This window comes from Chryseobacterium sp. (genome assembly GCF_029240215.1).
Lineage (GTDB): Bacteria > Bacteroidota > Bacteroidia > Flavobacteriales > Weeksellaceae > Chryseobacterium.
In genome coordinates, this window is record NZ_JARBTK010000012.1 from 1 (window position 1) to 51,981 (window position 51,981).

Sequence of the window (51,981 nt, forward strand, 5' to 3'; positions counted from 1 at the left end):
AGTGGAGAGCGGGATGAAGCTCCCATGAAAATTAAGAGTAATAAGGTTATAGGTTAGAAAGTGATACTTATTCTGTACATAAAAAAACCTCTGAAGTTGTCAGAGGCTTAATATTTATATATGCAGCTTAAAATTCTGCATTTTTCGGAGTTCTCGGGAAAGGAATCACATCACGAATGTTGGTCATTCCGGTTACGAATAAAACCAATCGCTCTAAACCTAATCCAAAACCGGCATGAGGAACCGATCCGAATTTTCTTGTATCAAGATACCACCAAAGTTCGTGTTCGTCTACGTGCATTTCTGACATTTTCTGTTTCAAAACATCTAATCTCGCTTCTCTTTCTGATCCTCCGATGATTTCACCAATTCCAGGGAAAAGCACATCCATTGCCGCAACGGTTTTATTGTCGTCATTCAACTTCATATAAAATGCTTTGATTTCTTTTGGATAATCAAAGAGAACAACCGGGCATTCAAAATGTTTCTCTACCAAGAATCTTTCGTGCTCAGACTGAAGATCTGCACCCCACTCTTCAATAGGATAAGCGAATTTTCCTTTCTTATTCTCTTTTGAGTTTAATAAAATCTCAATCGCTTCTGTATAGCTAACTCTTTTGAAACGTTTAGAGATAACATTTTCAAGCTTTTCGATCAAACCTTCTTTGGCTCTTTCTTTTTCAGGTTTTGATTTTTGCTCTTCTTCAAAACGTTTATCTAAGAATTCAAGATCGTCTTTACAATTGTCTAGAACATACTGAATCACATATTTCAGGAAATCTTCTGCCAAATCGATGTTATCTTCAAGATTGTTGAAGGCAACTTCCGGCTCGATCATCCAGAATTCAGCTAAGTGACGGGTTGTATTTGAATTTTCTGCACGGAAAGTTGGTCCAAAAGTGTAGATTCTTCCCAATCCCATTGCTGCAGTTTCTCCTTCAAGTTGTCCCGAAACCGTTAAGTTGGTTTTTTTTCCAAAGAAATCCTGAGCAAAATCGATATCACCCTGCTCGTCTCTTGGAATATTATTTAAATCAAAGTTGGTTACGCCAAACATTTCACCTGCTCCTTCTGCATCAGCTCCTGTTACAATAGGAGTATTAATGTAAAAGAATTGGTTTTGGTTGAAGAAAGAGTGAATTGCAAAACTCACTGCATGACGTACTCTGAAAACCGCCCCAAACAAATTGGTTCTGAATCTTAAATGCGCCTGATCTCTTAACACTTCTAATGAGTGTTTTTTTGGTTGGAGAATCGTTTTATCTCTTTCTTCGGTAAAGTTATCACCCAAAATGATGATTTTTTTAGCAATAATTTCTACAGCTTGTCCGGCTCCCTGGCTTTCTACCACTTCACCCACAACTTTTAGAGAAGAAGCTGTGCTTATTTTACTGATAATCTCTCCGTCGAAATTTTCGAAATCAACAACAACCTGCAAATTATTAATCGTAGAACCATCATTAAGCGCAATGAAGCGGTTTGCACGGAAAGTTCTTACCCAACCGTAAACTGTAATGTCATGATGTAATACTTTTTTGTAATCCTGTAGGACTTCTTTAATCGTCTGCTTTTTCATTTGTTGATTTATAAATTCTTATATAAAAATTAATGTGTGCAAATTTACAAAAAACAGCGTAACTTTTAGTGATTACACTGTTTGATTTAAAAATGATTATTTCATTGATGCTTTTCTTCTTATTTAATTAAAAAAAGTAGTTTTTTTTCGTTGCTTTCCATTTTTAATTTCGCAGGCATGATAGAAACTTGGTACATCATACTGCCATTTTGGAAGAATTAAAATAATAAGGATCACATCTACATGAGAAATTATTCCTAAAATTATAGCCAAATAAAATGCCCAACCTGCCTGCTGAAATCCTATTAAATAAGTAAAAGAAATAAGTAAACTCAATCCCCACATTTTTGATAAAAATGCATGAGTACAGGTTTCTTTCCCGAATTTCAAGATACTTATTAAATAACAGAGAGCTTCCATGACAAAAATTAAGGTAATACTTTTCCATTCGTTTTTTATTAATTCAGGATTGAGAAAATACGCAGCAAATCCTAAAGAAAGCCAAAACACTAAATCAACCTGACTGTCGAGTCGTCTTAATTTTTCTGTGGAAACTCCAACTTTCCTCGCAATAATTCCATCAAAAATATCTGTCAGCAATCCGATGAACATTAAAGCTAAAATTACAAATCTTGATTCTTCGTCTTTTAAATAAGCTAAAAAGAAAATTACCGGTGCTAAAAGAAAGCGTATTGCTATTAATATATATGGTATATTTTTCATGATTTATTTTTTTCAGATTTAAAATTCCAGTTGATGATCGGAAATTTTCTTTTCTCGTTCACATTCCATAATCCAAACTGTAAACCTCGTAGATTTTTAGTTTTATTGACAATTCCTATTTGAACTCCTCTTAATTTTCCCGATTGATTAAACATTGAAATCTGCATTCCTTTAAAATCATTAGAATTATTGCCTAAAAAAGCCATGTTTAAACCAATTCCTTTCTCCGAACTATTAGCAAAACCTGAAATATGAACTCCATTTAAAATCCCTGAAGTATTGTTAAAAAAATTCACTGACAAACCGTTTGTCGTGCGTGAATGATGATACATTGAAATTCCAACACCGTTCAGTTTTTTACCATCCATCATTCCGCCTGTCGAAAGATGCAATCCATTCACCGTAATGGTTGATTTCTCTTCTGTAGGTACTGATATTGCTTGCGGAATTAAAGGATATAACAAACTAATAGGATTTACCTGAAAATTCACTCCATTAATTCTTTGTTTTTTATAATCATCCAGAATTCCAACGTTAAGACCGTCCGTATTTCTAATCTTTTTATTTTGCGGATTTACAGTAATAAATGAAGATTTTATTTTCAAACTGTCTTGTCCGAAAAACATTAAACTAATAAATAGTGCGATGATTGATAATTTCGTTTTCATAACATTTAATTTTAAATTATACTTCAAAGCTAATTTTGAAAACCAAAATTATGAATGCGATAAAAAATTAAAATAAATCTCTACATTTGTGAAAATCGCAAAAAACATGAATCAGGAAATTCTACTCAAACAAATCAGAAAGAAAATCGGGGATAAATCTTTGAATGACGAGATCGCCAATATTCTCAATATCAGTTACGATGCGGCACACCGAAGAACTTCGATGAAGGCAAAATTCAGTTTTGAAGAAGCGATAGAATTAGCAAAATATTATCAGATTTCTATTGATCAGTTTTTGGGATCGGAAAATCAGTTGGTAGTTAAAAGAACCAGACCTGTAAAAACACAGGAAGATTTACTGCATTTTTTTGAAAGTTCGTTGAAGATTCTGAATGTTTTCCAGAATATCAATCAGTCGAAAGTGTATTATTCTGCGAAAGACATTCCGTTTTTTTATACTATTTCAGATACCATTCTTTCCCGTTTTAAATTTTATGTCTGGATGAATTTGCTGAATGAAGACAAATTTTTGTGTTCTTTTGAAGATTTTGATCTTCCTTACCATTCACCAAAAAATGAAATGCTGAAAGATTTATATGAAAATCAGAACGTAACAGAAGTATGGAACGATACAACTATCATGAGTATTCTGATGCAGATTTCATTTTATTCTGAAATGGGACTTTTAAAATTCAAAGATATTGTCTTGATTTTGGAGGAAGTGAGAATTGTCCTGAGAAATATTGAATATAAAATTCAGCACAATCCTGAATTTAATTTTTATGTAAACGATTTAGTGATTTTAAGCAATAACATTTTATTTAAAAATGAATATCAGTCTTCGTTTTTCATTCCCTTTAATATGTTCGGTTATATGATGACGAATGATGAAAACACCTGTAATGACACATTGATTTATTTTGAACATGAAATCAAGAATTCAAAATCACTGAATACATCAGGAAACAGGGAAAGGAAAATGTTTTTTAATAAAATGTATGAGCAGATTGACGATCTGCAGGAGAAGTTGAAGAGGTAAGTGAATTTAGAGCTAGAGTTTAGAGTTTAGAGTTTAGAGTTTAGAGTTTAGAGTTTAGAGTTTAGAGCAAAATTACATTAAACTTGAACTGCTAAACTTAAAAATTTACTCATCCTTTTTGGAAGGAACCAGAAAAACATCAATCAAACCTTCAGGAAGTTCTATTTTGATATATCTTTCTTCTCGATTTACCTCAAGAATCCAGTCTTTGATCATTGGGATTACTACTTCTTTACCATATAAATTGGTAATAAAATAGTTTTGTGCAGTCTGATCATTTACAGATCTGATGACCCCGCAATCTTTATTATCCTGATCCATAATTTCAAAACCAATTACTTCGTGGTAATAAAATTGGTTTCCGGTAAGTTTTGGCAAAGTATTCAATGGAAGATAGACATTTTTACCTAAAGATTGATCTACTAAAGCCTCGGAGGAATTTTTAAATGCAATATTAAGAGCATCAAGTTTGCTCCATGATGATTTTTCAATAAAAAAAGGAACCAATAATCCGTTGATTTCAACGAATATTGATTCCAATTTATTGTAAAGCTCGGGTTGGTCTGTATCCAATTTAAGGATAACGTTTCCCGCAAGGCCGTGTCTGCGCGTGATTTTTCCTAAAAAATAGCAATCTTCTTTACGCATACCGGTTTGTTGTTAAGCTTCAGTGTTTTCTTCAGTTTCAGCAGCAGGAGCTTCTCCTTCTGTAGCTTCAGTAGCAACTTCTTCAGCAGGTGCGTTTGCAGCCTCTTCAGCAGCTTTAGCGTCAGCTTCTACTTGTGCAGCAGCAGCAATTCTAGCTTCATTTACTTTAGTTTCAGCCTCGAAAGCAGCTTTCTTAGCATCAGCCTGAGCTTTAGATAAACCTTCTACTTTACCTTGTACTTTTTGTTCTTTTGATTCTAACCAAGCAGCAAATCTTTTTTCAGCTTCAGCCTCATCAAAAGCTCCTTTAGCAACACCACCTTGTAAGTGTTTTTTGTAAAGAACTCCTTTATAAGAAAGAATAGCTCTTGCAGTATCAGTTGGCTGAGCACCGTTGTTTAACCACTTTACAGCAGAATCAACGTTCAAATCAATAGTAGCAGGGTTAGTAATTGGGTTGTAAGTACCTAGTTTCTCGATGAATCTACCATCTCTTCTAGCTCTTGCATCTGCAACCACGATGTGGAAAAAAGGTCTCCCTTTTGATCCGTGTCTTTGTAATCTAATTTTTACTGACATAATGTTTGAATTTTAAGGGAACTCGTCCCAGTTAAATATTTAAGTGTGCAAAGATAAGTAAAAAATCTAATTTAACAATTAATAAATGTAACAATTTATCAATTGGACAATGTAGCAACCCGTCAAGAATTTTTCACTGTTCAACTGGTAAATTTTCACACCTGTTAGATTAATCAAGTTTCCCCATATAGAAAAGTCCCAGACATTTTTGATTTTCTTCAATAGTCAAAGACTCTTTCAAATAGTCTACAATTTTTGGCGAACTCCAGTAGCACCCTACTCCATTTGCGGTACAGGTAAGATACATATTCTGAACGGCCATAGAAACAGCGGCGATTTCTTCCCACTCCGGAACCATTCCGCTGAAATTGACAATAATAGAAACTACAGCATCAGCTTTGTTGATTTTAAAGCCAATATCATTATATTTTTTTTCTAAAAAAACTTGCGGAGCTTGTGTAGACTTGTAGATTTCCTGCATTTCCAAAGCTAATTTTGCTTTTTCTTCGCCTTTGAAAATTTTAAAACGCCAAGGTTTTGTACGTTTATGATTGGGAGCAAATTTTGCCGAATTTAAAATCTCTTCAATGATTTCCTTTGAGATTTCTGTTTCAGAATAATCTTTTGGAAAGATACTTTTTCTTTGCTCTATGATTTCTTTTAAAACTTCTGCTTTATTCATAGACACAAAATTACGGAAAAAGTTAGAAGTTAGAAGTTAGAATCAAAATTAGAGAACCTCAATAATTTCCTGATGAATATTGTTTAAGGTAAATGCGTTTCCAGACTGCATCCCCATCATTTTTTTCGCCATCGGACTTTCAGAGGAGATTGCGTAGAAACGGTCGCCTTCAAAAAAGAATTCGCCCAAAGAAACAGAAATGTAAAAACGGGCTTTGTTGGTAATCACCAGTGAACCCAATTGTACTCTTTTAGTAGCTGCAGGAAGCACTCTTGCCATATTGGTTTTCAAATCATTCAACGCTGCGAGTTGTCTTTGCATCTGGTAAATTTCTTCCTGCATTTCTTCACGCATACTGTCATATTTCGGAGTTTTCTTGATATCCCGACTGGCTTCTAAAGTAAATTCTATAAAGTTTTTTAGTTTTTCTATTTTTTCTGAAATCACGCTTTTCACATAATTTCTTATGTTGTTTTTCTCAAATACTGTCTTCTCCATGTATCGTAATCTTTACATAAAGATAATATTTTTTTATTAAAAAAGCCTTTCAATAATTTTGAAAGGCTTCTATTCTATTTTTCTGAAATCTGCTTCAAACTTTGCAGACCTTCATCATAAGATTTTTTCATTTGCCCATCCATGAAAGGTTTCATCGGAAGCATAAAAGTTGCCATTTCCGTTTTCATTCTCCAGATAACTTTTGTAACGTTGCTTTTTTTCTCAATTTTTATATCCGAAAAAGCCAAACCTTCAAACGGTCTTTCGAATTTGATAATACTTGATACAAAACCATTACTATTGCCGTAATATCCTAGGTTTGTAATTTCCTGACATCCTTTACCGGCATCATCAGATGTACTGTCCCAACAGAATTTATCTCCAATACTTCCGCTGTTTCCTGTGTACGTACGCTTCATTGCAGGGTCTAATTTCATCCACGGATTCCATTCGTTGATCTTTTCCATAGAATTGATATGACTCCACACCTGATCAGGAGATGCATTGATCTCAATTGATCTTTCACAAGAATACTCTTTGCTGAAAGCCAACATTGCAATTACAACGTAGGCTACTAATAAAAGGACAATAATTCCTAAAATTTTAAAAAATCTTTTCATCGTTTATATAATTTAAGTTATTTTTTTTGCATTAAATAAGACACCAACTTTTTGATCAGCCCGTTTTCCATTTCAAAAACATCACAGAAATCGGCATTCAGAATATCTCCGTTTTTAAAACTGGCGAGACTACATTTCCTTCTGCAATCACCACATTATTTTCTTCCGTCATTCTAAAAACCGTTATTTTTGGCTTTCCGGTGAAGTTTTCGTTTTCTATTTCTTTGTCAAATTCCTCTTTGCCGTGATGCAGATAAACTCCGGGCATTTCCCAGATCACATCTTCGGTGAGACAACTTAAAATTTGTTCGTGATTGGTTTCCTGAAAAGAATCCATGTATTTCCGGACAGTTTCTTTGTTTTGAGACCTCATTTTAGTTTTCTATTAATTTTTAAAATCAAAATTACACTTTCAGACGAAATTACAACTTTCCTTATGACAAGAAAATCAGCAAAAGGCATTTTTGTCATATCTTTTTGTCGGGGCATTGTTTTTGAGCAACCAGAAGCTGAATCAAATTCATTTCATTAAATTTACAACCATTATAAAAATACATCAATGAATATTTTAACCGAAAATTTTAATACACCATATCATTCAGCACCATTTGATCAGATTAAAAATGAAGATTTCCTTCCTGCTTTTAAAGAATTAATTCAGAAATCTGAAGCAGAAATCGATGCCATCATCAATAATAATGAAGAGCCTACTTTTGAAAATACGATCGAAGCTTTGGCTTTTTCCGGAGAAAAACTGGATATAGCTTCCAATATTTTTTTCAATTTAAATTCTGCAGAAACGAGTGATGAGTTGCAACAAATTGCACAGGAAGTTTCACCAATTTTAACTGAATATTCGTCAAAAATCTCTCAAAACGAAGCTTTATTTAACAGAATTAAAAAAGTTTATGATGAGAAGGAGAAATACAATCTAAACGAAGAACAGCAAATGCTTTTGAATGAAACTTATAAAGGTTTTGTAAGAAGTGGTGCTCTTTTAAACGAAGAAGACAAGGAAAAATTAAAGAAAATCAGTATGGATTTGTCTTTGAAATCTCTAAAATTTGGACAAAACGTTTTGGCATCCACAAATGCTTATTTCAAACATATTACCGATAAAAAAGATTTAGCAGGAATTCCTGAAGCAATCACTGACCAATATGCAGAAGAGGCTAAAGAGAGAAATCTTGAAGGCTGGGTTGTCACTTTACAATATCCAAGCTATATTCCTTTTATGACATATGCTGAAAACCGTGAACTGAGAAAAGAACTGGCTTTGGCAAACGGTAAAAAATCTTTCGATGGTGGAGAATTTGACAATCAGAACCTCATCAAAGAACTTTTGAATTTAAAACAGCAAAAAGCTGAACTTTTAGGATATGCAAACTATGCAGATTATGTTTTGGAAGAAAGAATGGCAAAATCTCCGACCAAAGTTTTAGATTTTTTAAATGAACTTTTGATAAAAGCAAAACCTTACGCAGAAAAAGAAATTGAAGAATTAAAATCCTTAGCAAAAGCTGACGGAATTGAAGAAATGCAAGGTTATGACCATGCTTTTTATGCCGAAAAACTCCGTAAAGCAAAATACGATCTGAATGATGAGGAACTGAAACCTTATTTTCCACTTGAGCAAGTTCAGGAAGCAGTTTTTGGATTATCAAATCAACTTTTCGGATTGACTTTTGTGGAAAGAAATGACGTTCCTAAATATCATGAAGATGTAAAAATATATGAAGTAAAAGAGGATGGTGAGTATAAATCTCTTCTTTACGTTGATTATTTCCCGAGAAAAGGCAAAAGAGCCGGAGCCTGGATGACGAGTTATAAAAATCAATACAAAAAATACGGTGAAAATTCACGTCCGCATATTTCTATCGTTTGTAATTTCAGCAAACCGACAAAAGATACACCGAGTTTATTGACTTTTCAGGAAGTAACGACTTTATTCCACGAGTTTGGTCATGCACTTCACGGAATGTTGGCAAATACACAATATCCGAACTTGTCTGGAACTTCTGTGAAATGGGATTTTGTAGAATTACCATCTCAATTTCTCGAAAACTTCTGCTACGAACCTGAATTTTTGAAAACTTTTGCCAAACATTACAAAACAGGTGAAGTTTTACCTGACGAAAAAATCGAAAAAATTGCACAGTCTAAAAATTTCATGGAAGGTTACCAGACCATGAGACAGCTTGGTTTTGGAATTTTGGATATGAATTATCATACGAAGGTTGCAGAGCTGGAGAATAAAAGTGTAAAAGAGTTTGAGGATGATTACACAAAAGCGACCCAATTGTATCCTTCAAATTCTGAAACAGCGATGAGTCCTAGTTTTTCGCATATTTTTCAGGGTGGATATTCTGCAGGATATTATTCTTACAAATGGGCAGAAGTTCTGGATGCCGATGCATTCCAGTATTTTAAAGAAAACGGAATTTTCAATCCTGAAATTGCTACAAAATATAAAATTCTTCTTTCTTCAGGCGGAACAAAAGACCCCATGGAACTCTATAAAAATTTCAGAGGAAGTGAGCCGAAAGTGGAAAGTTTGCTGAAGAGAGCATTTGGATAACATTCAATCCAAAGTCCAAAAGATTTAAGTATCAAGCGGACTTTGGATTTTTCGTTTTTTTAAATCAGTAATATGTGTATAAATCTGAGTGGTCAGAAGACTGCTATGCCCCAAAAGCTCTTGAACATATCTGATATCTGTTCCATTTTCAATAAGATGCGTTGCAAAACTATGTCTTAAAATGTGGGGAGTTACAGGCTTAGGTATTTTTGCTTTCAAAGCAGCTTGTTTTACAATCTGCTGTACACTTCTTGCTGAATACTGTTCGCCTACGCTTCCTTCAAAAAGGTAAATTTTAGGTGAATTATTCTTAAAATATTCTCTAAGCAATGGCAAAACAGACTGAGGAAGCATTACATAACGGTCTTTTTTACCTTTTGACTGAATAATTGAAATGATTCCTGCGTTAGAATCTATATCTGTAATTTTGAGATTCACCAACTCACTGACTCTCAACCCGCAACCATACAAAAGGCTTATTATAGATTTGTGTTTTAAATTTTCTGTAAGATTGAGCATTTTTAAAATATCTTCTTTGTTGAGATATTTGGGCAATGAGCGCTCTACCCTTTTCGGGTAAAGATGAGAAAGAGAAAATTTTCTGTTGAACACCACTTCATAAAACAGTTTGATGCTTCCTAAAATATGTTTCTGATATGATTGTGAAATGTTCTTTTCTTTAATTTCTCTGTAAATATATTTCTCAACAATATTCTCATCAACTTCTTCTACGGAAACATTATGGATGGCTTTAAAAAAAGAAGCTAAGGTCGAAATATAAGTTTTAATAGTATACGGGCTGTATCTTGCTATTTCAAGCTTTTGTCTGAATATTTTTGAATATTTCATCTGGTTGTGTTTGTATCAAAAATACAAAAATATTCGCCAATCCAAAAAAATACAAAAAAATTTTAATTGATATAAATTAATAATAGCCAACACTTTAAAGCAATTTTCAAAAACTACAGGAAAGCAGCTTTGCGAATATTATATAAATTAGATTGACGCAATGCGTAAATTTGGGAGTTAGCGGCTACTTTACGGACGACACTACAACGACTAACAAATGCTAGAATAGAAAAATGAGCGACAATTTATTTCAAGTTACAAAAGACGGTAAGTCAGGTTTTATTAACGACAAGGGACAGGTAGTAATTGACTTGGTGTTTGACGGTGTGTCTTCTTTCTCTGAGGGACTTGCTAGGATTTTCGTTGGTGACAAAGTTGGTTTCATTGACACTAAAGGTAACATCAAGATTCCACCGAAGTTTGACACAGTATCAGGATTTTCTGAAGGAATGGCATCTGCCACATTAGGTGACAAATATGGTTACATTGACACATCTGGCAATTTCATTATGGAACCAAATTTTTATCGTTGCTGGGACTTTGAAAATGGGTTTGCTCTTGTCATGCAGGAAGTAGTTTCAACAGGTTGCTTTATTGACAAGTTTGGTGCTATCAAACTAAACGGGAGAAATTTTTTGGTTTCAAAATATAGTGAAGGACTAATAAACTGTTCTGAAAATGGAGATTGGGGTTTCATTGACATCAACGGCAATTTCATTATTCCACCAACTTACAAATACGCAAGAGAATTTTCCGAAGGTAAAGCAGCTGTTTCTCCGAAAAAGATAAACGGCAAAGCAAACAAGAAGGAACTCTACGCTTTTATCAACAAGGAAAATGAAATTATAATTCCACCATTATTTACTGGTGCTGACATTCGTTTTTCAGATGGTATGTGTGCAGTATGGGACAAGGGTTACGGCTACATCAACAATGCAGGACAACTTGTAATTCCTTGCGACCTTTACTTGGGTCAGCATTTTTCAGAAGGACTTGCCGTTGTTAAACCAAATGGAAAAGGCAAAGAGTATGGTTACATTGACAAGACAGGAGCAATGATAATAAAGCCAACTTTTACTCTTGCGGAAAGTTTTGAAAATGGACTTGCATCAGTTACAATCGGTAAAAAATATGAAGAGTTCAAATATGGCTATATTGACAAAAGTGGAAAATATGTTTGGGAACCGACAAGATAAAAAAGCAGCCACTAACATTGTATTGGCAATAGTGGGGCTGACAGATGTAAATTCAACATTTGTAATTCTATTGGGCATTTGTGCAAATGTTGGGCTGGCATTTTTCAAATGCCCCACCATCGCCAATACGTAAACCGTTAGTGGCAATTTTAAAATAATACACTACCAAAAATGAAAATCATTCCAATAGAAGAAATAAGAACGATGCTTTTAGTTGAGAATTCTAGTAAACATAATTTTCCTAAAACTGTAAATTATAAATTTGACACGCTCTATTCAGAAATTGTAACTCAAATCAAAACAATTGAAATTTCATCTGAGTGCATTTTATTCAACAGCGTTGAAGCTCATAATACGACAAAAGAATTTTCAGACAAAAGCTATTGGACAGAAAACATAACTTCTGCTGAAATAGAAATTTTTTGGTTCTTCGGTCAAAACGGACAAGGAGATTTTTGGCTATTTGACAAGAATAATAAAGTCCTATTTTACGACCATAACCAGGAAGAATTAAGCCCAATAAATTTTATAAACCTTGGCATTAATTTTCAACAATGGTTGCAATTTTCGTTTTTAAACAAACAACTTGATGAAATTTATGATACAATTGGGGAACTAGACAACCAAACAAAAATTGAGTTTAAAAAACAACTTCACTCAATAAACGAAAATTTATTAGAAAATTATCCCTTTGAAATATAAGCAAATGACAAGTGAGTTTAAAAATGCAATAGATAAATATTTTTCATCAGAAGAAACCAAAATTTTTCTGAAAGAGAGAAACGAAGAAAAAGATATTCAACAAACAGAAAAAGAGTTAAACATAACGTTTGACAATTCTTATAAATATTTACTTTTAAATTATGGAGATGCTTATGTAGGAATTGATTTGCTTCCTTGCACAAAAAGAGGTTCAAAAAAAGCAGAACAAACCATTCTTGAAATTACAAAATCATTTAGAAGTACTTATTTAGAATTTCAGGTTTGTAATGAAATCCAATCAAGCTATGTAATTTCTATTGACGGTTCAGGAGACCCAATATTTATTACACAAAATGGAAATGTAAAAATATATTATCACGACAACAACGAAATTGAAAAACTTGCTGAAAATTTAGAAGAATTAATATTGAATAACATATAAAAAACTGCACATAACAAGGGTTTTGCGTCAGGCGGGCTGAAGTGCAAAATTCAACGGTAGTTTTTCAATTGAACTTTAGTAATAACATCGGCTTTTATGCTTCGATTTCCCGCCCGAACGCAAAGCCCCGAAACGTTGTAGGCAATTTTACAAAACCCGTTCCCAACAGAAAGACCAATGAAATTTGACAAACATTTTCCGACTGAACAATTAAAACCCTACATCAAATATTTTGTAGTGTCGGAGAATGAATTGGAAAATGAATACAAAGTTTTTCCGTCATCGGGACTTGTTATCGGGTTTCAGTATAAAGGACAACTTGCAACTGTGAAAGACAATACCGAAAGCAAACTGACAACGGCAGGAATTACAGGAATTACCGATGGCTACAAAATCTTCAAAAATTCGGCTAACATTGGAACCATTTTGGTTTACTTTACTGAAATTGGCTTTACGCATTTCGTTTCCCATCCTGCAAATGAACTCTTTAATTTAAGTCTTTCACTTGACGACATTTTTGACAAAAACAATGTAATCGAAGTTGAAGAAAAATTAACAATTGCCACCACAGACAAACAACGCATAAAAATAGTTGAGCAGTTTTTACTATCTCAACTCAAAGACATTGAAACCGACAAATTAATTGTTGAAGCGGTTAAACTTATTTACCAAAGTAACGGGACAATCCGAATAAAAGAATTGAACGAAAAACTATTTATTAGCCAAAGTCCGTTTGAAAAGCGATTTAGAAAAGTGGTAGGAACAACAGCCAAAAAATTTGCTTCTATTGTTCGTTTCAACACAGTTCTTGACAATCTAAATGATAGTAAATCGCTGACCGAAATCTGCTACGAAAACAATTTTTTTGACCAAGCTCATTTCATAAAAGACTTTAAACAATTTACAGGCGACACACCCGAAAATTTTAAACGATTTTTGTAGAAAAACGATTTTTTACAATGGCAACGATTTTAAGAATTACAACTTTGCATCGTAATCATAACGCAAAAAGCAATGAAGAAAATAATTATAAAATCAACAATCATTTTCGCAAGTATGAGTATTATGGTTGCGTGTAATTCAACAAATCGCTTAACAATTAAAAACAAAGAAGAAATGTTTACAGTAGAACAAATCAAAGCGGCTCACAGCAAAGTGAAATCAGGTGCAGACTTTCCTGCTTACATCCAAGACATTAAAAAATTGGGTGTTACTTATTATGAAACTTTTGTTTCAGATGGACACACCGACTATTATGGGGCAAATGATTACAAAACTTCATCATCTGCAAAGTATGACACGTTACAGGTTGCCGACATTTCAAACATTGAGCAGTTTAAAATAGACATTAAAGCTCATCAACAAGGGAAGACAGATTATCAAACTTTCTGTAATGATTGTGCCAAAGCAGGACTTGAAAAATGGGCAGTTTGTATGGAAAAAATGACTTGTACCTATTTTGATAAAGCAGGAAATGAAATGTTGGTGGAACAGATACCACAATAAAAACTGCCTACAACATCGGTTTGGCAAAAGCAGGGCTGAAGTGCAGACTTCAGCTTTTGTGCTTCTATAAAACTTTTATACATTAGCCGAACGGAAGTGCTTCGATTGCCACACCATTGCAAAGCCTTAATCCGTTAGCTGCAATGGCAACAACCAACAACCAACAACCACAACATCCCGACAGGAAGCAATAAAGAAAAACGTCATTTCAACTACAACAATACTCATTCAAGACACAACCAATCGTAACCATTTGCTGAATTTTGTTCCATTAAAATTATTATAGAATGGACAAGACAACGATTCAAATCCCTGCTAAAAATGCCCAAAGTATTTTCAGTAGTATTCGAGGTGCACACGTCGCCCTTAGAGTTCCCGATTTTGAAGCCAGCAAAAAATGGTATGTAGAAAAACTTGATTTCCGGGTTATTCACGAATGGCCTTTTGGCGACCTTCAATTGGCTTATTTGGCCCCTCCCAACGATGACAATTTTTGGATAGAACTATTGGCAGGAGCTAACCCAAAACCACAAACCACTTTTACAGACCTGAACGAAAGCCTTCACCCTGCTGGTTATCATCATTTTTGTTTGAATGTAACGAGCGTGGATGAAACACTTGCCGAATTAAAAAGAAGAAATGTTTCCACTATTGGCGAACCTTTCGACCTAGCTGTTATCGGCAAAAGACTTGCATTTTTTGCTGACTTAGATGGCAACCTTATTGAGTTGGCAGAAACAATTGGTTAATAATCATTAGAATAAATTGAAATGGAAAAGACAATATTTATTACAGGAGCATCGGCAGGCTTAGGCAAGGCAACAGCTAAATTATTTCAATCAAAAGGTTGGCATGTAATTGCTGCCATGCGAAACCCTGCAAAAGAGACAGAACTCAATCAATTAGAAAATATAAATTTGGTGTCGCTGGACGTTACCAATGTTTCACAGATCAATGAAACAATTAAGAGTATCATTGAAAACCAGAACGTTGATGTTGTGTTCAACAATGCAGGTTATGGTTTGGGAGGAGCTTTGGAGTATGCAACTGACGAACAAATTCTACAACAAATAGAGACCAACCTTACAGGTGTTATCAGAGTTACTAAAGCTTTTATTCCCTATTTCAAACAAAAAGAAGCAGGGCTTTTTATTACAACCACTTCTATTTTTGGATTTTCGTCTTGTCCTTTGTCCAGCGTTTACAACGCTACCAAATGGGCATTGGAAGGATTTAGCGAAAGCATTTCATACGACCTTGCTTTATTTAATGTCGGAATTAAAACCGTGGCATCAGGAGGCATAAAAAGTAATTTTGTAAATGCAATGCAATTTGCCGGAGGTAATGAATATGAAGTTCTAAACGAAAGCATGGGCAAACTCATCAGCAATGGGCAGCTTTTTCAGTTTAATGAAGTTGAAGAAATAGCAGCAGTGGTATATGAAGCAGCAACAGATGGCAAAGACCAATTAAGATATTTAGCGGGTACGGATGCTGAACAAACAGATCAACAGCGGTTGCAGGAAGGTGCAGAAAATTTTAGAAAAAAATTGAGGCAATCTCTGCATATTAAGTCCCCCTTTGAAATGATAGTATAATCCTATTGTATAAATTTGTAGTAATGGGAAAACAGGAAAGACTACCGCAATCATTTAATTCTATTTCAGAATTGCATAAAGCATTGGGTTTGCCTAAGCCCTTACATCCATTGGTAAGTTTAGTAAACTATGCCGATATAAAACTGCCCGATGAAGAGATACCCAAATTGCTGTTACTTAATTTCTATAAAGTTTCTTTCAAATTTAACTTTACGGGAAAAATCAGGTACGGACAAGGCTATTACGATTTTAATGAAGGTGGTTTGTGTTTTTATTCGCCCAACCAAATTATAGCAAGTGCTGAAGAGGACAATGATTATTCAGGTTATACACTACTAATTCATCCTGATTTCATCCGCAATTATTCAATCTCAACACGGATTAAAACTTTTGGCTTTTTTTCATATGCTGCCAATGAGGGTCTTTTCGTTTCCGACAAAGAACGTCAAACACTTTTATCTGTTTTTGGAAATATACAAGAGGAGCTGAATACATCTATTGACGAATTTAGCCAGGATGTAATGGTTTCGCATATTGAGGTTTTACTCAATTACAGCAACCGTTTTTACAGACGCCAATTCATTACACGAAAAGCGGTCAACCACCATTTGCTTGCCCAAATGGAACAAATTTTAAATGACTATTTCGACAAACATGAAAGTTTACAAAACGGACTTCCAACGGTAGAATATTTGGCAGGGGGATTAAATGTTTCACCAAGATATTTAAGCGATATGCTTCGTTCCTTAACCGGACAAAATGCACAACACCACATTCACGAAAAGCTCATTGAAAAGGCAAAAGAATATTTAGCATCCACGCAATTATCGGTATCAGAAATCGCCTATCAATTAGGGTTTGAACATTCACAATCCTTCAACAAATTATTTAAAAAGAAAACTAACCTGACACCAATAGAATATAAACAGTCATTCAACATAAAAGAATAAAAATTGCCACTAATACACGAAATAAATATGCAACAATTCTTACTAAAACCCATTTGTGTATTTGTGAAAAAAACGTTTTTTACAATTACGAAGATTTTAAGTATTGCAACTCTGCATCGTAATCTTAAAGCGAAAAACAATGAAAAAATCATCTTAAAATCAATCATCATTTTAAACCGCACAAACTAACATTAAAAGATTTTTTGGACACCAAAGAAAAAAACTTTACCATACCTGACATACAGTTGTCATAATGCCATTCTACTTTTGTGTTATTATTAATTTAAAAACAAAAAGAAAAATGGGTAAAGCAAATTTAGTATCAGTAAGAATAATTACCGCTGACATAAAGCGATTGGTTCAGTTTTTTGAGGATGCAACAGGTACAAAAGCTAAATGGGCAACAGATGACTTTGCAGAGCTTATATCTGAGGCTTTTACCCTGGCAATTGGAAGTACACGAACATTGGCTTTCTTCGGAGAAGGCGTTGCTGAACCTGCGACTAACAAAAGTATTATTATAGAGTTCCTTGTTGAGAATGTAGATGATAATTACGAAATGATTAAAGGTTTAACAAATGAAATTGTTCAGAAACCGACAACAATGCCTTGGGGTAATCGTTCACTATTATTTCGTGATCCGGACGGGAATTTAATTAATTTTTTCACCCCTGTAAGTGACGAAGCAAAAAAGAAATTCGCATAAAGAATAAGCACAACCGATAACACGGGGTTTTTACAATATTTGAGCAAAAGGAAGTAATTAAACATTAATAATTTTAATGAAACTTTTGGACTAAATTTGGACTAAAGGAATCCTAATCCCAACATCGAAAACCACGAAATGTTGGTGGTAACCAAACAAAGCAATCGTACAAACAATTAGCAGAAAATGAACGGCACAAATAGAAAAAACCATTGAGAGACAGTTTATGAAACTAAAGACCCAGACCAAGTAAGCTGGACACAAGAAATCCCAAAAATTTCGCTTGACTTTATTTCTTCTTTTGGTGTCACAAAAGATGCTAAAATCATTGATATTGGTGGTGGCGACAGCAAACTTGTGGACTATTTGCTTGGCAAAGGTTTTGAAAACATAACTGTTTTAGATATTTCTGAAAAAGCACTTGAAAAAGCCAAAAATCGTTTGGGTGAAAAAGCCGAAAAAATAAATTGGATTGTTAGCAACATAACAGAATTTGAGCCCAACACGACTTTTGACATTTGGCACGACAGAGCAACTTTTCATTTTTTGACAACGACTGAGCAGGTTGAAAAATATATGGAAACCGCAAGAAAATCTGTAACAGGTTTTATGACAATCGGAACTTTTTCAGAAAACGGATCGACAAAATGTAGCGGACTTGAAATTAAACAATACACAGAAAAAACTTTGACTGACGAATTTAAAAACAGTTTTGACAAAATTCGTTGCGTAACAGAAGACCATATAACGCCATTTAATACAACACAATTTTTTTTGTTTTGCAGTTTCAAAAAACAAGAAAATTAGGCTGAAAAGCAACATCAACAAGTGAACTTTTAAACAAAGCGTATTCGGACTTCTGAACAAAGTCATCTGAAACAATCCCATCTACCTTTGTCTCAATAAAAATTTTAAAATAATGGGACAAACAAATTACAACGGAGCATTACAGCATCCGATCGATTCGGACTTCAACGCAAAATCAACTTCAGCAGAAGTAATCAAAGGAATTGACCTTACAGGTAAAACTGCCGTTGTAACAGGCGGAAACACAGGCATTGGATTGGAAACAGTCAAAACGCTTGCAAAAGCTGGTGCAACAGTCGTTGTTCCGGCAAGAGACATTGAAAAAGCACAAAAAAATCTGCAAGGAATTGCCAACGTTGAAATAGTAGAAATGGACTTAATGAACCCTAAATCTATAGACATATTTGCTGGAAATTTTCTGGCTTCGGAAAGACCATTGCATTTGCTTATTAACAATGCAGGAATTATGTGGGTTCCCTTACGTAGAGACAATCGTGGAATTGAGTCTCAATTAGCCGTCAATTATTTGGCACAATTCCAACTTACAGCTAAATTATGGACTGCATTAAAAAAAGCCAATGGAGCAAGAGTGATAAATGTTTCTTCACAAGGACACCAATTTGCACCTTTCAATTTTGAAGACCCGAATTTTGAACATCGGGAATACGAAACCCTGCAAGCTTACGGGCAATCAAAAACCGCTGTTAATTTATTTTCTCTTGAATTAGACGGCCGGGCAAAAGAGTTTGGTGTAAGAGCATATTCTTTGCATCCAGGTTCTATTGCAGGAACAGAATTAGGAAGAGAAGCACCATTAGAGCTGTTTATAAAAATGGGATTTTGTGATGAAAAAGGAAATATGCTCCCCGAAGTGACCGCTTCACTCAAAACAATTCCGCAGGGTGCATCTACAACAATCTGGTGTGCAACAAGTCCGCAATTAAACAACATTGGCGGTGTGTATTGTGAAGACACTAACATTGCTGAATTAGCTTTGAGCCCAGACGTTTCAGCAGGAGTAAAACCGTACTCATTAGATGAAACCAATGCAAAACGTTTATGGCTATTAAGCGAAACATTGACAGGCATTACATTTAACGTTATATGATTGCCTAAAAAAGCGGACGAATTATTATTTTTTGCCACGAATAAACGAGTTTTTTTACCTAAAATCAGGTGAATTTTCATTCAAAAGAAAAATTAAAGATTGAATTCGAGCATTCGTGGTTACTCTTTATCATTGGTCCAAATAAAGAATAGTTATTTAGCATTAATTGATAATTGTACCTTTGCAACTACACAAACAATATGGAATTTCATCTAAAATATATAACAGACGATATTAAACTTTCTTCTTACGAAGACAAGTTATTTAAAACGGAGGTCGTTTTTGATCACCATATGCTTGTGTGGTTCATTTCGGGTGAAACAAAGATCATTCAGGCAGACCAAAGTTATTTGTTTACACCAGGTGATATTTTTCTTATTCCGAGAAATCAGTTGGCGACAATTATCAATTATCCAAAAGACGGGCTCCCACACAAGTCTGTAGTAATGCACTTGTCTATTGACCGACTTAGAGCATTCTATGCTAATGAGACCTTAAAAACAAAAATTACCGCTACACAAAAAATTCTAAGTTTTGATAAACATCCATTATTAGAAAGTTGCCTTGCTTCGCTGATACCTTACTTTGATGTGCAGGAAAAATTTCCCGAAAATATTGCTTCATTAAAAATCACAGAAGCAATCTCTATCCTCAGAACGATTGACAAAAGCATTGACAACATATTGGCAAACTTTGAAGAACCCTATAAAATTGAGTTAGCAGATTTTATGGAAAAGAACTTTATGTTTAATATGCCTTTGGAAAAGTTTAGTTACCTGACAGGACGCAGTTTATCAACTTTTAAGCGAGATTTTAAGACCATTTACGGCACAACCCCACAACGTTGGCTGACACAAAAGCGTTTAAAATTGGCACATTACCAACTTACCGAAAAAAATAGAAAACCTGTTGAAGTGTATTTAGAAACAGGATTTGAAAACTTATCGCATTTTTCATACGCTTTCAAAAAACATTTCGGAGTAACACCCACAGAACTTGCCGACAGACGCTAATAACTGTTGGCTTTTATTTGAAACCGACCGACATTGAAAAATAAATGGCAGATTAAAAGATTGTATTTTGTATAAAGTCAAATATAGACCTTCGGATAACAAGATTAATTTTTAAATAATTACTTTTATAAAAAATAATCATCATGCTACTTGCAATTCTTTTACCATTTTTATCATTCATCGTTCGTGGAAAAATTTTCACCGGAATTATTTGTTTCATTTTACAGATCACTATCCTCGGCTGGATTCCCGCTGCAATCTGGGCAGCGTTATCTTTACAAAATGCAAGAGCTGAGAAGAGAAATGAAAAATTGATTCGGGCGGTGAGAAAAAGCTAAGGATTTATTCCATCTAAGAAATAGGTAGATTTAGAATTTTCAAAATTAATTAGATAAACACCTATCACTGAATGATTGCATCGTTAGTTTATTTTCCTCTGGTTTTGGTTATTAAAAAGTTACAGAAGATTCGCAATTGATATTTTATTTATTGTTGCAGAAATTCAGTTCTCGTCAATTTTATGTAAAAACAATACACCTGTCATTGAAAAAATTGATAATTAAGTTATGGTCGATTCATATTCTCATTATTATTACGCTTTTTGTGGTGTATAGAATTGTCATTGCTTCAAAAGTATCGACTGACACAAATTTATTCGAAGCTTTCTTACATATTTTGGAAATCCTGTTAGATCTGGGATTCTCAATCATGTACCTTTTTGGAATGATCGCTTTTTCACTACTCTTTTTTCTTAATCTATTTGAGCAAATCAGGAATAATTACTTTTTATCACTTCTTACTTTTTTGGGACTGCCATCTGCTTTTCTCATTTATTGATTTATCAATTGATTATCATTCATACAGTGTTCTGACGACCTTTGTTATTTTCTCAATAGTTTATCTATTAATTACAACTATAGAATTTTTAATTTTTAGGAAAAAGAATTGTAAAACTGTAGTTAAAAGATAAACAATCGTACTTAAAATCAAATACTTAAAAATTATCTCCCACTGTGTTGTAATATTTTACCATTTACGGTTGTCTTAATAGTAAAATAATATACATGAATAAAAAAATAGTTCTTCTTTTTGCGATTGCCTCATCAGCATTTATATCTGCACAAAGTATTGAAGGAACCATTACCGATAAATCTCATCAGCCTGCTATCGATACCGAAATTCTTTTAACCAAAGAAAATTCAAAATTCTCTGCCATCACAGACGAAAAAGGAAAATTTAAAATCCCATTGAAAGAAGATGGAAATTATATTTTACAGATCATCAAAGACGGTATTACCACAAACACAGAAAACATTACCGTAAAAGGAAATCTCCTTAAGAACGTTGAAATAAAAGAAGAAAACGCACCTGCCGAACAAAAAATAGAAGGGGTAACCATGACGGCGAAGAAAAAACTTTTTGAAAGAAAAGTAGATCGATTGGTTTTTAATGTTGAAAATTCTGTTGCCTCCCAAGGAATTGATGCAGTGGAAGCTTTGGCGAAAACCCCAATGGTTCGTGCAACCGATGACGCAATTTCCATTGCAGGAAAAAGCAATGTCGCAATTATGGTCAATGATCGATTACTTAATCTTTCCGGGCAGGAAATGATCAATTATCTTAAAACTTTGCGTTCAGATGATATTGCAAAGATCGAGGTAATCACTACTCCACCCGCAAAATATGAAGCGGAGGGAAAAAGCGGATTAATCAATATTGTTTTAAAAAAGAACACAAGTCTCGGCTGGAACGGCTCTTTGCAGACATCCGGGAGTTATTACTGGAACAGACCGGCAGTTTCTACGAGAAGCGGAGCAAGCTTTAATTATCAGGGTAAAAAACTTTCCATCACAACCAACTTATCTTTGGGTGACAACTATTGGGAACAGAAATCATACAATTACCTTACAGGAAAAGGAAATACAGATTATTGGAATACCGACAGCAGAGGTTCAAATAACTACCGCTACAAAGGCGGAAATATAAAAAGTGAATACAAAATCAACGATAAAAACCTGGTCGGGGTCAATTACAATTATTCGTATAGCAATCCGATAGAACAGGCAAAAAACTATACTCAAAGACAGACTGATAATGTTCAACAGAATTTTTATTCGGATTCGGATAACAGAAATATCAGAAAAGTACACAATGCCACAGCTTTTTATGATCTAAAATTAGATACACTGGGAAGCAAACTGAGTCTTTCAGCGAATGTAATGCTAAACGATGCCAATGCAAAAAACCTTTACAATACAGTTACAGATGTTACAACCTCATCATTTGTAAATCCTATAAGTCAATATAAAATCTACTCCGGACAGGCAGATCTTGAAAAGAATTTTGCAAAAATAAAAACAGAAGCCGGATTAAAATATACAACCATTAAAAATGATTCCTACTTCAATTTTTTTGATATTGAAAACGGGCAGAATATCAGAAATACCGCTCGAAGCAATGACTTCTTTTATAACGAGCAAAACTACGCTGCATACGCTTCCACAAGTTTTAAAATCAATGAAAAATGGGATGCCAAAGCTGGATTGAGGTATGAATACACCAACCTCGAAGGAATCTCTGTCAACGACAACATCACCACAAACATCAAATACGGCAAATTTTTTCCTACCGCATATCTGAGCTATAAAGCAAATGACAACAATACGTTCTCTGTAAATTATTCGCGAAGAATCAGTAGACCGTATTTTGGAAATCTGAATCCTTTTAAATACATTATTTCAGAGTTTGAGTACAGAACCGGAAACCCGTATTTATTGCCGTCTTTCTCAGATAACCTGGAATTCGGATATGTTTTAAAAAATAATTTCAACATTACCGCTTATTATAATTACAACAAAAACAATTCAGACAGAATTCAGGTTGTTGAAGGAAACCAGAAATACAGCATTGTAAAGAATTTTTATAATGAAGATCAGGCAGGAATCAATATTTCATACAATTATAACAAACTGAAATGGCTTGAATCTAATATTTTTGTCAACGGTTTTTATGCCAAATCAAAATCTTATGACCCACAAGCAGTTGCTGCGGCTGCAGGATATGGAGCCAATTTTAATTTTGATAACAATTTCTTTTTAAACAAAGAAAAGACCGTCACCATCATGCTTGGATTATGGAGTAACATCCCCAACAGAAGCGGAAATACCTATTTTAATGGTAATTTCTCAGCTTATTCCGGAGTAAAATTAAATCTGATGCAGAAAAACTTAATGATCAATCTTTACGTAAATGATTTACTGAATACCAACCGTGAAAAAGGAACAGAATATTATCCAAACTATGATGTCGAATATTATAATAAAGTAATTACAAGAAACATTTATCTTTCCGTAACCTACAAATTCGGAAACAACAATGTAAAAGGAGCAACCAAACAGGTGAAGTTTGAGGAATCAAGCAGAGCCGGTGGCGGAAGTTAGTTTTTTTTGAAGCGATAACTGTGGTTATCGCTTTTCTTTTTGAAAATTGATTGATAATTTAAACAAGATTAAAATACTGAATCCTAAACTAAAAAAGTATGCTTCAACATACTTTTTTAGTTATTTAATAATCTCTCCTTTATAATATTTCTCTAAAAAGAAACCCAAATCAGCACGATAGCCAATTCCCGAAGCTTCAAATTTCCAATTGCTGTTCTTTTTGTATAATCTTCCGAATTCAATTCCTGTTTCTATAGAAAAATCTTCGTCAAGTTCATATTTTGCAATCTCCTGATTATTATTCTGATCAACAATTCTGATGTATGAATTTCTCACCTGTCCAAAATTTTGTCTTCTTCGTTCAAAATCTTCAATCGTTACGACGAAAAGAATTTCCTCAACTCTGGAATCCACTTTTTCAAGATCAATCATGATCGCTTCATCATCATCTCCGTCGCTGTTTTTACCGCTCGGATCATCGCCTGTATGTGTTAAAGCGCCTTCAGGAGAACTCAGATTGTTATAAAAGACAAAATAATCTTCGCTTACAAGCTTTCTATGAGCATCAATCATAATCGCAGAAGCATCGAGATCAAAATCGTAACCCGTTCCTTCATTGGGATCCCAACCAAGACCTATCGTCATTTTTGTAAGCCCGATATCGATTCGCTGTCCTTTCTGTAAGTTAATTGCCATATTTTTGTACTTTAAGTCTAAGATAGTTTTGATTTGCCAAATTTCCAAATAATCAGATTAAAAAACATTAAAAAGCCCGATCAAAAAAGACCAGGCCGTGTATTTTGTTGAAATTTATTTTAAACAGATTTAAAATCAGTCTCTGCAGCAAGTTTGTTTCTTGCCTTTGCCAACATCGGAATTGACAATAATCCTGTTGTCAGCATAATCACAATTTGTAAAGGAAGAGAGATAAATGAATACGTTAATCCCATTTCACCCCCAAATTCTGCACTTTTTCCCATTGAGATAAACAATGCCATAAAACCATATTTCATTGCCAGATTAAAAGCTCCGATGCCTCCACTTGCAGGAACGATCATTCCTAAAGTACCGACAACGATAATGAAAAATCCGTCAGCAATAGTAAAATCTGAAGTTTCAGGTAATGCAAAACACACAAGATAAGCAGCCATGTAATAGCAAATCCAGATTCCTAGTGTGTACAGAATGAACTTTACTTTTTTTTCCAGTTTTGAAATTGAAGCGATTCCCTCCCAAATTCCTTTTCCGAATTGAATAAGCTGAACCCTTTTAAATTTAATCAAATAGAAAATTACACCGACAATCAAAAGTAAGACTAAAACTTTCACTATCAAATAAAAAGAATCAAAATCGCTAATTCCTAGTGACATTAAAAATTCCTCAAATCCATTTGGAATATGTTCTTCCTTACTTATTTTCTTTTTAGTAGTAACGTAATCGTAAAATGACACAATAGCATCAAATTTAAAAATAACCGTCAGTACAAGAAACCCCATCATACAGATAAGATCAATGACTCGTTCTAAAATAATCGTTCCAACCGACTTACTAACTGGCACTTTTTCAACACCATACAAAGCTGTTGCCCGTGCAACCTCGCCACTTCGGGGAATCGTTAAATTCATCAAATACCCGAAAGAGATTGTCCAGAATGCATTGGAGGTTGAAATACTGTGTCCCATCGGTTCCAGCAATAAATTCCAGCGAACTGCTCTGAACCAATATGCTAAAACACCAAATACAGCGGCAAACAAAACCCACATATAATTGGCTTTTGATAAGGATTTTTGCACCACGTCAAAATCAAAACCTCTGAGAGCGAGCCACAGAAAAAATCCTGCAAACGCCAGTGAAATGACAATGGTAAGAACAGATTTTAAAGGATTGGTCGATTTTTTTTCCATGAATCAGGTAAGAAGGTTAGTTTTCTCGTCCGGGAAAACGATTTTCGGCTGAAAATCTTTGGCTTCTTCAGGAGTCATTTGTGCATAAGCAATGATGATAATGATGTCATCTCTCTGCACTTTTCTTGCAGCGGGACCATTCAGACATACTTCTCCTGATTTTCTTTTACCTTTGATTACATAAGTATCAAAGCGCTCTCCGTTGTTTACATTAACGATATAAACTCTCTCTCCTACAACCAAACCTGCTGCTTCGATAAGTTCTTCGTCAATGGTTATACTTCCTATATAATTAAGGTCAGAAGCGGTCACTCTTACCCTGTGAATCTTAGATTTAAATACTTCTATTAACATAATGCAAATTTATTAATAATATTTAATAAAATGATGGTAAAGTGAATTTTAGAACTTCCACAAAAACAAGCGTTTAATTCTGAACAAAATAATATATTTTGTATCCGATTACATATTTTACAAAGAAATCTATAAAACACTCAAAACTAAGCATGGAATTTAGGATTTAATAAATATAAAAATTAATATCTTTTTTTTTGGAAAGCCAATAAGCATAAGCAGTTGGCATGATTTTAGTATCTCGAAACGTGGATTTTTAGTGAAATCTTAAATTATGATATTTTGATTTTTTTCAAGTTAAAACAAAAAATAATCACAAGTTTTTAGAAAAAATTTGCACAATTTGAAAATTGTTTTATATTTGCTACAATTACTAACTAACTTTTAATATAAAAATTATGAACAAGTCTGAATTAATCGACGCAATTGCGAAAGATGCAGGAATTACTAAAGTTGCAGCAAAAGCTGCTTTGGAATCTTTCATTTCTAACGTTTCTACAACTCTAAAACAAAAAGACGGAAAAGTGTCTTTAGTAGGATTCGGTACATTTTCTGTATCTGAGAGAGCTGCAAGACAAGGAATCAACCCTGCAACTAAGAAGCCAATCAAAATTGCTGCTAAGAAAGTAGCTAAATTTAAAGCTGGTGCTGATTTAGCAACTGCAGTTTCAGGTGTTAAGAAAAAATAATCAACCTGATCATAAAAATGCAAACCTCATCTTTCGATGAGGTTTTTTTATTGTTGTTTTGGGTGGTCAGCCACCAAATATAATATTACGGTGCCAATCTGGAAATTTCCCAGTCGATATCTTTCAGTGAATAAATAATCCTGTCGTGCAATCTATTGGGTCTTCCCTGCCAAAACTCTATTTCGTAAGGTTTTGCAATATATCCTCCCCAATTTTCGGGTCTCGGAACTTCAGAATTTTCAAACTGAGTTTCCAGTTCTTTTAATTTCACTTCCAAGAATTCTCTGTTCGGAATAACCTTACTTTGTGGCGAAACAGCTGCTCCAAGCTGACTTCCTTTCGGTCTGGAATGAAAATATCCGTCACTTAAATTTTTAGCAATTTTTTCTAAATCTGCTTTAATAATAATCTGTCTTTCTAAACCTAGCCAGAAAAAATGAAGACAGGCTTTATGCGTTTTTTCAATAGCTTTTCCTTTTCTGCTGTCGTAATTAGTATAAAAAATAAAACCTTCGTATGTGTATTCTTTAAGCAAAACCATTCTTGTTCTCGGGCAGCCGTCATCTTCCAGAGTAGAAATTGCCATCGCATTTGCCTCAGAAACCGTCGGATTTGATGACGCATCCAAAAACCAATCTCTAAACTGCTCGATCGGATTCTCTTTAATCTCACTTTCAATAAGTTGAGATTTTCCGTAGACTTTTCTTTTATCATGAAGGTTTTCCATAAATAATTTTTATTAAATTTGAGTATGAATTACTCATACAAAGGTAAAATATTAATTTCCACGCCTGATATTTCCGGAGATATTTTTTCCAGATCAGTAGTCCTTATCATAGAACATGACGAGAATGGCGCTTTTGGTTTGATCCTGAATAAGAAAAATTCTAAGATGAGTGGCAGATTCAAAAACTTCTTTGATTTTAAAATAGAAGTTTATGATGGAGGACCTGTAGAAAACGAAAAAGTCTTTTTTATCATTAAAGGAAAGAAAGTTTCAGAAATATACACGGAGATTAACCCTGAATTTTATGTAACTGAAGATATCGAAACAGTGATCAACTCGGTTCTGAGTAAAGAAATCGGCATTGATGATGTTAAGATATTCTCCGGATATTCCGGGTGGGGAGCGTTGCAGCTAGATAATGAGATCAACCGCAAAATGTGGACGGTTGTGGATGTTTACAATCTCGATTACACCCTCCCAAATGACCAGACTTTATGGAAATCTATCATGCAAAACCTTGGAGGAGAATATCTTTTATGGGCAAACGCACCGGAAGATATTTCATTAAACTAGTCATTACTTCACAAAGAAGCGATTTACATTTAACAAACTTTAAGTATCCATTACATAATTTTTAACATACTTTTCACGTTCTTTGATAAATTAAAAAAACAAAACTATGAACGTTAAAAAATTACTTATTGTCCCTCTTTTTGCCGTTGCATTTTTATCTTTTAAACCAATCGATAAAAAAATCATAGTCATTGATGCCGGACATGGAGGAAATGATATGGGAGCAATCTATGACGGTGTTTCTGAAAAGCAAATTGTTCTTGATATTGCTTCAAAAATAAAACAACACAATCAAGATCTGGATGATTATGAAATAGTTCTCACAAGAGATTCTGATGCCTACGCAACCTTAGCCGACAGAACTGCAATGATAAATAAGCTGAATCCTGAAATGGTGATTTCTCTTCATATCAATAGAAGTCCTGCAAAAGAATCAGCAATAAAAGGTCATGAGATCTTTACTCAAAATACTGAAGCTTCTAAATCTTTGGCTGAGAAAATTTCAAAAAAATTCGGTGAATGTAAGATCGAAGAGAAAAACCTTCATATATTAAGAGAGTCAAAATCTCCTGCCGTGTTGGTAGAATTAGGATTTATCAATAATACAGAAGATAGAAAATATCTGATTAGTGAAACAGGGCAAAAAGAAGTTGCTAAAAAATTTATCGAGATTATTACCGAAAAATAAAGTGAAAATACACTTTTCTGATTGTATCAGAATAAAACCCGGTAAAGGACGTGAATGTTGTTTACCGGGTTTGTCAATTTAGTTTGAAAAACTATTCTTCCATCCTTCTACCAATTCTAAAAATCTGGAGTTTTCAAATGTTTTATTTCTAATTTTTTTCACAGAAAAAATTCCTTTTTCGTCAGAGATCATTAATATTTCTTCGGCTTTTTGAGATTCAAAAGCAATAATCTCATGTTCCTGAATATCAGCAAGATTATTTTTATGAAGGAATGTTACAAAGTTTTCGAGCAGCGGAGAAATGTAAGCTCCTTCCGAATGCTTGGGAACTTTAATTACTTTTCCTTCCAGAAACAATAGATTTCCTGAAGTAGAACGTGCAATTCTTTTATTTGGATTTAAAAGAATAACATCATCCAGATCGTTTTCCTCCGCATAAATTCCTGCATAAATATTTTCGGGACAATGTACTCTGATATTACTTAAAAGATTATTGTTGACGTTGATTTCTTTAATTAAATCAAGCTCCAAAAGCCTATCATTAACTGCCAAAACATCATCCATCTCATTTACTTCAAAGAAATAGGAAATAGTAGATTTTGACAATATCGCACCGTCAGAATTTCTGTACACCAGAAAATTAATGATTCCGTTTTTTATTTCTTTTTCCTGAATTACTTTTTCATTAAAAAGATTCTGAAAAAATTCTAAAGTATAGGTCAAAGGAATATTCATCCTCATTTTTCTCATAGATGCCATCAGGAAGAAATAGCATTCTTCATCCATGATGAGATGAGAATTTCTTACAAAAAATGAAACTTTCACAGCATCTCCCAAAAGAAACGCTCTGTTTTTCAACTCGAGCTCTTCTGAAGTAAAATATGTATTATCCAAAGTATGATTGTTTATAAAAAAATAATGAACGATAAATCGTTCATCAGTTTTACCATTAAGTCGGTCTGCTTATAAATTATTAAGCAGCACCTAATTTTATTCTAAGGTTTTCGATCAGATTTTCCCAGTACAAAGCATTTTCTTCTTCGTCACCTTCTTCACAAAAATCTGTAATATTAAGAGCAAGATCTTCTGTAATATCATCGATTGTGATGGTCATTTCAAAGAAGTTTTTGGTACCTTCATCTTCTTCCCATCTGAAACGCACGAAACTTTCAGGCTTATATCTGATCAAAGTCGCTTTTTCTTCAGAACCTCCACCCCAACTAAAATAGAAATCGTCACCTTTCTCTATTACATCATCTGCAAACCATTCGGATAATCCCTCAGCACTAGCCAAATATTCATACAAAATCTCTGAAAGACAGTGCATTGGGAATTCGTAATGGACTTTATGTTTCGCCATATAACTTATTTTTAACGTCACGCAATATATAAATTAATTTTTTTATTACACAAAAAAGTAAATAGATTTTTATGCATTATGAATGATATTTATCAGAAAAATAAATTTAAATTTTTCCGTTTGGGTTTTTGTTTTTAATTTTATGGTATATCATAAAAAAACCTCTTCGATAAAGAGGTTTTTCAGTTTACTTTAGTTTTCATTCAATACATCAAGAATGATTTTACATCCTTCTTCAATTTCATCTTTAGAAATAGTGAGTGGTGGTGAAATTCTCAGATATTCATTTCTGTATAATTGCCAGAAGACAACCAAACCCTTCTCCATGCATCTTTTTGCAACATCCAGTGTATAATCCGGGGTTCCAAGATTTACAGCAAGCATTAAACCTTTTCCGTTGATATTTTTAATTTTCGGGTGGATTAAAATTTTTCTGAACAGTTCTTCTTTTTCAGACACTTCATTCATCAATCCGCTTTCCAAAACTTCTTTTAAAGTAGCGTGAGATGCGGCTGCAATCAAAGGATTTCCTCCGAAAGTCGTTATATGTCCCAACTTTGGTGAATGCGAAAGAGTTTCCATGATTTTCTTTGAACTCATAAAAGCCCCCACAGGAACTCCGCCACCCATTCCTTTGCCCATTACTAAAATATCAGGAACGATTCCGAAGTGTTCGAAAGAAAACAATTTCCCTGTTCTTCCAAAGCCTGGCTGGATTTCATCTAAAATTAAAAGAGCACCAACTTCTTCACATCTCTTTTTAAGTTTAATCAGATAATCATCATCAGGAACTAAAAACCCTGCTGCCCCCTGAATGGTCTCAAGAATAACACAGGCAGTTCTTTCTGTTATTTTCTCGAAATCATTTTCATTATTAAGTTCAATAAAGGAAACCATCGGCAACAACGGACGAAATTCTCTTTTGTGATATTCATTTCCTGAGACACTCAACGCTCCGTGTGTGTTCCCATGATAAGAATTTTTAAAAGAAACGATTTCTTCTCTTCCGGTGTATCTTTTGGCTAATTTTAAACTTCCGTCGATAGCTTCTGCTCCACTGTTTACCAAATAGGTAATTTCTAAAGGATCAGGAGTCGCTTCAGCTAATAATCTACATAGCTCAACTGGTTTCTCCTGAGCATATTCTCCGTAAACCATCACATGAAGATATTTATCTGCCTGTTCTTTGATGGCATTAATAATTTTGGGATGAGAATGACCTAAAGTATTGGCAGAAACTCCCGCAACAAAATCAAGATATTTTCTACCGCCTTTCCCGAAAATATAACTTCCCTCTGCTTTCTCTACTTCAAAACCTGCGGCAAACTGCGTAGTTTGTGCCTGATATTTAAAAAAATCTTTTTGCATTTTTATGGATGAAAAATTTATGGCAAAGCTAAAAAAGATAAGTCAGATGGTGAAATTTAATTATAATGAATAGCAAGACTCCCTTCGTTGTACATGGAACTTTGTTGATATTTTTTGCCTGGTATTTGCCAAAAAACTATGTCGAGAATATAAATATTATTATATAAAATATTATTGTATCTTTATGATAATCAAAAACATACCACATGAAAGCAAATCTATTTTTTACAGAATTCAAAAAAGAGAAAATTCAAATCTTTTTCGAAACAAAGAAGAGAAGCACGGTTGCTGTGTTTTTATTCAGCTTAATTTTGATGTTTATCAATCCTGTTGTATTAAGAGCGCAGACCTCAAAGGTAGTACCCGAAAACAATACGAGCGGAACTTTTTTAGGTCCACTTGTGAATTCTGCAAGGACGTATCAAATGATCATTGATGATTCTCAGCTCACCACATTAGCAGGAAAATATCTTACTTCTATTTCGTTCAGACTTTCGAGTACTGCAACTGTTGTGTGGCCTTCTGCGGATACAACTTATCCAAGCTATCAGGTTTTCCTGAGTAATGGGGTAAACCCGGCAGACAGGCAACTCAATTTTGCTGCAAACATCGTGGGTACACAAACGCAGGTAAGATCAGGCAGTATGATGATTCCTACCGGCGCATTTACGATAGGAGGTGATCCCAATGCTTTCACTTATAATATAACATTTGACACACCTTATTTATATACAGGAGGAAATAATCTTGTAATAGAAATACGCCACACAGGCAGTAATGGCTCGAGTACGGGTACCCATTCTATGACAACCACTACCACAGGATATGGAACTTTAGTAAGTGGATGCTGGCAAAGTACAGGAAACGTATTACAGGCAAATTTCTCTTATGTAAAGATCAGTTCTCTTGATAATCTGGGCGTAAAATCTGTAGAAATAGACGGAGGATTGTCTGTTTATCCTAACCCTGTAAAAGACTACCTATATATAAAATTAGCAAAAGATGTATCAGAATTCCATATTTTTAATATGGTAGGTCAAAAGGTATATTCTGAAAAGAATAATTCAAAAACACCACAGCTGAACGTATCAAACTTATCAAAAGGAAGTTACATTTTACAGATGATCGATAAAAACGGAAATGCAGGTACAGCAAGATTTTTCAAAGAATAGCAAAATTCATAATCATAAAGTACAGGAGTTTTTTTATATAATGTAAAACAGGATAATTCCATATTACACAATATCCTTATATTTACATCTTAAAAAGATATTTACATATGAAAAAGATAATTCTTCCGTTTTTCTGCGCAATAGTTTTTTCTACACCGGCAATGGCGCAAAAAACATCTACGGCTACCATAAAATCTGAAGCTGCTACATCTCAGATCACTCCAAAACAGGTGATTGACAACTATCTTACCGCTCTTGGAGGTAAGGCAAAGCTGGAATCTGTAAAGTCTGCCATCATTGAAAACGTGATCAATGCTCAAGGAATGGATATTAATTCCACCACCAAAAAAATGGGAAACAAATTCAAATCTGTGCAGACTGTAATGGGACAGGAAATGACTCAGGTTTTCGATGGTGAAAAAGGATACAGGAGCCAGATGGGGAACAAAAGTGATATCCCTGCAGAGCAGATTGCTGAGCTTAAAAACAGCAAAACAATTGATGCATTAGGATATGATGCTTCAAAGTTTCAGGCTGTAACAGTTGAGAAAATAGACGGTAAAGATTACAATGTATTGTCTTCAGAAAAAGGAAAATTTTATTTTGATGCAGCCACAGGATTGCTTTACAAAGCAGGATCTCCTCAAGGTGATGCTATCATGAAAAGCTATATGACTGTAGACGGAATCAAATTCCCTGAGTTGATTGAAGCTGAAGGCGGCGGACAAAAAGTGAGCATCAGAACCACAAAAGTCACTTTGAACTCTGGAGTAAGTGACGCTGATTTCAAATAAAATATAAAAATTTCAACACACATAAGACCAGGAAAATTCCTGGTCTTTTTTAATATCAAAATTTTAACGCAATTTTAACTAAAATATGACAACTGAAATTTCTTGCAATTGTGAATAATGCATATTTTTATCCGCAAAATTTAAATTTCAACTGTATGAAAAAAATTCTATTGTCATTAGGTGTTGTCTTTTTGACCTCAGCCAGTGGATTCGCACAGAATATCCCGATGGATGCTTCTGTAAAAACAGGTACTCTTCCTAATGGCATGAAGTACTACATCAAAAAAAACACTCTACCGGAAAAAAAGGTAGATTTCCGTCTGGCAATCAACGCAGGATCTATTCTTGAAGATGAAAACCAAAGAGGTCTTGCCCACTTTATGGAGCACATGAACTTCAACGGAACCAAAAATTTTCCGGATAACAAGCTGGTAGACTTTCTACAATCAATCGGGGTAAAATTCGGGCAGCACCTTAACGCTTACACAAGCTTTGACGAAACGGTTTACATGCTTCCGGTTCCTTTGGATAAGCCTGGTAACCTTGATGCAGGTCTTAAAGTAATGGAAGACTGGGCGTTTAATGCAACTCTTACCGATGAACAGATCAATAAAGAAAGAGGCGTTGTTTTAGAAGAATTAAGATTGGGATTAGGTGCAGACAAAAGAATGTCTGATAAATATTTACCTAAACTTTTACACAAATCTCAATATGCTAACAGACTTCCTATCGGTAAAAAAGAAGTTCTTGAAAACTTCAAGCCTGACGTAATCAGACAATTCCACAAAGACTGGTACAGACCCGATCTGATGGCAATTGTGGTGGTGGGAGACATCAACGTCGATGAGGTTGAGAAAAAAATTAAAGATAATTTTAGCAAATATAAAAACCCTTCTAAGCCAAGAGAAAGAAAAACTTTTGATTTACCCAATCACCAGGAAACTCTTGTAGCAATAGAGACTGACCCTGATGCTACGAGCTCTATGGTTCAGTTTATCATGAAAGATTCGGATGCTTATACTCCGGATGTTACGGTAGAGCAATACAATCAGAGCCTTATTGAGAACGTGGCAACTACGATGCTGAATAACAGATTGAGAGAATTGGTGAATTCAAACAATCCGCCATTTACATTCGGATCTGTGTATCACGGAGGAACCTATGCAAGAACCAAAGAAGCATTCCAGGGTTTTGCAATGGTGAAAGAAGGAAACCAGCTGAGCGCACTGAATGTGCTTTTGGAAGAAACCGAAAGAGCAAAAAGATTTGGTTTTACCCAAGGCGAATTAGACAGAGCCAAAGCTCAAATCATGTCTAATATGGAAAGATCGTACAACAACCGCGACAAGACAGAAAGCGATATGTTGGTAGACGAATATGTCAGAAACTTCCTTGAAAAGGAACCAATGCCGGGAATAGCATGGGAATATGAAGATACCAAGAAGTTTTTACCATCGGTAACATTGGCTCAGACGAATGATGTCATTAAGAAAATGGTAAAAGAAGACAGCCGTGTTATCGCTATTACAGGTCCTAAAAAAGACAACGTAACGATGCCTACAGAAGCAATGGTTCTGAAGACTTTCGATAATGTAAAAATGGCTGATCTTAAACCTTACGAAGAAAAAGCAACAATCAAAAATTTAGTAAAACCTTTCAAATCTGAAGGTAAAATTGCTAAAACTGAAACTGATGCTAAACTGGGTACAACAACATGGACTTTAGGAAACGGTGCAAAAGTAACATTCAAAAAGACCGACTTCAAAGATGATGAAATTGTTTTCGCAGGAAGAAGTCTGGGTGGAAACTCAATCATTCCTGATGCTGATTACAATAAAACTCAGTTTGCATATCAGGCGTTATCTGAAGCAGGTGTAAACGGTTTTTCAAAAGCTGATCTCACCAATTATTTGGCAGGAAAACAAGTAAGTGTCAACCCGTCAATCGGTACTTTAACGGAAGGAGTTTCAGGAAGAACCAGTCAGAAAGACCTCCCAACTGCGATGGAGTTAATTTATTCTTATTTCACAGGATTAAATTACAGCCCGGAAGCATTCAACGCATATAAAACAAAGCAGTCTGCAATGCTTGACAATATGCTTTCAAATCCTCAGTTCTATTTCTCCAGTGAGCATGCTAAATTCTTAAATCAGAAAAACCCAAGATTCATAGGTATTATCCCTATGGAAAAAGACTGGGCAGCGACCGATTATAAAAAGGCATATGGTATTTATAAAGAAAAGTTTGCCAATGCAGGTAATTTCCACTTCTACTTTGTAGGAAATATTGATGAGGCTACATTTAAAAATGAAGTTTTACAATATATTGCAAGCCTTCCTTCAACCGGAAAAGAAACGAAATACAAAGATACAGGTTACAGACAGGTAATGGGTGACTATACCAAGGTTTACAAAAAAGGAAAAGATCCTAAAAGTATGGTACAGATCGTGTACACGGGAGAAGCACCTTATAACGAGAAAGATGCCCTTGCTTTGGAAGCTTTAGGTGAAGTTGCAACCATTAAAGTAATTGAAAAACTGAGAGAAGATGAGAGCGGAATTTATGGTGGCGGAGCACGAGGTTATATGGGTAAAGTACCTTACAACAGTTATTCATTCAGCATCAGCTTCCCTTGTGGCCCTGAAAATGCAGACAAACTGACGAAAAGTGCTATCGCAGAACTTCAGAAATTAATTGATAAAGGTCCGGATCAGAAAGATCTTGATAAATACAAAGAAGGCGAATACAATGACGACAAAACCAATATGAAAGACAATATGTATTGGATGAATGCATTGACTAAAAACCAGCTGGATGGAAGCGACAAGTACGAAATCTTAAACTATCAGGATAAAGTGAAAGCTCTGACTGTAAAAGACCTTCAGGATGTTGCTAAAAAGTATCTGACTAAAAACAGAATTGTTGCCACTCTTATGCCGGAAGACGGCTGGGAAAGCGCACCAAAAAAAGCTGAAACTACAACGGTAAAAGCAACTGTAGCAAAATAATTCAATAATCTTAGTCGATTAAATAAAAACCACCGCAGAAAATTTTCTGCGGTGGTTTTGTTTTATATAAAATGTATAGCTTTCAACTAATCAAACTAGCTTCCATACTCCTTTTTCCACTCCTCAGCAACTTCACTCAGAGTAGAATAAAATTCTTCACCATATTTTCTGGTCAGAGGTGTTTTCAGGAACTTATAGACAGGAACCTGAAGTTCTTTGCCCAAAGTACAGGCATCGTTACAGATTGGCCATTCATGGTAGTTTAAAGCTGAGAAAGTAGAATATTCTGTAACTCTTATTGGGTATAAATGACAAGAGATTGGTTTTTGCCAGTCTACAGCTCCATCTTCGTATGCTTTTTCGATTCCGCATTTGGTGATTCCACGTTCGTCAAAAGTTACATAGGCACATTCTGCATCTTCAATCATTGGTGTTACATACATTCCGTCGGTTGGGTCAGTCGTCCATGTCCCCTGCTCTTCCAAAGCTTTTATTCCGGCTGTGGTAAGGTAAGGTTTTATTTTATCGAAAATATTGTCTAAAATCACAAGCTCGTCTTTATCTAACGGAGCACCAACATCACCTTCCACACAACATGCACCTTTACATTTGGTAAGGTTGCAAACAAATTCCTCAGAGAAAATATCTTCAGAAATTAATTTATCGTCTATTTGAATCATAATCTTTTTTTTTAAAATAAATTGAAATGGGTTCCGGCTTTAAAACCGATCAGACAGGCAATGATCAGCCACAAACTTACTTCCTGCATCCAGTATTTCGGTAAAAACCTCAGCATTCTGCTCAGAATAATTGTTGCCGGAAATGCCAGTAGCAGTAAATATTCATAATTACTGTTCATGTACATCACAATACTTACTACCTGTGCAAACGAGAAAACAAGAAGGAAAGTATATTTGTACCTGCTCACGGGACTTTTTTTATTATAGTGTTTAAAATGGTCATAGATGGCATATATCAGCATCAGCACAATAGGAATCAAAGGCAGAAGCTCTTTATATTCTGTAATAAATCTCATTTTTCCGAACGGCAGATAATCAACATTCCAGTCATTGAAGTTCATAAAAAACATCAGCGAAAAATAACTTAATGCTATTAAAGACATTCCCAGAATAAATCTGAAAATATTAAGACCAATTCTTTCTGAAGTAACGATCAGGTGAATCAGTACAAAGAAAATCATTGGCCATGTTGTTGGCAAGAAAATAAAATTTAAGGCTAAAATAGATCCTACCAAAACATAGGATTTTTTCCTGAGATCTTCATCTGTACTGGTGAGAAGAAGCAAAAGAAACGAATTGGTAAGCAATGCAACAGCAACTCCGATGTCAAGTCTGCCGGGATAAAGACCGAAAATAAAAAATGTGTATAAAAATAACGGTAGATGCGTCTGGTAATTCAGCGCAATGGTGTTGAAACAAAAATATCCAAGCGCAATCCCCAAAAATGTAATGACTGCAATAATTGCTTCGTACGTATTGAAATTCAGTATATTAAATATAATTACTACTAAAAGAAGAAAACCAATATAAACAGGAATTGAAAAAATATTGCTTTCTTTTGAAAGTAATCTAAACATTTTTTATAAATTTGTGCAAAGTTAATTTAAAAAAGGAAAATAATGACGTCTTTCTTTCTATTCTTAAGTGATGTTTTCAAATGGTCTTTTGGTTTTTTCACAACCTTTGGAAACGTACTCAACTGGATTTTATTCCTTGTTTGTTGCGTACTATTTACATATTGGTGCTATGTCTTGGTGGTAACACTTGGAGGAGACAAAGACAAAGAATATTATTCTCCGACTGAGGGCAAACACCCTTATTACGATCCTACGATCTACAAAAAAGAAGGTTAATTAATTGGTTATATAGTAAAAAGACCGGTCAATTTATTTGATCGGTCTTTTTTATGTTTGCTTTTTTAATATTAATCATGAATCGGAAGCACCAATACGGGAATCTTGGAACTTTTCGTAATTCCTTTCGTCAGACTTCCCACAAAAACATCATAAATTCCGCTTCTGCCATGTGATCCCATCACGATGAAATCTGCATTTTTTGTGTCTGCATATTCCAGAATGATGTCTTTTGCAATCCCTTGCTTCAAAAGGTGTTCGCAGTCAATATCATGAGCGAGAATTCTTTGATTGATTTTATTGAGGAGTACCAATTCTTCTCTGATTTCGTTTTCTTCAATTTCCGGGAAATATTGATAACCCATATCTCCGATCGCAAAACCTATATCGGCAGGTGCAACGTGGATTAGATTGATCTTTCCGTTGACCTTCTTTGCAAATTCTATAGCTCCGTCTACAAGCTGGTCTGTTTTATCGCCAAAATCTACAGGCAGTACTATATTTATCATATTTTTATATTTTAATTTGTCTTTTAAAGGTACGAAAAATTAGAAATACTGAATGTTAAAAACTTATAATATTCTGATGTCTAAATCTTTTTTCTCCTCAAGATAAGCTTCCAGAACATCATTTTCAGAAACCTTTCCAACACCTTCCGGAGTTCCCGTAAAGATCAAATCTCCCACCCTCAATGTGAAATACTGTGAAACAAAAGCGATAATATCATCAATTTTGAAGATCATGTCTTTTGTATTTCCTTGCTGTACTTTTTCTTTATTTTTAAGAAGTGAAAACTGCAGATTTTCAAGGTCATAATTTTCTTTTTTAAAGAAATTTCCAACTACGGCAGAACCATCAAAACCCTTTGCCAATTCCCAAGGTAAGCCTTTAGATTTCAAATCGCTCTGAAGATCTCTTGCGGTAAAATCAATACCCAAACCGATCTCATCATAATGTTTATTAGCTGTTTCTTTCCGAATATATTTTCCGCCTTTAGAAATTTTCACTACAACTTCAAGTTCGTAATGCACATCATTGGAAAATTCCGGAATATAAAAATCATTTCCTTTCAAAACCGCCGTGTCCGGTTTCATGAAAATTACAGGTTTGTCAGGAATTGCATTTCCCAGTTCCTTTGCGTGCTCGCTGTAATTTCTTCCTATGCAGATTATTTTCATAATTTATTTAATTTACAATTCCCTTAAAATAGCCTTCTCCTTCTTCAAAATATTTTTCAGGACCATATCTTTTCTGAACTTTCAGTTGTGTATATCCAAAAATGCTGTCTCCTTTTTTATATGAATCTTTATCAAGAATCACTTTACTGTCAATGATTTTATAATATTCCTCATTCATAAAATCAAAAGGTCTATGATTATCGGTATAGTGATAAGACGAGATTTTGTATCGGTTATTTATAATATTTATACTGTAACCTCCGCCGCTGAATCCATCTCCTTTCAAAAGTTTTATTTCTAAAGAAAAATTATTATTACTAATATTAGAACTATAAGACTCGGTTGAGAGACTGTCAATTTTTGTTCGGAAGTTATTGGTTTTAATTTCTTCACTGTCTCCACCGTCAATATATTGCTGTTTTTGATGATTAAAATCCTTGAATAGTATCTTTTTACTCAGATGATTGTCAATCTCAACTTTATTCCAAATTAAAAAATATTTTCCTAAGCTAAAAATGATTCCGAGAATTACGGCAACAAGTAAGAATTTCCCGATTTTTTTTATTTTTTCAATCATATAGACTACTCGTGAGTAAACTCATTCTCACAATAATAACACACAAATTTATGGCTGCTCAAAAGTGAAATTCCAAAGAAACTCGTTGAGCTGTCGTCTCTGTAAATATGGTTGGAGCCACATTTCGGGCAGACAAAATCAAATTTTGGATCTGCTACAGTATGTTCTACCTCCAAAGAAAATTTATTGTTTTCGTGGTAATCGGTCAGAATCTTTTCGGCGTTCTCAAAGTCATCTTCAAAAACCTGTAATTGAATTCCGCCAACTGCTTGTGAAAGCAACCAATCTGATTGTATAAGCTGCTCGTTGGCAATGAAGCTCTGAATGTCGTTTTCAGCTAAGATCTGTTTATCTCTGTTCGCTTCGAGAGCTGTTTCGTAAAATTTGAACTTAACCAAATCACTCATAATTTAAAATCTGCTTGATAACTGTATTTTTGTGAAGACTTTCTTCGTGTACAACGGAAAATCAGCATTCTGCAACCATCCGTAATAGCCAAGATCCTTTTTGAAAACATCTTTCACACCTTGACCTTTATATTTTCCGAAGTTGAAAACTTCTATATTTTTATCATTAAACCCGATAAATCCTGCCAAATCAGCATTTTTATTGTGGAAGCTAAATTCGCTCAATGCATTGATATCTTTTGGAACATCATCATATTTTCCAACCTGTGCGTCTAAAACTTCAAAAGTAGCCAAAACATCAGCTTCAGCCGAGTGCGCATTTTCTAAAGTTTTTCCACAGTAAAAGTTGTACGCCGCACCTAGATTTCGAGGTTCCATTTTGTGATAAATCGTTTGCGCATCAACTAATTTAAATTTACTCAAATCAAAATCGAAATCTGCACGAAGCAATTCTTCCGCTAATAACGGAACATCAAATCGGTTAGAATTAAAACCACCCAAATCTGCGCCAGAAATCATTTCAACAATTTTCGGAGCGATTTCTCTGAATGTTGGAGCATCTTTCACATCTTCATCATAAATCCCGTGAATCTCACTCGATTGCAGCGGAATAGGCATTTCGGGATTTACTTTCCAGGTTTTGCTTTCTCTCGAAGAATCCGGATTTACTTTTAGAATACAGATCTCAACAATTCTGTCTTTTCCCACGTTGGTTCCTGTAGTTTCAAGATCAAAGATACAAAGCGGTTTATACAGTTTTAAGTTCATTTTTAAGGAGTTATAAAGTTGTAAATTATGAGCAATGAGTTGTAAGAATTGGTTTTATTAACTAATAATTGATAACTCAAAATTCATAACTATTTAAGTTGTTTTTGAAAGATAAGTGAAATAAAGATATAATATAAAATCACAATTGGAATTCCGACAATTTTAAATATAATTAAGATAAGAATTGAGCCAATTAATAAAGCCAGCTTAGGATAATTATCCTGAAGTTTCATTGATTTAAACTTCATTGCAATCATTTTGATTGGTGAAATTAAAAGCCATGAAGAAATTGCTGTTAAAAGTAACCAAAATTCAGCGCCTAGATTTATACTTATGTGTAATGTTCCGAATTGATTTTCAGGTTTTGAAAATATTTCGGTTTGAAGAACATAGTAAATCCCAAAAATTAAAATAGTATTAGAAGGCGTATTCAAACCTTTAAAATAATATTTCTGATCTTCGTCTAAGTTAAATATCGCCAGTCTTAAACAAGAAAATAATGTAATGAAAAAACCAAGATATTTAATCTCAAAAGGAAGATGCATACCGAAAAAATCATTTCCGAAAGGTTCAAGCATTTTAAACATTGCCAAACCGGGAATCAATCCGAAACTTACCATATCTGCCAAAGAATCAAGCTGAGTTCCCAGATTGGAGTTAGCTTTTAAAGCTCTCGCTACAAATCCGTCAAAAAAATCTAAAACCAGAGATAGAATAATACAGATCGCAGTCGTTTGATAATCGCCTAAAATCAGGTGTACAGCCCCGACGCAGCCTGAAAATAAATTTCCGAGTGTGATGGCATTTGCCAGATTGTTTTTAATGAAATTCATAAAAGCAAAATTACATTTTTTAAAAATTTTAACCTTAATTAATATGTACTAAAAATTACAATACTATGAATTTAACTTAAATTTGCAGCTTGAAAACCGCCGTGATTATAAACTTCATCTCAATCGGGCGGTCATATTTTGACCTTTAAAAGCGTGATATAAAAATGAATTTTTTTAAAGAATTTAGAAGACAAGAAGTCCTGATTTTATTCTACAGGATTTTTTTGGCCTTTGTTTTTTACCAGTTTGCCAGATTTCTGTTCTGGTTTTTCAATAAGGATTTAATAAAAGTTGACAGTGTTTCAGATTATTTCAGTCTTGCTTATCACGGAATTGCGTTTGACACGACTGCAATTTTGTATGTCAATTCGTTATTTATACTTTTAAGTTTAATTCCAATCATCATAAACACCAAAAAAGTTTACCAAAAAATTCTTTTCTGGCTGTATTTTATCACCAACGGAATTGCTTATTCAATGAATTTCGGGGATTTTATTTATTATAAATTTTCTCAGACAAGACTGACTTCTGCTGCTTTTCAGGTGGCAAAACATGAAACAAATATTTTAAAAGTTTTCGCAGTTTCTACGAAAGAACATCCGTTTGTGATCTTTTGGTTTGTTGTTTTGATGGCTCTTTGGGTTTTTCTTTATAAAAAAATAAAAGTTACAGAAAGAAAACCTGTGAAGTTGTTTCCTTATTTTCTATGGTCTGTTCTATGCATTTGTGTGACTGCTGTTTTAGTAGTAGGAGGAATCAGAGGTGATTTTAAGCACAGTACAAGACCGATCAACCTGGTTGATGCCAATAAGTTTGTGAAAACACCTCTGCAGGGAAATATGGTTCTCAACAGCACTTTTTCGTTTTTCAGAACTTTAGGAACCAATAATTTTAAAGAGGTTCATTTTGTGGATGAGAAATTCATTGACGAAAATATTCAGCCTTATAAAATCTACGACAGACAGATGCAGGATAAACCCAATGTGGTTATTTTTATTGTAGAATCTTTCGGTAGAGAATATTCCGGTGCTTTTAATAAAAATAAAAACATTAAAGATTACGTTTCGTACACACCTTTTATAGACAGTTTAGCAAACGAAAGTCTGATTTTTCCGAATACTTTTGCCAACGGAAGACAGTCGATTCATGGGATGAGCAGCATTTTGGCAGGAATTCCGAGTTTGACGGATGCTTTTACGAGCTCGCCTTATTCCAATCAGAAAATACAGTCGATTGTTTCGGTATGTAACGAAATGGGTTATGACACATCCTTCTATCACGGTGCTCCGAATGGATCGATGGGATTTTTAGGCTTTGGAAATATTTTAGGCTTTAAACATTATTTCGGAAAAGACGAATACAACCACAATGAAGATTTTGACGGAATGTGGGCCATCTGGGATGAACCTTTTCTTCAATATTTTGCAAAAAATGTAGGGAAGCAACAACCTTTTATGGCAACTGTTTTTACTGCTTCCTCACATCATCCATTTAAAATTCCTGAAAAATATAAGGGGAAGTTTAAAAAAGGAAATGTTGAAATGCATGAGCCAATACAGTACACAGATTATTCAATTAAAAAATATTTTGAAACGGCTAAAAAGCAGCCTTGGTACAACAATACCATTTTTGTGTTCACAGGTGATCATCCCAACCAGATTTATTATCCCGAATATGAAAAAGCGATGAACCGTTTTGCTGTTCCGTTGATTTTCTATTCTCCAAATCCGAAATTTAATTTAAAAGGTGTGAATAATGAAGTTGCACAGCAGATCGATATTTACCCGACTTTGGCAGATTTGATAGGATATAATAAAAAAGTAAGAAGCTGGGGAAGAAGTTTGCTGAGCGAGAAAAAATATCCTTCACTGATCGTTAATTCTGACGGTACTTCGGAACAATTTATTATCGGAAATTACATTTATCGATTTGATGGTAAAAATATTACCGGTATTTATGACAAAAACGATCTAGGATTTGAAAATAATTTAAATGACAAAATAAAAACTCCTGAAACTGAAAAAGGAAAACTTATCGCAAAAGCATGGTATCAGGATTATATGAACAGGGTAATCAACAGAAAGCTGAATTAATTTTTTATATGTTTAATTTAAAAAATTGGTCCTTATATTGTAATATATGCGTTGGATAATAAAAATGTTTGCATGTTTAAAATTTATTTCTATTTTTAACTATTGAACAAATTTATGATCTATCAATAAAATTAAACTAAAATAAATAGTATGAAAAAATTATTAGCAACACTTGTACTTTCTTTATTCAGCGTAATGTCATTCGCACAAATCGAGGGAAAGTGGAAAACAATCGATGATGAAACAAAACAGGCAAAATCTATTGTAGAAATCTGGAAAAAGTCTGACGGTAAATATTACGGCAAAGTTTCTCAGCTATTGATCAAACCTACAAGCCCTAATTGTACAGGATGTAAAGATGACCGTAAAGGGAAACCAATCTTAGGCATGGAAATCATCAGAGGTCTGGTAAAAGACGGTGAAGAATTTACAGGCGGAACAATTACAGATCCTAAAACAGGAAAAACTTACAAATGTACCATCACAAGAACTGGTGATAAACTGAATGTAAGAGGTTATATGGGGGTTTCTCTTTTCGGGAGAAGTCAGGTTTGGCAGAAAGTTAATTAATCAGTTTAAAATAATATTAAATATAGGGCAACTCAGCAATGAGTTGTCTTTTTTATGATGTAAATAATAAATAATTACTATTTTTGTACTCTAAATTTTTCAAATAAATATGGCAGAATATACTTTTCGTGAAGTGATTGCGCAGGCAATGAGCGAGGAAATGCGTAAAGACGAATCCATTTTTCTAATGGGAGAAGAAGTTGCAGAATACAACGGTGCATACAAAGCTTCTAAAGGAATGCTGGATGAGTTTGGTGCTAAACGTGTAATCGATACCCCTATTGCAGAACTTGGTTTTACCGGTATCGCTGTGGGTGCTGCAATGAATGGTAACAGACCGATTGTAGAATATATGACGTTTAACTTTGCACTTGTCGGGATTGATCAGATCATCAACAATGCAGCAAAAATCCGTCAGATGAGTGGTGGTCAGTGGAACTGTCCGATTGTTTTCCGTGGTCCTACAGCTTCTGCAGGTCAGTTGGGAGCAACACACTCTCAGGCTTTCGAAAACTGGTTTGCAAACATACCTGGTCTTAAAGTAGTAGTTCCTTCAAACCCTTACGACGCGAAAGGATTATTAAAAACTGCAATTCAGGATAACGATCCGATAATTTTCATGGAATCTGAACAGATGTACGGAGATAAAATGGAAATTCCTGAAGAAGAATATTATTTACCAATAGGAAAAGCTGAGATCAAAAAAGAAGGTACAGATGTAACTTTGGTTTCTTTCGGAAAAATCATGAAATTGGCTATTCAGGCAGCTGAAGATATGGCTAAAGAAGGTATTTCTGTCGAAGTGATCGATTTGAGAACCGTTCGACCTTTAGATTTTGATACTGTTTTAACTTCTGTAAAGAAAACTAACAGACTGGTAATTTTGGAAGAAGCATGGCCATTTGGTTCCGTATCTTCAGAGATTACTTATATGGTACAGCAAAAAGCATTTGATTATCTGGATGCTCCAATTAAGAGAATTACAACTCCTGATGCTCCAGCACCTTATTCTGCAGCATTATTTGCAGATTGGTTCCCGAAACTTGAGAAAGTAAAAGAGGAGATTAAAAAAGCGATGTACATTAAATCATAGAAAAAAACTTCCGAAAGGAAGTTTTTTCATTTATACAATGCATGACTATTTGATCTCAGGATCATAAATTTAGTATACATTTGCGCATTCAAAAAATAATCAGCTGACATGGCAGAAGTTACAGAAGGAGGTCATCATATTGATCTTAAAAAACTTTCATTCGTAGGAGTTCTTGTTTCACTCGGAATTGTTTTCGGTGACATCGGTACATCACCACTTTACGTAATGAAAGCAATTGTGAATGCAAGAGAGGAAGGTGCTACAATGCCGTTTGACCAATATATTGAGGGTGCACTATCGTGTATTATCTGGACTTTAACTCTACAAACAACCCTGAAATATGTAATCATTGCACTTCGTGCAGACAATAAAGGTGAAGGTGGTATTTTGGCTCTTTTTTCATTAATCAAAAATCTGAAAAAGAGATGGCTTTATCTCATTGCCATCATCGGCGCATCGGCTTTAGTCGCTGATGGGGTAATCACGCCCTCACTTACTGTTATGTCTGCGATTGAAGGTTTAGAAATTTACAATCCACACACCCCAATTGTTCCTATTACTTGTGCAATTTTAATTGTAATCTTTGTAGTTCAGCAGTTTGGTACATCTTTTATAGGTAAATTTTTTGGTCCTGTAATGGTAATTTGGTTCTTGGTTTTGGGGATTCTAGGGTTTTTGCATCTGGTGCAGGATTTTTCTATTTTGAAGTCATTCAATCCTTATTATGCTTATAAACTGATTGTAAACTCACCAAGTGCAATTATTATCTTAGGAGCAGTTTTTTTATGTACTACAGGAGCCGAAGCTTTATATTCTGATCTTGGACACTGTGGTGCAAAGAATATACGAGTGAGTTGGGTTTTTGTTAAATTAATGCTTGTCTTAAATTATTTAGGGCAAGGTGCTTGGTTGTTGAAAAATTACGAAATTGTACAAGGAAATGGGGTAAATCCTTTTTTTGGAATTATGCCGGAATGGATGATTCTCCCAGGAGTTGTTTTGGCAACAGCAGCAGCAATTATAGCTTCTCAGGCTTTGATTACAGGATCTTTCACTATTTTTTCTGAGGCGATGTCCCTTAATTTATGGCCAAACCAAAAAATAGATTATCCTTCTGGTGTGAAAGGGCAAATGTATATTTCAAGAATAAATTGGGGATTGTTGTTATTTTGTATCATTGTAGTTTTGTATTTTAAAGAATCTCATAAGATGGAAGCTGCTTATGGTCTTTCGATAACAGTTACTATGTTTATGACCACTATTTTACTTACATTTTGGTTATTAAAGAAAAGAGTGAATAAACTTATTATTTTGAGTTTCTTTCTAATGTACGGTGCAATTGAACTAGGTTTCTTCAGTGCAAATATCATTAAATTCTTTGATGGCGGTTGGATTACAGTAGTCTTAGCTGGCTTTATAGGCGTTTGTATGTACTCATGGTACAATGGAAGACAAATAAAAGCTAAATTCATTAATTTTGTTAAAATAAGTAAATATGTTTCTATCATTAAAGATATGAAGCTGGATGAGACAATACCAAAATACTGTACCAACCTTGCGTATTTAAGCAGAGCAAAATATAATGACGAAATAGAATCAAAGATTATTTATTCCATAATTAAAAAACAGCCTAAAAGAGCAGATCATTATTTTATACTAAGTATTATAAATCAAGAAGATCCCTATACTTTTAAATATAGTGTAGAGGAAATCTTGCCGGGAACAATTTATAAAGTCAATTTCCTTTTAGGATTTAAAGTTGACAGAAGAATTAATGATTATTTCAATATGGTTTTGAAGGATCTGATGGCAGATGGTACAATTCCTTCAAGAAGTAGCCATCCATCGTTAAGAGCGCATAATATCCCGCCAGATTTGAAGTATGTTGTTATAGATAATACATATATCAATGATATACTTTTAACCGTGAAACAAAAAGTTACCTTGAGTTTGTACAACTTTGTGAAGTACATAGGAAGTGATGACTTTAAAGCTTGGGGAGTTACAATGCACAACGTAGAAGTAGAATCAGCACCTTTGACAGAAGAAACTATATCCGCAAACAGAATCGAGCAGTCAAACTTTACGGGTCATAATTTTTAGAATATCAGGTTTATACTCTCTCACATGGTATATTCCATTTAAATAAAAATCGATAAATTTGTACTATAATTTTTTTGATGGATACTTTACAAAAAGAAAAAAATATTACTCTAATAAAAGATGTTTTAAGAAATTACCTTCTTGAAAAGGGATTTCGTAACACACCTGAACGATACACCATTTTAGAGGAAATCTATAATATGGATCATCACTTCAATGTAGATGATCTGTATCTTCTGATGATGCAGAAGAAATATCATGTTTCTAAAGCAACAATCTACAACACCATAGAAATTTTCCTTGATGCAGGGCTGATCCGTAAGCATCAGTTTGGTGAAAAAACGCTGACATCATCATCTTACGAAAAATCGTATTTCGATAAGCAGCATGACCATTTGGTGATTTACAAAAAAGGTTCAGATAAAGAGATTGAAGAAATTATTGAGTTTTGCGACCCTAGAATTCAGGGAATTAAGGAAGCTATTGAAGAGGCTTTTGGCGTAAAAATTGATTCTCATTCGCTGTATTTTTACGGCACTAAGAATGATTAATCAATGAGAATATTTCTTTTTCTGTTTATTTTATTTTCCTCTTTCACGTTTGCACAGGATAAACCTAAACCTGTGCAGAGAGATCCGTTTCTACAGAATCCTGTAAAAAACCAGCCGCAGAAATCGAATCTTAATAATAAAGTAAAGATTATCCATGCGGATGAAATTAAGAAAGACACCAAATACGAAGGTAATAGATATCTTGTCGGTAACGTACAGATAGAACATCAAGGTTCAGTACTTACAGCAGATCTTGTTGTAATGTATGATGAAGAAAATTTTGTAAAAGCTTCTGGAAATACTAAACTTCAGAATACTGACGGCTCGGTAATCACCGCTTCGGAAATGGAATATGACGGAAACACGCAAAAAGGTGTTGCCAGAAAAAATGTAGTTCTGAATGATCCTAAAGGTACAGTAATAAAAACCGAAACCATGTATTATGACAGAGGCTCAAACCTTGCATATTATAATACGGGAGGAACCATCAACGATGGTAAAAGTACCACTTATTCAAAATCTGCTACGTATAATCTGACAAACCGTACAATCAACCTGACGGATAATGTAAGAATTGAAGATAAAGATTATATTTTAGACGGAATTAATGTCGTTCAGAATCAAAATACCAATATTGTTGATATCAATGGTCCTACTACCATTACGAACAGAAAAAATCCTAAGAACAGAATCTTTACAGAAAAAGGAACCCATAATCTCAATACTAAAGAATCTTTTCTGAATAAAAACTCGAAGATTTATTACAACGACAAAATTCTTACCGGCGATGCTCTCTATTTTAACCAACTGACAGGTTTTGGTACAGCGACAGGAAACGTGACTCTGGATGATCCTTTAGAAAAAAGATATCTGAAAGGTGGTTACGGAGAAATTTTCGAAAAGAAAGATTCTGCAATGATGACCAAAGGTGCTTATGCTGTAAAAATTCTTGAAAAAGATTCGATCTATTTTGCTGCAGAAAAAATACTTTCCTACCAAAAACTTGATTCAACGAAAGTTAAAAAAAGTTATTTGAGAGCCTTTAAAAAAGCCAGAATATATAAATCTAATGCTCAGGGAAGAGCAGATTCCATTGCTTTTAACGAAACCGACGGAGTTATGCATATGTATAAAGACCCGATTTTGTGGAGCGGTGAAAAACAGGTAACCGGTGATAAAGTTGAAGCTTATTTCAATACTCAAACAGAAAATATAGATTCTCTGAAAGTAATTGGAAACGGTTTTGCTATCAGCAAAGCAGATTCTCTGAATATGAAGGATGAATTTAACCAGGTGAAAGGTAAGCTCATGGCGGTTTATTACGAAGGTAAAAACATTAAAGAAATCAAGGTTATAGGAAATGCTCAGGCGATTACCTATGACGATGATTATAATGAAAAAACGAAAAAGAATGAAAGAATGGGAATTACTCTTTCTTCATGCGGGATCATTGGTTCTCTTTTTGAACAACAGGAGTTGCAGATTATTTCATGCAGTATCGGTTCGCAATCTTCCACTTATCCTATGAGTAAGATAGGTCCCGATAAAAAGAAGTTCCCTGATTTCAACTGGAATACCAAAGACAGGATCAGGAAATGGCAAGATATCCTCGTCGATTCTCCCAATTACGAAGAGATCAAATATGAGTCTGCAAACACACTCTTTAATCAGGCTCAGGAAATCATAGATAAACAGAAAGCTGCAGAAGAAGCAAAAAAACCGAAAAGGGTTAGAAGATAAAAGTAAAGACCAGTTGATTAAGCTGGTCTTTTTTGTTTTTAAAAGGTTATTTTCTTTTTTAATCTTTAGTATTCTTCTTTTCAAAGCCTTCTATAAGTTATATCATGAACTTGCAACTATTTTTGAGACAAAATTTATATACTCTTTATACTACATTTTTAGATTGATTAGACATTAAATTTTGATACTCTCTTATGGTTAAATTTCCTAAAGATTCGACGGAATCAATGCCTTCTCTGGATGTTGTAAAATGTTTCTATATATTCAAACACAGAGTTTTTGGTATGATCTCTAGTTTCATATTTATTTTGATAGACAAGTTCGGTTTTCAGAGTTTTAAAAAAACTCCGCTAATGTACCACTCTCTTTTCCATCTAATAATTCGTCGTCATCTTCATTGTAAATTTTGGTGTAATAATTTTTGGTTTTCTTTTTCTGTTTGGCATCTTTCAGTTTGCCTCAATTTACTTCCGTTATCAATGTACCATCGTTAAATGATTTATTTTAATTTTTCAATAAACTCATATGAAGTTTTTTCAAAAATTAAATTACCGAAATTTTTATTCGTCCAAGTTTTTACAGGTAAATTTTTATCTTGATTTACATCATAAATTTCCTTACTATATTGATGTAATATAAAATTATCATCTTGAAGTTTGAATGTTAAATAATTGTAATTATTGTATTTATCTTCAATATCTCTATTGTACTCTATAGTGAAATATTTTCCTTTTGTGACTGTTTTTTTGTATTCTTTTTGCCCTAAAAAGGGAGATGAGTCATTCTTTACCCATAATGAAAAAGAATTGCTATTATTTTTAAAAATTAATACTTGTGCATTAGCTATTTCATCAGATGATGAAGCAATATAGATTTTATCATCATCCGAATCATCATCTAAATCAGCATTAACTTCATCAATTATTTGGTATCCTGGCTTTAAGTAATTTTGAACATCATTTTGTTGTAACGAATACTCTTTCATACCATAGACTTCATTAATTTCATTTAGAAATTTTGTTTGTTCATCTTCATTAAATTCTTTTGATATTAAATTTTTAAAATGATTATACATTCTATTTTCATTATCAAAACTAGCAATCTCTTTTAAAAAATGAATATCTATAATTTTTTTATCTCTTTTAAAAAGTAATTGCAAATATTCAAGGTTATTTTTTTTTATATCTGATTCTTCACTTAGTTTTTTAACAACATGTTGAAATATCTTTTTATCCTCAAAATGAAAACTACAAACCAGATAAGTGAATAATTCATCTAATTGTTTATCTTTTAACCATGTATCAATTTCTTTCTCATTGGGACTAAATAATAATTTGTTGATTACAGTATTATATTCATTACTATGATCTAAATTCTTAAAATCATTTGAGTTATAATACTGTAAGCTACTTCTATTAAGTAAAGGAAGCTCGGATTTAAAAGAAACAATTTGATGAGTTGGAAAAACAATTAATTGAGGAGCATAACCATCTAAGCTATCTTTTTCGAAAATATGATGTGGAATTATTTGATTGTAAATCGTCATCAAAAAGTGGACATTAGATATTAAAGATTTAAGGAGTGTTTTCATAAAAAGAGTAATTTTAATTATGGCAACACCAAAAAAGAA

At 34.0% G+C, this 51,981-nt stretch carries 54 protein-coding genes and 2 pseudogenes; 29 read left to right on the forward strand and 27 right to left on the reverse strand.

Going from position 1 to position 51,981, the window contains the following annotated elements; all coding sequences use genetic code 11:
- Positions 1–127 precede the first annotated feature (127 nt).
- The 3 genes from asnS to K0R77_RS16550 form a co-directional block, all read right to left on the reverse strand.
- A complete protein-coding gene (gene asnS, locus K0R77_RS16540; RefSeq protein WP_300354911.1) occupies positions 128–1,576 on the reverse strand; it encodes an asparagine--tRNA ligase in 1,449 nt (482 codons plus the stop codon).
- 123 nt (positions 1,577–1,699) lie between these two features.
- The gene (locus tag K0R77_RS16545) at positions 1,700–2,299 is read right to left on the reverse strand and encodes a CDP-alcohol phosphatidyltransferase family protein (protein ID WP_300354914.1); all 600 of its coding nucleotides are present in this window, start codon (positions 2,297–2,299) and stop codon (positions 1,700–1,702) included.
- The gene (locus tag K0R77_RS16550) at positions 2,296–2,967 is read right to left on the reverse strand and encodes a hypothetical protein (RefSeq protein ID WP_300354917.1); all 672 of its coding nucleotides are present in this window, start codon (positions 2,965–2,967) and stop codon (positions 2,296–2,298) included. Before K0R77_RS16550 ends, K0R77_RS16545 begins: the two co-directional genes overlap by 4 nt.
- 88 nt (positions 2,968–3,055) lie before the next feature.
- On the opposite strand from K0R77_RS16550, the gene K0R77_RS16555 reads away from it, so the two are divergent.
- Complete coding sequence (locus tag K0R77_RS16555; RefSeq protein WP_300354920.1) at positions 3,056–4,006, forward strand: helix-turn-helix domain-containing protein; 951 nt, start codon at positions 3,056–3,058, stop codon at positions 4,004–4,006.
- A 105-nt stretch (positions 4,007–4,111) separates the two neighbouring features.
- Here the strand turns inward: K0R77_RS16555 and rimM are convergent, their stop codons facing one another.
- The 6 genes from rimM to K0R77_RS16585 form a co-directional block, all read right to left on the reverse strand.
- On the reverse strand, positions 4,112–4,654 hold the full coding sequence (gene rimM / locus K0R77_RS16560; RefSeq protein WP_300354923.1) for a ribosome maturation factor RimM: 543 nt from the start codon (positions 4,652–4,654) through the stop codon (positions 4,112–4,114).
- Between the two features lie 12 nt (positions 4,655–4,666).
- Positions 4,667–5,233 (reverse strand): 30S ribosomal protein S16, encoded by a 567-nt coding sequence (locus K0R77_RS16565; protein ID WP_300354926.1) that lies wholly within the window; start codon positions 5,231–5,233, stop codon positions 4,667–4,669.
- A gap of 169 nt (positions 5,234–5,402) precedes the next feature.
- Entirely contained in the window at positions 5,403–5,915 is a 513-nt protein-coding gene (locus K0R77_RS16570) for a nitroreductase family protein (protein WP_300354929.1), read from the reverse strand.
- A 48-nt stretch (positions 5,916–5,963) separates the two neighbouring features.
- Positions 5,964–6,413 (reverse strand): hypothetical protein, encoded by a 450-nt coding sequence (locus K0R77_RS16575; RefSeq protein WP_300354933.1) that lies wholly within the window; start codon positions 6,411–6,413, stop codon positions 5,964–5,966.
- Between the two features lie 74 nt (positions 6,414–6,487).
- Complete coding sequence (locus K0R77_RS16580) at positions 6,488–7,033, reverse strand: SRPBCC family protein (protein ID WP_300354936.1); 546 nt, start codon at positions 7,031–7,033, stop codon at positions 6,488–6,490.
- A 97-nt stretch (positions 7,034–7,130) separates the two neighbouring features.
- A complete protein-coding gene (locus K0R77_RS16585) occupies positions 7,131–7,406 on the reverse strand; it encodes a nuclear transport factor 2 family protein (protein WP_300354939.1) in 276 nt (91 codons plus the stop codon).
- Positions 7,407–7,592: 186 nt separating this feature from the next.
- Between K0R77_RS16585 and K0R77_RS16590 the strand changes: the two genes are divergently transcribed.
- A complete protein-coding gene (locus K0R77_RS16590) occupies positions 7,593–9,611 on the forward strand; it encodes a M3 family metallopeptidase (RefSeq protein WP_300354942.1) in 2,019 nt (672 codons plus the stop codon).
- Between the two features lie 24 nt (positions 9,612–9,635).
- Here the strand turns inward: K0R77_RS16590 and xerA are convergent, their stop codons facing one another.
- Complete coding sequence (gene xerA / locus K0R77_RS16595) at positions 9,636–10,460, reverse strand: site-specific tyrosine recombinase/integron integrase (RefSeq protein ID WP_300354945.1); 825 nt, start codon at positions 10,458–10,460, stop codon at positions 9,636–9,638.
- A gap of 233 nt (positions 10,461–10,693) precedes the next feature.
- Here xerA and K0R77_RS16600 point away from each other — a divergent pair, with 233 nt between their 5' ends.
- From K0R77_RS16600 to K0R77_RS16665, 14 genes and pseudogenes are all read left to right on the forward strand, one after another.
- Positions 10,694–11,656 (forward strand): WG repeat-containing protein, encoded by a 963-nt coding sequence (locus K0R77_RS16600; RefSeq protein WP_300354948.1) that lies wholly within the window; start codon positions 10,694–10,696, stop codon positions 11,654–11,656.
- Between the two features lie 171 nt (positions 11,657–11,827).
- On the forward strand, positions 11,828–12,358 hold the full coding sequence (locus tag K0R77_RS16605; RefSeq protein WP_300354951.1) for a hypothetical protein: 531 nt from the start codon (positions 11,828–11,830) through the stop codon (positions 12,356–12,358).
- A gap of 4 nt (positions 12,359–12,362) precedes the next feature.
- A complete protein-coding gene (locus K0R77_RS16610; RefSeq protein ID WP_300354954.1) occupies positions 12,363–12,800 on the forward strand; it encodes an SMI1/KNR4 family protein in 438 nt (145 codons plus the stop codon).
- A gap of 177 nt (positions 12,801–12,977) precedes the next feature.
- The gene (locus K0R77_RS16615) at positions 12,978–13,742 is read left to right on the forward strand and encodes a helix-turn-helix domain-containing protein (protein ID WP_300354957.1); all 765 of its coding nucleotides are present in this window, start codon (positions 12,978–12,980) and stop codon (positions 13,740–13,742) included.
- Positions 13,743–13,814: 72 nt separating this feature from the next.
- Positions 13,815–14,306 carry a DUF1398 domain-containing protein gene (locus K0R77_RS16620; RefSeq protein ID WP_300354960.1) on the forward strand — a complete coding sequence of 164 codons (492 nt, stop codon included), beginning with the start codon at positions 13,815–13,817 and terminating at the stop codon, positions 14,304–14,306.
- A 287-nt stretch (positions 14,307–14,593) separates the two neighbouring features.
- On the forward strand, positions 14,594–15,055 hold the full coding sequence (locus K0R77_RS16625; protein ID WP_300354963.1) for a VOC family protein: 462 nt from the start codon (positions 14,594–14,596) through the stop codon (positions 15,053–15,055).
- A 21-nt stretch (positions 15,056–15,076) separates the two neighbouring features.
- Positions 15,077–15,904: an SDR family NAD(P)-dependent oxidoreductase gene (locus K0R77_RS16630; protein WP_300354966.1), complete on the forward strand. Its 828-nt coding sequence runs from the start codon at positions 15,077–15,079 to the stop codon at positions 15,902–15,904.
- A gap of 23 nt (positions 15,905–15,927) precedes the next feature.
- Positions 15,928–16,854 carry a helix-turn-helix transcriptional regulator gene (locus tag K0R77_RS16635; RefSeq protein WP_300354969.1) on the forward strand — a complete coding sequence of 309 codons (927 nt, stop codon included), beginning with the start codon at positions 15,928–15,930 and terminating at the stop codon, positions 16,852–16,854.
- Between the two features lie 301 nt (positions 16,855–17,155).
- Entirely contained in the window at positions 17,156–17,560 is a 405-nt protein-coding gene (locus K0R77_RS16640) for a VOC family protein (protein ID WP_300354972.1), read from the forward strand.
- Between the two features lie 186 nt (positions 17,561–17,746).
- Positions 17,747–18,367: pseudogene (locus K0R77_RS16645) on the forward strand (class I SAM-dependent methyltransferase).
- A 112-nt stretch (positions 18,368–18,479) separates the two neighbouring features.
- Complete coding sequence (locus K0R77_RS16650; RefSeq protein ID WP_300354974.1) at positions 18,480–19,475, forward strand: SDR family NAD(P)-dependent oxidoreductase; 996 nt, start codon at positions 18,480–18,482, stop codon at positions 19,473–19,475.
- 200 nt (positions 19,476–19,675) lie between these two features.
- Positions 19,676–20,488: a helix-turn-helix domain-containing protein gene (locus tag K0R77_RS16655; protein ID WP_300354977.1), complete on the forward strand. Its 813-nt coding sequence runs from the start codon at positions 19,676–19,678 to the stop codon at positions 20,486–20,488.
- A gap of 143 nt (positions 20,489–20,631) precedes the next feature.
- Positions 20,632–20,826 (forward strand): YqaE/Pmp3 family membrane protein, encoded by a 195-nt coding sequence (locus K0R77_RS16660; RefSeq protein ID WP_300354980.1) that lies wholly within the window; start codon positions 20,632–20,634, stop codon positions 20,824–20,826.
- Positions 20,827–21,552: 726 nt separating this feature from the next.
- Positions 21,553–23,928 carry an outer membrane beta-barrel family protein gene (locus tag K0R77_RS16665; protein ID WP_300354983.1) on the forward strand — a complete coding sequence of 792 codons (2,376 nt, stop codon included), beginning with the start codon at positions 21,553–21,555 and terminating at the stop codon, positions 23,926–23,928.
- 120 nt (positions 23,929–24,048) lie between these two features.
- On the opposite strand, the gene K0R77_RS16670 is transcribed toward K0R77_RS16665, so the two are convergent.
- From K0R77_RS16670 to panD, 3 genes are all read right to left on the reverse strand, one after another.
- On the reverse strand, positions 24,049–24,624 hold the full coding sequence (locus tag K0R77_RS16670; protein ID WP_300354985.1) for a TerD family protein: 576 nt from the start codon (positions 24,622–24,624) through the stop codon (positions 24,049–24,051).
- Positions 24,625–24,743: 119 nt separating this feature from the next.
- Positions 24,744–25,832: a lysylphosphatidylglycerol synthase transmembrane domain-containing protein gene (locus K0R77_RS16675; RefSeq protein ID WP_300354988.1), complete on the reverse strand. Its 1,089-nt coding sequence runs from the start codon at positions 25,830–25,832 to the stop codon at positions 24,744–24,746.
- Positions 25,833–25,835: 3 nt separating this feature from the next.
- Positions 25,836–26,186 carry an aspartate 1-decarboxylase gene (panD, locus tag K0R77_RS16680; RefSeq protein ID WP_050379386.1) on the reverse strand — a complete coding sequence of 117 codons (351 nt, stop codon included), beginning with the start codon at positions 26,184–26,186 and terminating at the stop codon, positions 25,836–25,838.
- 398 nt (positions 26,187–26,584) lie between these two features.
- Between panD and K0R77_RS16685 the strand changes: the two genes are divergently transcribed.
- Positions 26,585–26,875: an HU family DNA-binding protein gene (locus K0R77_RS16685; RefSeq protein WP_300354996.1), complete on the forward strand. Its 291-nt coding sequence runs from the start codon at positions 26,585–26,587 to the stop codon at positions 26,873–26,875.
- Between the two features lie 85 nt (positions 26,876–26,960).
- Here the strand turns inward: K0R77_RS16685 and pdxH are convergent, their stop codons facing one another.
- On the reverse strand, positions 26,961–27,602 hold the full coding sequence (gene pdxH / locus K0R77_RS16690) for a pyridoxamine 5'-phosphate oxidase (RefSeq protein ID WP_300354999.1): 642 nt from the start codon (positions 27,600–27,602) through the stop codon (positions 26,961–26,963).
- Positions 27,603–27,626: 24 nt separating this feature from the next.
- Here pdxH and K0R77_RS16695 point away from each other — a divergent pair, with 24 nt between their 5' ends.
- Both K0R77_RS16695 and K0R77_RS16700 read left to right on the forward strand, forming a co-directional pair.
- Complete coding sequence (locus K0R77_RS16695; RefSeq protein WP_300355002.1) at positions 27,627–28,175, forward strand: YqgE/AlgH family protein; 549 nt, start codon at positions 27,627–27,629, stop codon at positions 28,173–28,175.
- 106 nt (positions 28,176–28,281) lie between these two features.
- Positions 28,282–28,863 carry an N-acetylmuramoyl-L-alanine amidase gene (locus tag K0R77_RS16700; protein ID WP_300355005.1) on the forward strand — a complete coding sequence of 194 codons (582 nt, stop codon included), beginning with the start codon at positions 28,282–28,284 and terminating at the stop codon, positions 28,861–28,863.
- Between the two features lie 78 nt (positions 28,864–28,941).
- Here the strand turns inward: K0R77_RS16700 and K0R77_RS16705 are convergent, their stop codons facing one another.
- The 3 genes from K0R77_RS16705 to K0R77_RS16715 form a co-directional block, all read right to left on the reverse strand.
- Complete coding sequence (locus K0R77_RS16705; RefSeq protein WP_300355008.1) at positions 28,942–29,757, reverse strand: aminotransferase class IV; 816 nt, start codon at positions 29,755–29,757, stop codon at positions 28,942–28,944.
- A gap of 79 nt (positions 29,758–29,836) precedes the next feature.
- The gene (locus K0R77_RS16710) at positions 29,837–30,223 is read right to left on the reverse strand and encodes an START-like domain-containing protein (protein ID WP_300355011.1); all 387 of its coding nucleotides are present in this window, start codon (positions 30,221–30,223) and stop codon (positions 29,837–29,839) included.
- A 192-nt stretch (positions 30,224–30,415) separates the two neighbouring features.
- Positions 30,416–31,591 (reverse strand): aspartate aminotransferase family protein, encoded by a 1,176-nt coding sequence (locus tag K0R77_RS16715; protein WP_300355016.1) that lies wholly within the window; start codon positions 31,589–31,591, stop codon positions 30,416–30,418.
- 206 nt (positions 31,592–31,797) lie between these two features.
- Here K0R77_RS16715 and K0R77_RS16720 point away from each other — a divergent pair, with 206 nt between their 5' ends.
- From K0R77_RS16720 to K0R77_RS16730, 3 genes are all read left to right on the forward strand, one after another.
- The gene (locus tag K0R77_RS16720) at positions 31,798–32,763 is read left to right on the forward strand and encodes a T9SS type A sorting domain-containing protein (protein WP_300355019.1); all 966 of its coding nucleotides are present in this window, start codon (positions 31,798–31,800) and stop codon (positions 32,761–32,763) included.
- 107 nt (positions 32,764–32,870) lie between these two features.
- Complete coding sequence (locus K0R77_RS16725) at positions 32,871–33,557, forward strand: hypothetical protein (protein ID WP_300355022.1); 687 nt, start codon at positions 32,871–32,873, stop codon at positions 33,555–33,557.
- Between the two features lie 155 nt (positions 33,558–33,712).
- Positions 33,713–36,565, forward strand: a complete 2,853-nt coding sequence (locus K0R77_RS16730) for a pitrilysin family protein (RefSeq protein WP_300355025.1) — start codon at positions 33,713–33,715, stop codon at positions 36,563–36,565.
- A 95-nt stretch (positions 36,566–36,660) separates the two neighbouring features.
- Here the strand turns inward: K0R77_RS16730 and K0R77_RS16735 are convergent, their stop codons facing one another.
- Positions 36,661–37,245, reverse strand: a complete 585-nt coding sequence (locus K0R77_RS16735) for a DUF3109 family protein (protein ID WP_300355027.1) — start codon at positions 37,243–37,245, stop codon at positions 36,661–36,663.
- An 11-nt stretch (positions 37,246–37,256) separates the two neighbouring features.
- Complete coding sequence (locus K0R77_RS16740; RefSeq protein WP_300355029.1) at positions 37,257–38,162, reverse strand: DUF6427 family protein; 906 nt, start codon at positions 38,160–38,162, stop codon at positions 37,257–37,259.
- Between the two features lie 42 nt (positions 38,163–38,204).
- Between K0R77_RS16740 and K0R77_RS16745 the strand changes: the two genes are divergently transcribed.
- Positions 38,205–38,438 carry a hypothetical protein gene (locus K0R77_RS16745; RefSeq protein WP_300355032.1) on the forward strand — a complete coding sequence of 78 codons (234 nt, stop codon included), beginning with the start codon at positions 38,205–38,207 and terminating at the stop codon, positions 38,436–38,438.
- Between the two features lie 71 nt (positions 38,439–38,509).
- Here K0R77_RS16745 and K0R77_RS16750 read toward each other — a convergent pair whose 3' ends face one another.
- The 6 genes from K0R77_RS16750 to K0R77_RS16775 all read right to left on the reverse strand — a co-directional run bounded on the left by K0R77_RS16750 (position 38,510) and on the right by K0R77_RS16775 (position 42,201).
- Entirely contained in the window at positions 38,510–38,947 is a 438-nt protein-coding gene (locus K0R77_RS16750; protein ID WP_300355035.1) for a universal stress protein, read from the reverse strand.
- 63 nt (positions 38,948–39,010) lie between these two features.
- Positions 39,011–39,616: a fumarylacetoacetate hydrolase family protein gene (locus tag K0R77_RS16755; protein ID WP_300355039.1), complete on the reverse strand. Its 606-nt coding sequence runs from the start codon at positions 39,614–39,616 to the stop codon at positions 39,011–39,013.
- 7 nt (positions 39,617–39,623) lie between these two features.
- A complete protein-coding gene (locus K0R77_RS16760) occupies positions 39,624–40,193 on the reverse strand; it encodes a hypothetical protein (RefSeq protein WP_300355042.1) in 570 nt (189 codons plus the stop codon).
- Positions 40,194–40,198: 5 nt separating this feature from the next.
- Complete coding sequence (locus K0R77_RS16765) at positions 40,199–40,600, reverse strand: DUF2007 domain-containing protein (protein WP_300355045.1); 402 nt, start codon at positions 40,598–40,600, stop codon at positions 40,199–40,201.
- 3 nt (positions 40,601–40,603) lie between these two features.
- Positions 40,604–41,368, reverse strand: a complete 765-nt coding sequence (locus K0R77_RS16770) for a 3'-5' exonuclease (protein ID WP_300355047.1) — start codon at positions 41,366–41,368, stop codon at positions 40,604–40,606.
- A gap of 89 nt (positions 41,369–41,457) precedes the next feature.
- Complete coding sequence (locus K0R77_RS16775) at positions 41,458–42,201, reverse strand: CDP-alcohol phosphatidyltransferase family protein (protein WP_300355051.1); 744 nt, start codon at positions 42,199–42,201, stop codon at positions 41,458–41,460.
- 164 nt (positions 42,202–42,365) lie between these two features.
- On the opposite strand from K0R77_RS16775, the gene K0R77_RS16780 reads away from it, so the two are divergent.
- The 6 genes from K0R77_RS16780 to K0R77_RS16805 all read left to right on the forward strand — a co-directional run bounded on the left by K0R77_RS16780 (position 42,366) and on the right by K0R77_RS16805 (position 50,351).
- On the forward strand, positions 42,366–44,294 hold the full coding sequence (locus tag K0R77_RS16780) for an LTA synthase family protein (RefSeq protein ID WP_300355053.1): 1,929 nt from the start codon (positions 42,366–42,368) through the stop codon (positions 44,292–44,294).
- 150 nt (positions 44,295–44,444) lie between these two features.
- Positions 44,445–44,864, forward strand: a complete 420-nt coding sequence (locus K0R77_RS16785; protein WP_300355056.1) for a DUF2147 domain-containing protein — start codon at positions 44,445–44,447, stop codon at positions 44,862–44,864.
- A gap of 109 nt (positions 44,865–44,973) precedes the next feature.
- Complete coding sequence (locus K0R77_RS16790; protein ID WP_300355059.1) at positions 44,974–45,957, forward strand: pyruvate dehydrogenase complex E1 component subunit beta; 984 nt, start codon at positions 44,974–44,976, stop codon at positions 45,955–45,957.
- A 108-nt stretch (positions 45,958–46,065) separates the two neighbouring features.
- Positions 46,066–48,060 (forward strand): KUP/HAK/KT family potassium transporter, encoded by a 1,995-nt coding sequence (locus K0R77_RS16795; protein WP_300355062.1) that lies wholly within the window; start codon positions 46,066–46,068, stop codon positions 48,058–48,060.
- 77 nt (positions 48,061–48,137) lie between these two features.
- The gene (locus K0R77_RS16800) at positions 48,138–48,611 is read left to right on the forward strand and encodes a Fur family transcriptional regulator (RefSeq protein WP_047444463.1); all 474 of its coding nucleotides are present in this window, start codon (positions 48,138–48,140) and stop codon (positions 48,609–48,611) included.
- A gap of 3 nt (positions 48,612–48,614) precedes the next feature.
- A complete protein-coding gene (locus K0R77_RS16805; RefSeq protein ID WP_300355066.1) occupies positions 48,615–50,351 on the forward strand; it encodes an OstA-like protein in 1,737 nt (578 codons plus the stop codon).
- A 224-nt stretch (positions 50,352–50,575) separates the two neighbouring features.
- Here K0R77_RS16805 and K0R77_RS16810 read toward each other — a convergent pair.
- Positions 50,576–50,698 (reverse strand): annotated as a pseudogene (locus K0R77_RS16810) (IS3 family transposase); the annotation flags it as partial.
- Between the two features lie 152 nt (positions 50,699–50,850).
- Positions 50,851–51,981, reverse strand: a 1,131-nt coding sequence (locus K0R77_RS16815) for a hypothetical protein (protein ID WP_300355069.1), incomplete at its 5' end; no start/stop codon positions are given.

Coding starts and splice junctions, on each gene's coding strand:
- asnS (WP_300354911.1), bottom strand. CDS start 1,576: ATGAAAAAGCAGACGATTAAAGAAGTCCTACAGGATTACAAAAAAGTA.
- K0R77_RS16675 (WP_300354988.1), bottom strand. CDS start 25,832: ATGGAAAAAAAATCGACCAATCCTTTAAAATCTGTTCTTACCATTGTC.
- rimM (WP_300354923.1), bottom strand. CDS start 4,654: ATGCGTAAAGAAGATTGCTATTTTTTAGGAAAAATCACGCGCAGACAC.
- K0R77_RS16640 (WP_300354972.1), top strand. CDS start 17,156: ATGGGTAAAGCAAATTTAGTATCAGTAAGAATAATTACCGCTGACATA.
- K0R77_RS16765 (WP_300355045.1), bottom strand. CDS start 40,600: ATGAGTGATTTGGTTAAGTTCAAATTTTACGAAACAGCTCTCGAAGCG.
- K0R77_RS16590 (WP_300354942.1), top strand. CDS start 7,593: ATGAATATTTTAACCGAAAATTTTAATACACCATATCATTCAGCACCA.
- K0R77_RS16575 (WP_300354933.1), bottom strand. CDS start 6,413: ATGGAGAAGACAGTATTTGAGAAAAACAACATAAGAAATTATGTGAAA.
- K0R77_RS16780 (WP_300355053.1), top strand. CDS start 42,366: ATGAATTTTTTTAAAGAATTTAGAAGACAAGAAGTCCTGATTTTATTC.
- K0R77_RS16805 (WP_300355066.1), top strand. CDS start 48,615: ATGAGAATATTTCTTTTTCTGTTTATTTTATTTTCCTCTTTCACGTTT.
- K0R77_RS16565 (WP_300354926.1), bottom strand. CDS start 5,233: ATGTCAGTAAAAATTAGATTACAAAGACACGGATCAAAAGGGAGACCT.
- K0R77_RS16655 (WP_300354977.1), top strand. CDS start 19,676: ATGGAATTTCATCTAAAATATATAACAGACGATATTAAACTTTCTTCT.
- K0R77_RS16605 (WP_300354951.1), top strand. CDS start 11,828: ATGAAAATCATTCCAATAGAAGAAATAAGAACGATGCTTTTAGTTGAG.
- K0R77_RS16685 (WP_300354996.1), top strand. CDS start 26,585: ATGAACAAGTCTGAATTAATCGACGCAATTGCGAAAGATGCAGGAATT.
- K0R77_RS16615 (WP_300354957.1), top strand. CDS start 12,978: ATGAAATTTGACAAACATTTTCCGACTGAACAATTAAAACCCTACATC.
- K0R77_RS16665 (WP_300354983.1), top strand. CDS start 21,553: ATGAATAAAAAAATAGTTCTTCTTTTTGCGATTGCCTCATCAGCATTT.
- K0R77_RS16695 (WP_300355002.1), top strand. CDS start 27,627: ATGAATTACTCATACAAAGGTAAAATATTAATTTCCACGCCTGATATT.
- pdxH (WP_300354999.1), bottom strand. CDS start 27,602: ATGGAAAACCTTCATGATAAAAGAAAAGTCTACGGAAAATCTCAACTT.
- K0R77_RS16770 (WP_300355047.1), bottom strand. CDS start 41,368: ATGAACTTAAAACTGTATAAACCGCTTTGTATCTTTGATCTTGAAACT.
- K0R77_RS16750 (WP_300355035.1), bottom strand. CDS start 38,947: ATGATAAATATAGTACTGCCTGTAGATTTTGGCGATAAAACAGACCAG.
- K0R77_RS16620 (WP_300354960.1), top strand. CDS start 13,815: ATGAAGAAAATAATTATAAAATCAACAATCATTTTCGCAAGTATGAGT.
- K0R77_RS16700 (WP_300355005.1), top strand. CDS start 28,282: ATGAACGTTAAAAAATTACTTATTGTCCCTCTTTTTGCCGTTGCATTT.
- K0R77_RS16730 (WP_300355025.1), top strand. CDS start 33,713: ATGAAAAAAATTCTATTGTCATTAGGTGTTGTCTTTTTGACCTCAGCC.
- K0R77_RS16625 (WP_300354963.1), top strand. CDS start 14,594: ATGGACAAGACAACGATTCAAATCCCTGCTAAAAATGCCCAAAGTATT.
- K0R77_RS16660 (WP_300354980.1), top strand. CDS start 20,632: ATGCTACTTGCAATTCTTTTACCATTTTTATCATTCATCGTTCGTGGA.
- K0R77_RS16600 (WP_300354948.1), top strand. CDS start 10,694: ATGAGCGACAATTTATTTCAAGTTACAAAAGACGGTAAGTCAGGTTTT.
- panD (WP_050379386.1), bottom strand. CDS start 26,186: ATGTTAATAGAAGTATTTAAATCTAAGATTCACAGGGTAAGAGTGACC.
- K0R77_RS16745 (WP_300355032.1), top strand. CDS start 38,205: ATGACGTCTTTCTTTCTATTCTTAAGTGATGTTTTCAAATGGTCTTTT.
- K0R77_RS16785 (WP_300355056.1), top strand. CDS start 44,445: ATGAAAAAATTATTAGCAACACTTGTACTTTCTTTATTCAGCGTAATG.
- K0R77_RS16545 (WP_300354914.1), bottom strand. CDS start 2,299: ATGAAAAATATACCATATATATTAATAGCAATACGCTTTCTTTTAGCA.
- K0R77_RS16795 (WP_300355062.1), top strand. CDS start 46,066: ATGGCAGAAGTTACAGAAGGAGGTCATCATATTGATCTTAAAAAACTT.
- K0R77_RS16550 (WP_300354917.1), bottom strand. CDS start 2,967: ATGAAAACGAAATTATCAATCATCGCACTATTTATTAGTTTAATGTTT.
- K0R77_RS16775 (WP_300355051.1), bottom strand. CDS start 42,201: ATGAATTTCATTAAAAACAATCTGGCAAATGCCATCACACTCGGAAAT.
- K0R77_RS16790 (WP_300355059.1), top strand. CDS start 44,974: ATGGCAGAATATACTTTTCGTGAAGTGATTGCGCAGGCAATGAGCGAG.
- K0R77_RS16800 (WP_047444463.1), top strand. CDS start 48,138: ATGGATACTTTACAAAAAGAAAAAAATATTACTCTAATAAAAGATGTT.
- K0R77_RS16635 (WP_300354969.1), top strand. CDS start 15,928: ATGGGAAAACAGGAAAGACTACCGCAATCATTTAATTCTATTTCAGAA.
- K0R77_RS16740 (WP_300355029.1), bottom strand. CDS start 38,162: ATGTTTAGATTACTTTCAAAAGAAAGCAATATTTTTTCAATTCCTGTT.
- K0R77_RS16755 (WP_300355039.1), bottom strand. CDS start 39,616: ATGAAAATAATCTGCATAGGAAGAAATTACAGCGAGCACGCAAAGGAA.
- K0R77_RS16735 (WP_300355027.1), bottom strand. CDS start 37,245: ATGATTCAAATAGACGATAAATTAATTTCTGAAGATATTTTCTCTGAG.
- K0R77_RS16610 (WP_300354954.1), top strand. CDS start 12,363: ATGACAAGTGAGTTTAAAAATGCAATAGATAAATATTTTTCATCAGAA.
- K0R77_RS16670 (WP_300354985.1), bottom strand. CDS start 24,624: ATGGCAATTAACTTACAGAAAGGACAGCGAATCGATATCGGGCTTACA.
- xerA (WP_300354945.1), bottom strand. CDS start 10,460: ATGAAATATTCAAAAATATTCAGACAAAAGCTTGAAATAGCAAGATAC.
- K0R77_RS16760 (WP_300355042.1), bottom strand. CDS start 40,193: ATGATTGAAAAAATAAAAAAAATCGGGAAATTCTTACTTGTTGCCGTA.
- K0R77_RS16650 (WP_300354974.1), top strand. CDS start 18,480: ATGGGACAAACAAATTACAACGGAGCATTACAGCATCCGATCGATTCG.
- K0R77_RS16585 (WP_300354939.1), bottom strand. CDS start 7,406: ATGAGGTCTCAAAACAAAGAAACTGTCCGGAAATACATGGATTCTTTT.
- K0R77_RS16580 (WP_300354936.1), bottom strand. CDS start 7,033: ATGAAAAGATTTTTTAAAATTTTAGGAATTATTGTCCTTTTATTAGTA.
- K0R77_RS16710 (WP_300355011.1), bottom strand. CDS start 30,223: ATGGCGAAACATAAAGTCCATTACGAATTCCCAATGCACTGTCTTTCA.
- K0R77_RS16720 (WP_300355019.1), top strand. CDS start 31,798: ATGAAAGCAAATCTATTTTTTACAGAATTCAAAAAAGAGAAAATTCAA.
- K0R77_RS16570 (WP_300354929.1), bottom strand. CDS start 5,915: ATGAATAAAGCAGAAGTTTTAAAAGAAATCATAGAGCAAAGAAAAAGT.
- K0R77_RS16725 (WP_300355022.1), top strand. CDS start 32,871: ATGAAAAAGATAATTCTTCCGTTTTTCTGCGCAATAGTTTTTTCTACA.
- K0R77_RS16630 (WP_300354966.1), top strand. CDS start 15,077: ATGGAAAAGACAATATTTATTACAGGAGCATCGGCAGGCTTAGGCAAG.
- K0R77_RS16715 (WP_300355016.1), bottom strand. CDS start 31,591: ATGCAAAAAGATTTTTTTAAATATCAGGCACAAACTACGCAGTTTGCC.